The sequence below is a fragment of the Haemophilus parahaemolyticus genome, from assembly GCF_002015035.1.
GTDB lineage: Bacteria > Pseudomonadota > Gammaproteobacteria > Enterobacterales > Pasteurellaceae > Haemophilus_A > Haemophilus_A parahaemolyticus.
Map to the genome: position 1 here is coordinate 89,384 of NZ_MUXY01000011.1, position 51,326 is coordinate 140,709.

At 40.7% G+C, this 51,326-nt stretch carries 51 protein-coding genes; 31 read left to right on the forward strand and 20 right to left on the reverse strand.

Annotated elements, in window-relative coordinates:
* Both B0185_RS10225 and B0185_RS07525 read right to left on the reverse strand, forming a co-directional pair.
* The coding region (locus B0185_RS10225) for a hypothetical protein (protein ID WP_211272264.1) at positions 1-895 on the reverse strand (895 nt) is incomplete at its 3' end.
* A gap of 113 nt (positions 896-1,008) precedes the next feature.
* On the reverse strand, positions 1,009-1,650 hold the full coding sequence (locus B0185_RS07525; RefSeq protein WP_005705378.1) for a hypothetical protein: 642 nt from the start codon (positions 1,648-1,650) through the stop codon (positions 1,009-1,011).
* A gap of 253 nt (positions 1,651-1,903) precedes the next feature.
* On the opposite strand from B0185_RS07525, the gene B0185_RS07530 reads away from it, so the two are divergent.
* The 3 genes from B0185_RS07530 to B0185_RS07540 are packed head-to-tail and all read left to right on the forward strand — an operon-like array spanning position 1,904 to position 2,868.
* Positions 1,904-2,221 carry a hypothetical protein gene (locus B0185_RS07530; RefSeq protein ID WP_005705424.1) on the forward strand — a complete coding sequence of 106 codons (318 nt, stop codon included), beginning with the start codon at positions 1,904-1,906 and terminating at the stop codon, positions 2,219-2,221.
* A gap of 31 nt (positions 2,222-2,252) precedes the next feature.
* The gene (locus B0185_RS07535) at positions 2,253-2,432 is read left to right on the forward strand and encodes an antitoxin VbhA family protein (RefSeq protein WP_005705413.1); all 180 of its coding nucleotides are present in this window, start codon (positions 2,253-2,255) and stop codon (positions 2,430-2,432) included.
* The gene (locus B0185_RS07540) at positions 2,416-2,868 is read left to right on the forward strand and encodes a Fic/DOC family protein (protein WP_005705440.1); all 453 of its coding nucleotides are present in this window, start codon (positions 2,416-2,418) and stop codon (positions 2,866-2,868) included. Before B0185_RS07535 ends, B0185_RS07540 begins: the two co-directional genes overlap by 17 nt.
* 249 nt (positions 2,869-3,117) lie before the next feature.
* Here B0185_RS07540 and adhE read toward each other — a convergent pair whose 3' ends face one another.
* Positions 3,118-5,733, reverse strand: coding sequence for a bifunctional acetaldehyde-CoA/alcohol dehydrogenase (gene adhE, locus B0185_RS07545; RefSeq protein WP_005705409.1), 2,616 nt, complete (start codon positions 5,731-5,733; stop codon positions 3,118-3,120).
* 358 nt (positions 5,734-6,091) lie between these two features.
* Between adhE and metG the strand changes: the two genes are divergently transcribed.
* Positions 6,092-8,149, forward strand: a complete 2,058-nt coding sequence (metG, locus tag B0185_RS07550) for a methionine--tRNA ligase (protein WP_005705436.1) — start codon at positions 6,092-6,094, stop codon at positions 8,147-8,149.
* A gap of 44 nt (positions 8,150-8,193) precedes the next feature.
* Here metG and B0185_RS07555 read toward each other — a convergent pair whose 3' ends face one another.
* The 4 genes from B0185_RS07555 to rsgA are packed head-to-tail and all read right to left on the reverse strand — an operon-like array spanning position 8,194 to position 10,567.
* Positions 8,194-8,550: a YcfL family putative periplasmic lipoprotein gene (locus B0185_RS07555; protein ID WP_005705381.1), complete on the reverse strand. Its 357-nt coding sequence runs from the start codon at positions 8,548-8,550 to the stop codon at positions 8,194-8,196.
* 1 nt (position 8,551) lies between these two features.
* Positions 8,552-8,917 carry a purine nucleoside phosphoramidase gene (gene hinT / locus B0185_RS07560; RefSeq protein ID WP_005705421.1) on the reverse strand — a complete coding sequence of 122 codons (366 nt, stop codon included), beginning with the start codon at positions 8,915-8,917 and terminating at the stop codon, positions 8,552-8,554.
* Between the two features lie 12 nt (positions 8,918-8,929).
* Entirely contained in the window at positions 8,930-9,526 is a 597-nt protein-coding gene (gene rnhB / locus B0185_RS07565) for a ribonuclease HII (protein ID WP_005705431.1), read from the reverse strand.
* Positions 9,527-9,529: 3 nt separating this feature from the next.
* Complete coding sequence (rsgA, locus tag B0185_RS07570; protein WP_005705388.1) at positions 9,530-10,567, reverse strand: small ribosomal subunit biogenesis GTPase RsgA; 1,038 nt, start codon at positions 10,565-10,567, stop codon at positions 9,530-9,532.
* 123 nt (positions 10,568-10,690) lie between these two features.
* Here rsgA and cysB point away from each other — a divergent pair, with 123 nt between their 5' ends.
* Both cysB and B0185_RS07580 read left to right on the forward strand, forming a co-directional pair.
* Positions 10,691-11,674: an HTH-type transcriptional regulator CysB gene (gene cysB, locus B0185_RS07575; RefSeq protein WP_005705400.1), complete on the forward strand. Its 984-nt coding sequence runs from the start codon at positions 10,691-10,693 to the stop codon at positions 11,672-11,674.
* Positions 11,675-11,684: 10 nt separating this feature from the next.
* Positions 11,685-12,329: a hypothetical protein gene (locus B0185_RS07580; protein ID WP_005705405.1), complete on the forward strand. Its 645-nt coding sequence runs from the start codon at positions 11,685-11,687 to the stop codon at positions 12,327-12,329.
* A 67-nt stretch (positions 12,330-12,396) separates the two neighbouring features.
* Here B0185_RS07580 and rne read toward each other — a convergent pair whose 3' ends face one another.
* The gene (rne, locus tag B0185_RS07585; protein WP_005705422.1) at positions 12,397-15,345 is read right to left on the reverse strand and encodes a ribonuclease E; all 2,949 of its coding nucleotides are present in this window, start codon (positions 15,343-15,345) and stop codon (positions 12,397-12,399) included.
* 417 nt (positions 15,346-15,762) lie between these two features.
* Between rne and B0185_RS07590 the strand changes: the two genes are divergently transcribed.
* Positions 15,763-16,716: an RsiV family protein gene (locus tag B0185_RS07590; RefSeq protein WP_005705430.1), complete on the forward strand. Its 954-nt coding sequence runs from the start codon at positions 15,763-15,765 to the stop codon at positions 16,714-16,716.
* Positions 16,717-16,769: 53 nt separating this feature from the next.
* Here B0185_RS07590 and grxD read toward each other — a convergent pair whose 3' ends face one another.
* The 4 genes from grxD to purD form a co-directional block, all read right to left on the reverse strand.
* Positions 16,770-17,096 (reverse strand): Grx4 family monothiol glutaredoxin, encoded by a 327-nt coding sequence (gene grxD / locus B0185_RS07595; protein ID WP_005705415.1) that lies wholly within the window; start codon positions 17,094-17,096, stop codon positions 16,770-16,772.
* A gap of 68 nt (positions 17,097-17,164) precedes the next feature.
* On the reverse strand, positions 17,165-17,770 hold the full coding sequence (gene recR, locus B0185_RS07600; RefSeq protein ID WP_005705433.1) for a recombination mediator RecR: 606 nt from the start codon (positions 17,768-17,770) through the stop codon (positions 17,165-17,167).
* 43 nt (positions 17,771-17,813) lie between these two features.
* A complete protein-coding gene (locus tag B0185_RS07605) occupies positions 17,814-18,143 on the reverse strand; it encodes a YbaB/EbfC family nucleoid-associated protein (RefSeq protein WP_005705407.1) in 330 nt (109 codons plus the stop codon).
* 110 nt (positions 18,144-18,253) lie between these two features.
* Positions 18,254-19,540 (reverse strand): phosphoribosylamine--glycine ligase, encoded by a 1,287-nt coding sequence (gene purD / locus B0185_RS07610; RefSeq protein ID WP_005705394.1) that lies wholly within the window; start codon positions 19,538-19,540, stop codon positions 18,254-18,256.
* Positions 19,541-19,783: 243 nt separating this feature from the next.
* On the opposite strand from purD, the gene rpsF reads away from it, so the two are divergent.
* The 6 genes from rpsF to B0185_RS07640 all read left to right on the forward strand — a co-directional run bounded on the left by rpsF (position 19,784) and on the right by B0185_RS07640 (position 24,519).
* On the forward strand, positions 19,784-20,149 hold the full coding sequence (rpsF, locus tag B0185_RS07615) for a 30S ribosomal protein S6 (RefSeq protein WP_005705428.1): 366 nt from the start codon (positions 19,784-19,786) through the stop codon (positions 20,147-20,149).
* Between the two features lie 2 nt (positions 20,150-20,151).
* Positions 20,152-20,499 carry a primosomal replication protein N gene (priB, locus tag B0185_RS07620; RefSeq protein WP_005705408.1) on the forward strand — a complete coding sequence of 116 codons (348 nt, stop codon included), beginning with the start codon at positions 20,152-20,154 and terminating at the stop codon, positions 20,497-20,499.
* Entirely contained in the window at positions 20,474-20,701 is a 228-nt protein-coding gene (rpsR, locus tag B0185_RS07625) for a 30S ribosomal protein S18 (protein ID WP_005705387.1), read from the forward strand. Before priB ends, rpsR begins: the two co-directional genes overlap by 26 nt.
* A 16-nt stretch (positions 20,702-20,717) precedes the next feature.
* Positions 20,718-21,167 (forward strand): 50S ribosomal protein L9, encoded by a 450-nt coding sequence (gene rplI / locus B0185_RS07630; protein WP_005705416.1) that lies wholly within the window; start codon positions 20,718-20,720, stop codon positions 21,165-21,167.
* Positions 21,168-21,377: 210 nt separating this feature from the next.
* Entirely contained in the window at positions 21,378-22,805 is a 1,428-nt protein-coding gene (miaB, locus tag B0185_RS07635) for a tRNA (N6-isopentenyl adenosine(37)-C2)-methylthiotransferase MiaB (RefSeq protein ID WP_005705391.1), read from the forward strand.
* A 178-nt stretch (positions 22,806-22,983) separates the two neighbouring features.
* Positions 22,984-24,519 (forward strand): YifB family Mg chelatase-like AAA ATPase, encoded by a 1,536-nt coding sequence (locus tag B0185_RS07640; RefSeq protein WP_005705439.1) that lies wholly within the window; start codon positions 22,984-22,986, stop codon positions 24,517-24,519.
* A gap of 43 nt (positions 24,520-24,562) precedes the next feature.
* Here B0185_RS07640 and menH read toward each other — a convergent pair whose 3' ends face one another.
* Together menH and menD are read right to left on the reverse strand one after the other, a co-directional pair.
* Positions 24,563-25,351: a 2-succinyl-6-hydroxy-2,4-cyclohexadiene-1-carboxylate synthase gene (gene menH / locus B0185_RS07645; protein WP_005705379.1), complete on the reverse strand. Its 789-nt coding sequence runs from the start codon at positions 25,349-25,351 to the stop codon at positions 24,563-24,565.
* Entirely contained in the window at positions 25,351-27,057 is a 1,707-nt protein-coding gene (gene menD / locus B0185_RS07650; RefSeq protein ID WP_005705398.1) for a 2-succinyl-5-enolpyruvyl-6-hydroxy-3-cyclohexene-1-carboxylic-acid synthase, read from the reverse strand. Before menD ends, menH begins: the two co-directional genes overlap by 1 nt.
* Positions 27,058-27,239: 182 nt before the next feature.
* Between menD and trpS the strand changes: the two genes are divergently transcribed.
* Positions 27,240-28,268 carry a tryptophan--tRNA ligase gene (trpS, locus tag B0185_RS07655; RefSeq protein WP_005705384.1) on the forward strand — a complete coding sequence of 343 codons (1,029 nt, stop codon included), beginning with the start codon at positions 27,240-27,242 and terminating at the stop codon, positions 28,266-28,268.
* A gap of 36 nt (positions 28,269-28,304) precedes the next feature.
* On the opposite strand, the gene mobA is transcribed toward trpS, so the two are convergent.
* A complete protein-coding gene (mobA, locus tag B0185_RS07660; RefSeq protein WP_005705382.1) occupies positions 28,305-29,405 on the reverse strand; it encodes a molybdenum cofactor guanylyltransferase MobA in 1,101 nt (366 codons plus the stop codon).
* A gap of 84 nt (positions 29,406-29,489) precedes the next feature.
* Here mobA and B0185_RS07665 point away from each other — a divergent pair, with 84 nt between their 5' ends.
* The 10 genes from B0185_RS07665 to B0185_RS07710 all read left to right on the forward strand — a co-directional run bounded on the left by B0185_RS07665 (position 29,490) and on the right by B0185_RS07710 (position 39,639).
* On the forward strand, positions 29,490-29,759 hold the full coding sequence (locus B0185_RS07665) for a YihD family protein (RefSeq protein ID WP_005705434.1): 270 nt from the start codon (positions 29,490-29,492) through the stop codon (positions 29,757-29,759).
* 39 nt (positions 29,760-29,798) lie between these two features.
* Positions 29,799-30,437 carry a thiol:disulfide interchange protein DsbA gene (dsbA, locus tag B0185_RS07670; protein WP_005705429.1) on the forward strand — a complete coding sequence of 213 codons (639 nt, stop codon included), beginning with the start codon at positions 29,799-29,801 and terminating at the stop codon, positions 30,435-30,437.
* A gap of 98 nt (positions 30,438-30,535) precedes the next feature.
* Positions 30,536-31,999: a surface lipoprotein assembly modifier gene (locus B0185_RS07675; RefSeq protein ID WP_005705390.1), complete on the forward strand. Its 1,464-nt coding sequence runs from the start codon at positions 30,536-30,538 to the stop codon at positions 31,997-31,999.
* Positions 32,000-32,135: 136 nt separating this feature from the next.
* Positions 32,136-32,687: an ADP compounds hydrolase NudE gene (nudE, locus tag B0185_RS07680; protein WP_005705438.1), complete on the forward strand. Its 552-nt coding sequence runs from the start codon at positions 32,136-32,138 to the stop codon at positions 32,685-32,687.
* 18 nt (positions 32,688-32,705) lie between these two features.
* The gene (cysQ, locus tag B0185_RS07685) at positions 32,706-33,536 is read left to right on the forward strand and encodes a 3'(2'),5'-bisphosphate nucleotidase CysQ (RefSeq protein ID WP_005705420.1); all 831 of its coding nucleotides are present in this window, start codon (positions 32,706-32,708) and stop codon (positions 33,534-33,536) included.
* Between the two features lie 65 nt (positions 33,537-33,601).
* The gene (gene zwf / locus B0185_RS07690; protein WP_005705386.1) at positions 33,602-35,086 is read left to right on the forward strand and encodes a glucose-6-phosphate dehydrogenase; all 1,485 of its coding nucleotides are present in this window, start codon (positions 33,602-33,604) and stop codon (positions 35,084-35,086) included.
* A 52-nt stretch (positions 35,087-35,138) separates the two neighbouring features.
* Positions 35,139-35,837 carry a 6-phosphogluconolactonase gene (gene pgl / locus B0185_RS07695; protein WP_005705393.1) on the forward strand — a complete coding sequence of 233 codons (699 nt, stop codon included), beginning with the start codon at positions 35,139-35,141 and terminating at the stop codon, positions 35,835-35,837.
* A 209-nt stretch (positions 35,838-36,046) separates the two neighbouring features.
* A complete protein-coding gene (locus B0185_RS07700; RefSeq protein ID WP_005705414.1) occupies positions 36,047-37,354 on the forward strand; it encodes an MFS transporter in 1,308 nt (435 codons plus the stop codon).
* Positions 37,355-37,537: 183 nt separating this feature from the next.
* Positions 37,538-38,992, forward strand: a complete 1,455-nt coding sequence (gnd, locus tag B0185_RS07705) for a decarboxylating NADP(+)-dependent phosphogluconate dehydrogenase (RefSeq protein ID WP_005705395.1) — start codon at positions 37,538-37,540, stop codon at positions 38,990-38,992.
* Between the two features lie 116 nt (positions 38,993-39,108).
* Positions 39,109-39,639, forward strand: coding sequence for an inorganic diphosphatase (locus tag B0185_RS07710; RefSeq protein WP_005705412.1), 531 nt, complete (start codon positions 39,109-39,111; stop codon positions 39,637-39,639).
* Positions 39,640-39,935: 296 nt separating this feature from the next.
* Here B0185_RS07710 and B0185_RS07715 read toward each other — a convergent pair whose 3' ends face one another.
* A complete protein-coding gene (locus tag B0185_RS07715; protein ID WP_050855291.1) occupies positions 39,936-40,724 on the reverse strand; it encodes a Slam-dependent surface lipoprotein in 789 nt (262 codons plus the stop codon).
* Between the two features lie 112 nt (positions 40,725-40,836).
* On the opposite strand from B0185_RS07715, the gene hslR reads away from it, so the two are divergent.
* The 3 genes from hslR to B0185_RS07730 all read left to right on the forward strand — a co-directional run bounded on the left by hslR (position 40,837) and on the right by B0185_RS07730 (position 44,131).
* Complete coding sequence (gene hslR, locus B0185_RS07720; RefSeq protein WP_005705423.1) at positions 40,837-41,247, forward strand: ribosome-associated heat shock protein Hsp15; 411 nt, start codon at positions 40,837-40,839, stop codon at positions 41,245-41,247.
* A 75-nt stretch (positions 41,248-41,322) separates the two neighbouring features.
* Entirely contained in the window at positions 41,323-42,213 is an 891-nt protein-coding gene (gene hslO / locus B0185_RS07725) for an Hsp33 family molecular chaperone HslO (RefSeq protein ID WP_039862936.1), read from the forward strand.
* 322 nt (positions 42,214-42,535) lie between these two features.
* On the forward strand, positions 42,536-44,131 hold the full coding sequence (locus B0185_RS07730) for a carbon starvation CstA family protein (RefSeq protein ID WP_005705397.1): 1,596 nt from the start codon (positions 42,536-42,538) through the stop codon (positions 44,129-44,131).
* Positions 44,132-44,248: 117 nt separating this feature from the next.
* Here B0185_RS07730 and sodC read toward each other — a convergent pair whose 3' ends face one another.
* On the reverse strand, positions 44,249-44,791 hold the full coding sequence (gene sodC, locus B0185_RS07735; protein ID WP_005705406.1) for a superoxide dismutase family protein: 543 nt from the start codon (positions 44,789-44,791) through the stop codon (positions 44,249-44,251).
* Between the two features lie 185 nt (positions 44,792-44,976).
* Between sodC and asd the strand changes: the two genes are divergently transcribed.
* On the forward strand, positions 44,977-46,092 hold the full coding sequence (asd, locus tag B0185_RS07740; RefSeq protein WP_005705437.1) for an aspartate-semialdehyde dehydrogenase: 1,116 nt from the start codon (positions 44,977-44,979) through the stop codon (positions 46,090-46,092).
* Positions 46,093-46,179: 87 nt separating this feature from the next.
* A complete protein-coding gene (locus B0185_RS07745; protein WP_005705410.1) occupies positions 46,180-46,989 on the forward strand; it encodes a Cof-type HAD-IIB family hydrolase in 810 nt (269 codons plus the stop codon).
* Here the strand turns inward: B0185_RS07745 and B0185_RS07750 are convergent.
* Positions 46,986-47,741, reverse strand: coding sequence for a TatD family hydrolase (locus tag B0185_RS07750; protein ID WP_005705426.1), 756 nt, complete (start codon positions 47,739-47,741; stop codon positions 46,986-46,988). The genes B0185_RS07745 and B0185_RS07750 overlap by 4 nt on opposite strands.
* Positions 47,742-47,847: 106 nt before the next feature.
* Positions 47,848-48,384: a KdsC family phosphatase gene (locus B0185_RS07755; RefSeq protein ID WP_005705402.1), complete on the reverse strand. Its 537-nt coding sequence runs from the start codon at positions 48,382-48,384 to the stop codon at positions 47,848-47,850.
* A gap of 66 nt (positions 48,385-48,450) precedes the next feature.
* Here B0185_RS07755 and B0185_RS07760 point away from each other — a divergent pair, with 66 nt between their 5' ends.
* Entirely contained in the window at positions 48,451-49,143 is a 693-nt protein-coding gene (locus tag B0185_RS07760; RefSeq protein WP_005705435.1) for a YggS family pyridoxal phosphate-dependent enzyme, read from the forward strand.
* A gap of 521 nt (positions 49,144-49,664) precedes the next feature.
* Positions 49,665-49,928, forward strand: coding sequence for a GrxA family glutaredoxin (locus tag B0185_RS07765; protein WP_005705380.1), 264 nt, complete (start codon positions 49,665-49,667; stop codon positions 49,926-49,928).
* Between the two features lie 61 nt (positions 49,929-49,989).
* On the opposite strand, the gene tal is transcribed toward B0185_RS07765, so the two are convergent.
* Positions 49,990-50,940, reverse strand: coding sequence for a transaldolase (gene tal / locus B0185_RS07770; protein ID WP_005705396.1), 951 nt, complete (start codon positions 50,938-50,940; stop codon positions 49,990-49,992).
* Between the last annotated feature and the right edge of the window lie 386 nt (positions 50,941-51,326).

The following is a 51,326-nucleotide window of genomic DNA, read 5'->3' on the forward strand; positions in this document are numbered from 1 at the left end:
CTTCCAATGCGGTTTTATCTGCTTTAGATTCTAATGCTGCTTTATTTGCTTCAATTCTCTCACCATGATTATCTAAACGAGCATTTTGAAGTACTTGTTTATTACGAGTATCTGTAATACGTGATGCATTTTTGTCGATGTCTGTGCGGTTTGCTTCAAGTGCTGGTAAGATATTATCTCTAATACCTTTTGATAACTCTTTAATATCAGAGGTATTAATTTTAACGTCTTGCTCTAAACCTTCCACGTAATCTTGATCTGCTTTAGACTCTATATTAGTTTTGTTTAACGCAATATTTTGAGCAAGTAAGTTAACAGCTGCTGCTGCCCCATCTGCTCTATTTTTCAATGTATCAACATCTGCTTTATTTGCATCAATTCTACTATTGTGATTATCTAAACGAGCATTTTGAAGTACTTGTTTATTGCGAGTATCTGCAATACGTGATGCATTTTTGTCAATGTCTTTACGATTTTCTGCTACAGCATCTTGGGTTCCCGCTAAATCTTCATCTAAGCCACTTACTGCATTACCTAGATTTGTTACAGCTTCATCAGTTGCTTTCGCTAATTCACCAATCGCTGCTTTATTTGCATCAATTCTCTCACCATGATTATCTAAACGAGCATTTTGAAGTACTTGTTTATTACGAGTATCTGTAATACGTGATGCATTTTTGTCAATGTCTGTGCGGTTTGCTGCAATTGCTGGTAATAGAGCCTCATCAATACCTTTAGCTAGATTTTTAATATCAGAGGTATTAATTTTAACGTCTTGCTCTAAACCTTCCACGTAATCTTGATCTGCTTTAGACTCTATATTAGTTTTGTTTAACGCAATATTTTGAGCAAGCAAGTTAACAGCAGTAGCTGCCCCATCAGCTCTATTCTTCAATGTATCAACATCTGCTTTATTTGCATCAATGCCAGCTTTATGCTCATCTAGAGTCTCATTAACGGCTAATAATTGATCGTTAAAATTTTCATTAATAGTATTTTGAGCATTATTTATAACTCTTGTACATTGTCACTTAACGTATTTACCGCTGTAGCGGCTTTTCCCATATCTGATTGTAAAGCTTTTACGTCTTGCTCTAAACCTTCTACGTAATCCTGATCTGCTTTATTGCTAACAATGTTTTCGACTTTAGTTAAAGAGTCGTAACCTTGAAGATTTTTAATTTTTTCAATTTCAGCTTTATTGGCATCAATGTCTGTACGGTTTGCTTCAATTGCTGGTACTAGACCATCTCTAATACCTGTAGCTAAATTCTTAATATTTGAGGTATTTTTATCGATGTCTGTACGGTTTGCTTCAATTGCTGGTACTAGACCATCTCTAATACCTGTAGCTAAATTTTTAATATTTGAGGTATTTTTGTCGATGTCTGTACGGTTTGTCGCAATTGCTGGTAATAGAGCATCATCAATACCTTTAGCTAGCTTAGAAACAGCAGTTTTAACTCCCTGAATATTCTTATCTTGCTCAGCTTTTGAAGCCTCTGTTTGTATTTTAACTTCTTGTTTAATTGCGTTCTTAAGGTTATTTGTTGCATCAACAAGAGTATCATCTTCTGCCATAGCATAAGTAGAAATAACGCTTCCCACAAATAAGGCAATCGCAGTACGTTTTAAAAGTTCACATTTCATAATATAGTCCCATGTATGTTAGTGTGATAAAAAATCTTGGTAATTTGATTATCTAGATTATGAACCTCGAGATGATAGAATTCAACCATGAAATTGTGATCTAGATCACAATTTACGTAAAAAGATGCTAGAGCATATTAATCTTTTTTTAAATGGCGAAAGCCTAATAAGAAAGGTAAAGAGACCAGTATTATGTAGTTGCACAAGATGATTTTTGCCTAAACCCAGCCTCTACAAGAAGCTCAAATCAATTGTGCAACTGCTACATCACACCGCAGAAGAAGCCTTGAGTAATGCCAATGAGTACAATACGGAACTCTATACTTACCGCACTTATAAACGACGTTTTAACGGCAAGCTTCGCCAATTATTGTTGATGGAATTGCACCGCTATTTTACAGTGAATGAACGGATTAAACGCATGCTAGTCAAATGTGGGCAAGAGCCGATTATTCATCAGCAACATACTGTTTCAATGCGTGCAGCACTCAAATATTGGTTTGATAAGGGTGTTGTTGAGCGTTTGGAGATCAATGTGGTGGACGTGAAATGGAAATTTAAAGATAATTAACTAATTTTATTCATTCTTAGAGGAAAATATTATGCTTGCAGCACTTTTAGAAAAACAAAAACGACAAGAAGCAGCTAATTTTGCGATCAACAATAATGCTATAGAAGGGCTTTTTGTGAGTGATGAAGCAAAAGACTTATTAAATCGCTGGGTAAACGGTGAAATTACGCTAGAAGAAGCGGAGAATAAAATGTATGCGTTATGGCAGTAATGATTTTCATATTAACGAAAATGGTATTCTGAAAAACAAATTAGCTGCAAAAACCAATGAAGAATTGGAAAATCGGGAAAGAGATATTACTACTTTCCGTATTGCTCAATTAAAAGATTCGCCAATTAACGGTAATTTTGACCTAAAACATTTACAAGATATTCATCACTTTATTTTTTCACCTGTTTATGATTGGGCTGGTGAAATTCGTGATGGTTCACTGGCTAAAGGTGGCACAGTTTTTACTTATCCAGAACGAATTGCACCTGAACTTAATAAATTATTTAGCCAATTAAAATCAGAAAGTTACTTACAAGGATTAAATCAAGAAGAAATAACGCAACGCCTTGCTTATTATCTTGGCGAATTAAATGTTAATTATCCATTTAGAAACCTCTTTGTACATGCTCTAATACCACTTGATATTCAGAGATAATCTTATTCCTTTCATTTAGTGCATTTTTAAGCTGTTTAATAATATCGCTAGCTTCTGCTTCAATCGAAGTAATCGCCTTTTTAAGCTCTTCTTCTAAGATCGACTTTGCCATGAGTTATTCTTACCTTATAATTGATAAAAGATAAGAAAAATGTAGCAGAAACAAGAGATTAAATCTTTGTGCAACTGCTACATAATACCAGAAATTTAACCGCTAGGATTCATTCATTACAGGTGATGAGCTTTTAATTATTCACCATAATACGCTTTACGCATTAACTCTTCCATATCTTCAATCATTGCTAAGCGTGGATTTGCTGGGGTACATTGGTCTTCAAATGCATTTAACGCCAATTCACGAAGTGAGCCAATGAATTCTTTTTCATCTACACCTTGATCGCGTAAAGACATTTTCACGCCACAGCGAACGGCTAAGTCGTGCACCGCTTTTGCATAAGATTCCACTGCTTCTTCTGGAGTTGAAGCGGGTAAGCCAAGCATACGTGCAATATCTTGGAAGCGAATATCTGCTACATAGTTGGTATATTTCGGCCAAGTTGCCACTTTGGTTGGGCGTGTGCCGTTGTAGCGGATTACGTGCGGCAGTAAAATCGCATTGGTACGACCGTGAATGGTGTGGAATTTACCACCAATTTTGTGTGCCATTGAGTGACAAATACCCAAGAATGCATTTGCAAATGCCATACCTGCCATTGTTGAAGCGTTGTGCATTTTTTCACGTGCGGTTTCGTCAAACTCTTTCACCGATTTTTCTAGGTTTTCGAAAACTAATTTAATCGCTTGTAAGGCTAAGCCATCGGTATAGTCATTCGCAAGGATTGAGGTGTAAGCCTCTGTTGCGTGAGTTAATACGTCTAAACCTGTATCAGCCGCAACATGTGAAGGCACAGACATCACTAACGCTGGGTCAACAATCGCGATTGTTGGGGTTAATGAGTAGTCCGCTAATGGATATTTAATGTCGCCATCAGTAATTACCGCAAATGGAGTCACTTCAGAACCTGTGCCTGATGTGGTTGGAATGCCCACGAATTTCGCTTTGCGACCTAATTGTGGGAATTTGAACGCACGTTTGCGAATATCCATAAATTTTTGCACTAAATCGCGGAAGTCTACTTCTGGTTGTTCATAGAATAACCACATAATTTTCGCTGCGTCCATTGGGGAACCACCACCTAATGCGATGATGGTATCAGGTTGGAAGCTACGCATTAATTCAGTACCGCGTTGTACAGTTTGCAAGCTTGGGTTTGGTTCTACATCAGTGAAAAGTTGGATCATCACTTTGTTACGGCGTAGGCGTAATTGTTCGGTAATACGATCCACAAAGCCTAAATCTACCATTGAACGGTCGGTTACGATCATCACTTTGTGAACGTCGTTCATGGATTTGAGGTATTGAATTGAGTCACGCTCAAAGTAGATTTTTGATGGCACTTTAAACCATTGCATATTATTTCTCCGTCTGCCTACACGTTTGATGTTAATTAAGTTCACTGCACTCACGTTGTTACCCACAGAGTTTTTACCGTATGAGCCACAACCAAGTGTTAATGAAGGCAAGAAGGAGTTATACACATCACCGATACCACCAAATGTTGATGGTGAGTTCCAAATTACACGAATTGCTTTAACGCGTTCGCCGAAAATTTTTGCTAATTCCGCATTTTGCGTGTGAATTGCCGCAGAGTGACCTAAACCGTGGAAGTTCACCATCGCTTCTGCTAATTCCAAGCCTTGTTCTACGCTGTTAGATTTTAATAACGCAAGCACTGGAGAAAGTTTTTCACGAGTAAGCGGTTCGCCTTCTCCTACGAAAGCACATTCTGCTAAAAGAATGTTGGTTTTTGGTGGAACGGTAAAGCCTGCTTGTTCTGCGATCCACGCTGCAGGTTTACCTACCACAGCCGCATTTAATTTCGCACCTGCACAGTTTTCATCATGGGCTTTATCCACACCGAAAATGAATTTTTCAAGCAAGGCTTTCTCTTTTTTATTCACCAAATACACGCCGTAAGATTGCATCTCTTTGATGAAATCTGCATAGATTTCTTTATCGACAATTGCAGCCTGTTCAGAAGCACAAATCATCCCGTTGTCGAATGATTTTGACATCACAATGTCGTAAACCGCTTGTTTAAGTTTTGCGGTTTTTTCAACATAAGCTGGCACGTTACCTGCCCCTACGCCTAATGCTGGTTTGCCGCAAGAGTAAGCCGCTTCTACCATTGCATTACCGCCAGTTGCAAGAATCGTTGCAATGCCAGGGTGTTTCATTAACGCAGAAGTGCCTTCCATAGATGGAACGGTAATCCATTGCACGCAGTTTTCTGGTGCACCCGCAGCGATAGCCGCATCACGTACAACTTGTGCCGCATGAGCTGAAGATTGTTGAGCAGATGGGTGGAAAGCAAAAACGATTGGGTTACGTGTTTTAAGGGCGATTAACGCTTTGAAGATAGTGGTTGAAGTTGGATTAGTGGTTGGTGTGATACCGCAGATAACGCCGACTGGGTCAGCAATTTCAGTGATACCTGTTACATCGTCTTCACTGATAATGCCCGCTGTTTTTAAGTGACGCATATTGTTCACGACATATTCACAGGCAAACAAGTTTTTAGTGGCTTTATCTTCGAATACGCCGCGCCCCGTCTCTTCATATGCGTGCATTGCCAACACACCGTGTTTATCTAATGCCGCTACAGACGCTTTTGCGACAATGTAATCGACTTGCTCTTGGTTTAAATGACGGAACTCATCAAGGGCTTTCAAGCCTTTTTCTACAAGTACATTCACTTCCGCTTGAGCATCATAAGGTTGAGCAGTTTGAGTTGCTTTAGCCATAGTTTGGTTTCCTCTAAAAATTAAAAATCTAAAATTCTTTAACTGTTGAAATTATTATTCAACTGCAAACGATTTGCACCAAAATTTACTTACTCATAAGAGGTATTCTTGATCTAAGTCAATAGGAGGTCAAACAGTAAAATTTGAGTAACTCAATATTTACAAATGATTAACTTTTTATCAAAAATAGTTTATTAATTTATCGGTTTGTTGATGTTTTCGCATAACCAAATTTTAGTAAAGAAAATGTAAAAAAAGACCGCTTGTTTCCCTTATTTCCTTTGATTTAACCTAGAAAAAATAGCCCTTTTGAGCTAAAATCCTTCAGATTTTTACTTAAATAAGAAAGAGAATAACAATGTCAAACCAAAAACGAAAAATGTTGGTCACTTGTGCCCTGCCTTATGCAAATGGGGCGATTCACTTAGGTCATATGCTTGAGCATATTCAAGCGGATATTTGGGTGCGTTTCCAACGTATGCGTGGCAACGAAGTGCATTTTGTTTGTGCAGATGATGCACACGGCACTCCGATTATGCTTAATGCAGCAAAACAGGGGATTACGCCAGAACAACTCATCGAAAAAGCGAAAACCGATCACGTTGCCGATTTTAAAGGCTTCAATATCAGTTTTGATAACTACCACTCGACTCACAGTGAAGAAAACCGTGAAATTACGACTGCAATGTATTTAAAGCTGAAGGAAAATGGTTTTATTAAAAGTCGTGTAATTTCACAGCTTTTCGACCCAGAAAAAGAGATGTTCTTGCCAGATCGCTTTGTAAAAGGAACTTGCCCAAAATGTAAAGCAGAAGATCAATATGGCGATAACTGTGAAGTTTGTGCCTCTACTTATAGCCCGATGGATCTTATCAATCCACGTTCAGCCGTTTCAGGTGCTACGCCTATCGTGAAAGAATCAGAACATTTCTTCTTCGATTTGCCAAGTTTCGAAGGAATGTTAAAAGAGTGGACACGTTCTGGATCACTACAACCTGAAATTGCCAACAAAATGCAAGAGTGGTTTGAAAGTGGCTTGCAACAATGGGATATCTCACGCGATGCACCTTACTTTGGATTCCCAATTCCAGATGCAGAGAACAAATTCTTCTATGTGTGGTTAGATGCACCAATCGGCTATATGGCGTCGTTCAAAAATCTTTGCGACCGCACAGGTATTGATTACAACGAATTCTGGAAAAAAGATTCGACAACAGAGCTTTATCATTTTATCGGTAAAGATATTGTTTACTTCCATAGCTTATTTTGGCCAGCGATGTTAGATGGCTGCGAACAACGTAAACCAACCAATGTGTTTGCTCACGGCTATGTGACGGTGGATGGCGTGAAAATGTCGAAATCTCGCGGAACCTTTATTCAAGCGAGCACCTATTTAAAACATATCGATCCTGAATGTTTACGTTACTATTATGCGGCGAAATTAAACGAGCGTATTGAAGATTTAGACTTAAGCTTGGATGATTTCGTCCAGCGTGTAAACAGCGATATCGTAAACAAATTAGTGAACTTAGCTTCTCGTAATGCAAGTTTTATTGCAAAACGTTTTGAAGGCAAATTAGCGGATAAACTTGAAGATGAAGCACTTTTCGCTGAATTTGTTGCACAATCAGAGCAAGTTGCAGCACATTTTGAAGCACGTGAATATAATAAAGCAGTTCGTTTAATTATGGATTTAGCCGACCGTGCAAATAAATATGTGGACGATAAAGCGCCTTGGGTTATTGCTAAAGAAGAAGGGCGTGAAGCGGAATTACAAGCGGTTTGTTCAATGGGTATTGAATTATTCCGTGTGTTAATGAGTTATTTAAAACCCGTTTTACCACGGCTTGCAGAACGTGCTGAAGCGTTCCTACAAACAGAATTACGCTGGGAAACCATTACCCAACCATTATTAGGTAAAACAGTTGCACCATTTAAATCATTGTTCTCTCGTCTTGAGAAAAAACAGATTGATGCAGTGATTGAAGAAACGAAACAGCTTTTTGCCGAACAAACCAAAAACGAACCGAAAAAAGGAAAACAAGCGGTGGAAAATCAAGAAAATCTTGCAATTGAGCCAATTACCCCAGAAATCACCATTGATGATTTTGCAAAATTAGACTTACGCGTAGCGAAAGTGATTAGCTGTGAGGCGGTGCCAGAGTCGAATAAATTGTTAAAATTCCAATTAGATTTAGGCGATCACCAACGCCAAGTATTCTCTGGAATTAAAGCGGCTTATAATCATCCAGAAGAATTAAATGGTCGTTTTGTGATTATGGTGGCAAATCTAGCTCCTCGCAAAATGAAATTTGGTGTATCAGAAGGGATGATTTTATCGGCTGGTACAGGTGGTTCGGATCTCTTCTTACTTTCAGGCGATGAAGGTATTCGTCCTGGTATGCAAGTAAAATAGGCTTTTGAGAGAAAAATGGTTGCGTAAGCAACCATTTTTTATGTCTAAGGTTTCAAATAAACCCGATAATTTTCACTCTCTTCTGTTGGCTTTTCCAACTGAATTTTCATCATTTCTTTCGTTCGTAAAGTAACGGGTTGCCAAGTTTGTGGTGAGAGTTCTGAGGTTTGGGTTACTCCTTTCTCATCATACCAAAACAATTTATAAGCAAAATTCACTGCTTGCTCACTTAGATTTTTAACCGTTAAATAGTCTGGTTGTGCCTTCACGTCTAAAGTTGCATTTAAGCTTGAATCAATGTTCACAATTGGGCTTGATTTTGGCGTGATGTAGCTTTGTGGATTACTACCACAAGCGGTCAAAAAGAGAGAAAAAAGGGCTAAAGATAAAAATTTACGCATTTTATTTGCTCAACATTTTGCCTAATGGCTCACCACCAACAAGGTGCATATGGATGTGGAAGACTTCTTGTCCGCCGTGAACATTGCAGTTCATAATTAAGCGGTAGCCATTTTCGGCAATGCCTTCTTCTTTAGCAAGCTTTGAGGCAACGGTGATTAAGCGACCAAGTAAAAGCTCATCTTCTGCGGTTACGTGGTTAAGCGTTGGGATGAATTTGTTTGGGATGATTAAGATATGTGTTGCTGCTTGCGGTGCGATGTCGCGGAAAGCGGTCACTAATTCATCTTGGTAAACGATATTCGCAGGGATTTCTTTGCGAATAATTTTGCTGAAGATAGTTTCTTCGTAGTTTTTTTCTGTAGTCATAGTTTGTTCCTCTTATTTTAAATGTAATGCTTTTGCCACTGGTGCAAAACTTTTGCGATGATATTGGGTTGCACCAAGTTCGGCAAGTTTTTCAAAATGCAGTTTGGTTGGGTAGCCTTTGTGTTTGGAGAAGCCATATTCGGGGAATTGTTGGTCTAGTTCGTCCATCTCTTGATCGCGAGCGACCTTCGCCAAAATCGAGGCTGCACTAATCTCTTTTACCAAACTATCGCCTTTTACGACCGCTTGTGCGGGAATAGTAAGACTTGCTGGCACGCGGTTGCCATCGACAAGCACAAAATCAGGTTGAATGCTTAAGCCATCTACAGCACGTTGCATTGCAAGCATCGTGGCGTGAAGAATATTGAGCTCATCAATCTCTTCAGGTTCAGCTCGTCCGAGTGACCAACATAGTGCTTTCTCTTTAATCTCTTCAGCAAGGGCGAGGCGTTTTTTCTCGCTCAATTTTTTCGAGTCTGCCAAGCCTTCAATCGGGTTATTTGGGTCTAAAATTACCGCAGCGGTCACAACTGCCCCAACTAACGGGCCTCTGCCGACTTCGTCCACGCCTGCAATGAGTTTGGCGTCGGGATATACAAATTCTGTCATTTTCTATAAATCTTCTGTTCTAAAATGGCGTTGGCTTTTGCTTTCGTTTCTGCTTTCGATCAAGCGGTGATAATTTTCAAAACGGATAGGATCGATCTCGCCTTTTTCGACCGCCTCTCGAATGGCACAACCTGGATCACTGCCGTGTTTGCAGTCTCGGAATTTGCAGGTGCCGAGTACGCTTTGAAACTCACGGTAGCCGTCGGTAATTTGGTTCGGTTCTAAATGCCAAAGTCCAAATTCGCGGATTCCAGGGGAATCAATCAAATTCCCGCCAAGAGGCAGATGATATAAGCGTGAAGCGGTGGTAGTGTGTTGCCCTAAGCCTGAAACATCACTGACAGCACCTGTTAAAGCATTGTTCTCTGGCAAAAGCTGGTTAATAAGGCTTGATTTCCCTACGCCTGATTGCCCCACAAAAATAGAAGTGCCTTGGCGTAAATAAGCGTGCAGAGCTTCCATATTTTCGCCTGTGTCAGCGGAAAGCATCAAGGTTTCATAGCCAATTTTTTCGTAAATGGCTAACTGTTTTTTGACCGCTTGTCGCTCTTCTTCAGAGAGCAGATCAACCTTGTTGAGCACGATTAACGCAGGAATATTTGCCGCTTCACAAATGACCAAATAGCGATCGATAATGTTGAGCGAAAGCGTTGGCAAGACAGCGGAGACAATAATAATCTGGTCGATATTCGATGCCATTACTTTGATGCCATCGTAGTAATCAGGGCGGCTAAGTTCGTTTTTGCGCGGGTAAATTGCTTCAATCACCCCGCTAATGCCTTGTAGTTGTTCATTACCAAGTCTCCAAGAAACCTGATCGCCAACCACCACATTTTTCAGCGTACGACGCAAGTTACAGCGATAAATCTCACCTTGTTCGGTTTCTACATCAGCATGTTTAGCATGGCGAGTTACCACCACACCTTGTTGCACTTCGCCTAACATATCATCTTGCCATTCTACTTCTTTTTTCGAGATTTTTTTATGGTGGTTGGATTGAATACGGCGTTGCTGGTTTTGGGTTAATCTTCTTTTGCTCAAAAGGATTTCTCATCAAAAATAAAATTGGGGCTAGCATACTAAAAATTAGCCTAAATAGCCAATTGAAACCGCCAATCTTTTCTTATAACATTAAAGCATAAAAATCAGCTAGCAAGGAAGAATATGAAACTACAACAACTTCGTTATATTGTCGAAATAGTCAATCAAAACCTCAACATTACCGAAGCAGCGGATGCCCTTTATACTTCTCAGCCAGGCATCAGTAAACAAGTGAGACTGCTAGAAAGTGAGCTTGGTATCAACATTTTTGAGCGAAATGGCAAGCATATCAAAGGGCTCACGCCCGCAGGTGAGAAAATTGTGGCGATTTCACGTGAGCTTTTAGTGAAAGCACAAAGTATTCGAGCGGTGGCAGAAGAGCAAACTCGTCCGAATAGCGGTGTGCTTCGTATTGCTAGCCCGAATACGCAAGCACGTTACGTGCTACCTAGTGTGATTGAACTCTTTAAGGCGAGGTATCCGAACGTCAGTTTACATCTACATCAAGGCTCTCCAACCCAGATTTATGATGCATTGATGGCGGGAGAAGTGGATTTAGCCATTACGACCGAAGCACAATACCTGTTTGAAGATGCGATTTTGCTCCCTTGCTATATGTGGAATCGTTCGGTGATTGTAAAACCCGATCATCCGCTCGCAAAATATGTGAACCAACCTGAGAAATTAACTGTCGAAGAGCTCGGAAAATATGATTTAATCACCTATACTTTCGGCTTTACAGGGCAATCGGATTTGGACAAAGCCTTTAACAAAGAGGGTATTTTACCGAATATCGTTTTTACTGCGACCGATGCGGATGTGATTAAAACCTATGTACGCATTGGCTTAGGTGTCGGGATTATGGCATCAATGGCACACACTGAAAACGACAACGATTTGCTTGCGATTAACGCTAGCCATCTGTTCCAGCCAAGTATGACGCAAATTGCTTTTAAACGTGGCACTTTCTTGCGTAATTATATGTATGATTTTATTAACTATTTCTCTCCGCATTTAACTCGAATGCAGGTAGAGCAAGCTGAACAACTGCGGGATAACAACGCTATTATGCGAATGTTTGACCACGCACAATTGGAAGAAAAATAAGGAAAACCCAATGACCTTTTTCAATAAAATCGCCTTTACTGGTGTTGTAATTTTTTCGATGATTTCGACCGCTTACGCAGAGAATTTCAATATCAAATATAGCTCAAACTACTTAATGCCTGCTTATGTGAACTTCAAACATGATAGTGGAAAATATGAAATTCAATCAAAGATCAACGTGCCACTTTATAACATTGTATTTACCGCAAAAGGTACAGAGAAAAATGGCATTTTTAATATGTTAAGCTACCGGGATACTCGCAATGGAAAAACCTATGCTTTAGCGGAAATCGATAGCCAAAGCATTCAATACGGTAAAGCGAAAGATCCACTTACAACTGAGCCTTTAACCATGCCAACTTTTGACCTATTTACCACGGCATTCCAGTTGAGCTACTACGATAAATTGCCAACCAGCTTCCAAACCACAAACGGTAAAAAACTTTATCCAACACTGAATGTGAAACTGAAAAAATCGCAAAAAGCGGTAACGGAAGATGGCAAAACTTATCAAGAAATCACCTATAGTTTCACCACCGCTGACCATAAAGCAATTACGGTAAAAAAATTTGAGGGCGAAAAATTCCCACGCTTTATTTCTTACAATCGTGATGGTGATAATTATGAGTTAAAGTTTGATAGTTTTGTAAAATAAGTCATTCTGGTAAAAATAACCCGCTTGTATTGCTACAAGCGGGTTATTTGCTTTAGTGTTTTACCAATTAGTTAGCGATGCGAGGGGCTGAATGCACGTGGCTGTCTGCCGCTGCGTGTCCTGCTGCTCCTTTGCCGTGGAAGTAATATTTTGAATGATTCCACACACGAATTTGGAATGCTGGTGCGGATGGCTCTTTGTTCTCTGCTTTAGTCATCTCTGCTTTGGTATGTTCCACACGAGAGAATGTACCTAAATGCCCTTCAAACACATATTTGCTTTGGTAAGTGGAAACAGGCACTACAATCGCTTTTGGCTCAGTCGCTTCAATTGCAGGAGCAACCGTTGCTTGAACCATCGCAGTTTGAGTGTTGAGATTACTACGGCGTTCGTGGTTTTCTTTTACTAAATCACGATCAGAGGGTTGGCTCACCACTCCGCCAAATGGTGCAATATGTTCTGCTACGGTAGTGATTTCGGATTTTTGTTTATAAGCTACTGGATGCACTTCACGTTTGTGATGCTCTTTCACTAAATCACGATTAGTAGGCTGGCTAACAAAACCACCAAATGGCACAGTGCTTTCCACTTTGCGTTCTACTTTTTCAGCTACTTGTTCCGCTTTCACTTCGGCTGAAGTTGCTTGCTGTTCAAGTATCTCATCCACTGACAAGAAATTTTGTTTTTCTTGCACTGGTTTTTGAGGGCGAACGTTAATTGCCAGTAAAATTTTACCGCTTGCTGCTTCTGGTGAAGCGACTGCAGAGGTTAATGGCATTGCACGTACACGATCATTACGATTGTCGCGACGGCGTTGGTTGCCTACGCGTAAATGGCGAGGTAAGCGACGTTGGCGACCATTTTCACGGTTGTTTTCGACTTCTACACGTTCTTCGTTTGCTGTTTCAGTTTCTACAAGCGGTTGAATTTTCGGTGCTTTTTGCACTTCTACTTTAACCTGAGCTTGCTCTACCACAACAGTTGCGTTTGCTTTTTCGCCGTTTTCAACGGCTTCAACGTTATTTTCTATGCGAACTTTTTTGCGTAAATCACGGCGTTGGCGACGCTCTGCAACTGGAGGCGATTTTTCTACCGCTTCTGATACGCCAGCCGTTTCTTCTACAATTTGACGACGTGGCTGACGTTCTTTGCGTTCTGCTTTTTCGGCTTTCGCTTTTTCGTCTTGCTGTGCTTTACGTTGTTCTTGGCGATCTGCACGGTTATTACGTTGACGATTATTGCGTCGTTCCCGAGGGTTGCGAGATTTCCCTTTCGGTTTTTCTTCTTTCTTTGGCTCTTCGCTGAAAATCGCTTTAATTTTCGCAATAATGCGGCTTAATAAAGACGGTTTTACAGATTCAGCAGGCGTTGGTGCAGGTTGGATATTTAGCTCTGAGCTATTAAGCACGGATTCCACGGTAATCACTGGCTCATTACGGCTCACTAAAGCCTCGTCTGAATGTGAGTGATGGTATGGATTTTGCTCATCATCTTGGCGTGCTAAATAGCGTTTTGCTAAGTCGTAGCTTAACATCGGCTCGATTTCATTTTCGCGCAAGCGGTAAACGCTAAAGTGTGGTGTTTCCATACTTTCACTTGGCACAACTACCACGCTAACATCTTGGCGAGACTCAATGCCTGAAATCGCTTTACGTTTTTCGTTCAATAAGTAAGAGGCCACTTCTACCGGCACAATTGCGTGAATTTGTGAAGAGTTCTCTTTGATAGCTTCTTCTTCTACTAAACGTAAGATAGAGAGTGCGATCGATTCGTTATCGCGCACTTTACCTGTACCTTGACATCGCGGACAGATATGGCTTGATGCTTCGCTTAATGATGGGCTTAAGCGCTGGCGGCTCATTTCAAGCAAGCCAAAGCGTGAAATACGGCTGAATTGGATGCGTGCACGGTCTTGGCGGGTCGCTTCACGAATGCGGTTTTCTACCTCGCGTTGGTGGCGAACAGGGGTCATGTCGATGAAGTCGATCACAATTAAACCACCCAAGTCACGTAAACGTAATTGGCGCGCGATCTCATCTGCTGCTTCTAAGTTGGTGTTGAGTGCAGTTTCTTCAATGTCGCCACCACGAGTTGAGCGTGATGAGTTGATATCGATTGCCGTTAATGCTTCGGTCACATCAATGACAATGGAACCGCTAGATGGCAAACGCACTTCACGTTGGAATGCGGACTCAATTTGCGATTCGATTTGATAATGGCTGAAAAGTGGCACTTCGCCTTCGTATAAACGCACGCGATTGATGAAATCTGGACGCACTAAACGAATATGGTTTTTTGCTTTTTCGAAGATTTTTTTGTTATCGATTAAGATTTCGCCAATGTCGCGGCGGAGGTAATCGCGAATAGCGCGCACGATTACATCGCTTTCTTGGTGAATTAAGAATGGTGCAGGGCGAGATTGTGCCGCATTTTTAATTGCTTCCCAGTGATGCAATAACACTTTTAAGTCCCATTGCAACTCTTCTGGTGATTTGCCTACGCCCGCGGTACGCACAATTAAGCCCACATCTTCAGGGACATCTAAGCAATCTAACGCTTCTTTGAGTTCTAAACGTTCATCGCCTTCAATACGGCGAGAAATTCCGCCTGCACGTGGGTTGTTTGGCATCAATACTAAGTAACTACCTGCAAGTGAAATAAACGTGGTTAAGGCTGCACCTTTGTTACCACGTTCTTCTTTGTTCACTTGAACGATCACTTCTTGCCCTTCTTGAATAATATCTTTAATATTCGGGCGGCCACTGAATTCATAACCTTCAGGAAAATATTCGCGTGAGATCTCTTTTAAAGGCAAAAAGCCGTGACGCTCAGCACCGTAATCAACAAATGCGGCTTCAAGGCTTGGTTCAACGCGGGTAATTTTCCCTTTGTAAATATTTGATTTTTTTTGTTCGTGCCCTGGCGACTCAATATCCAGATCGAACAAACGCTGCCCATCAACAAGGGCAACTCGCAACTCTTCTTTTTGAGTTGCATTGATTAACATACGTTTCATTGTGTTTCTCTTATCTTTTTTGTTGTTGCTTGAGTTATTGCGTATTTTCAAATGACTCAACAGATTGTTGTCATTCCCGCCAATCTCGCGACTGTCTTCGCTTTAACTATGAATAAATGATAATTTTTGTCTTACGCCCATTTCGTTTGTCTAAAATGGCTGCAAAATCAAAGGGTTATACCCTAAAGGAGTATTTTGCTTACAAGAGCAAAAAGGTTTCTTTTTACCAGAATTTACAGGCAAAAAGAGGGTTATATTATCGCATTTTGAAGGCTAAAAAGGCAAGGTAAATCTGCCCAGTAAAGTCGTTTAGATATGTGCGAGTTTCAGACAGTTTGAACAAAAAACAATGAAAATAACCTAGCCTAGTGCTATGATACTAGAGCATTTTTTATTCTCTCTTTTAAGGATAATCCCATGAAAAAATCTCTCCTCGCATTGCTGATTTCTTCCACTTTTCTTCTGTCAGCTTGTAACGAAAAAGATACTCAAGCCCTTAATGAAAAATTACAACAAGCTGAGCAAACCATCACTCAACTTAATCAAGATCTTGCAAAATCTCAGCAAGATTTAACCGCTTTACAAGCAGAACAAAGCAAGTTGCAAGCACAATTGCCAGCACTTGATGTGACAATTGAACCATTATTTTCAAAATTAGAACAGGTAAAATTACCCGCAGGGAATGATTTTGGAAGAACAGAAAGTGAGCTTTATTATTTTGCAAGTATTGCAAAAACGGGCTTAGATTGGCTGGATAATTTGCTGATTCGTCATACTTTGCTTAACCAGAATGGAAAAATCAATCATCAAGTGACAGGGACTGAAAAAGAAGAAGCTCTAAAATTAATCGAAAAAAATTATCAAGATTCAAAAGCTGCATTGCAAGAGTATGGCGATATTGCGATTCGTGATAGTTCACAAATGACATATATTGGACAACGTGGCAATATTGCAACCTTTATTCAGTATTGGGATAACTACACGGGCGGTGCACACGGTCTTTATGGCACAAAGTATTTCAACGTAGATTTAAACAAAAAAACCGTGATTTCGTTGGATAGTTTGATGTCAAAAGCACATCAAGAACAAGCCAAAGCTATTTTATGGAATAGTTATTTAGAAAAAACAAGAATGGAAGCTCAAGATGAAAAAGCTGAGCCATTTACTCCAAAAGCAGACTTTGATTTAGTTGATAACTTCTATTTCACTCACGAAGGGATTAATTTTGTTTATCCTGTTTATGCTTTAGCTTCTTTTGTTGAGGGCGAAGTGACTTTAACTTTATATTGGAATGATGCGAATAAATTGGTTTCAAGCGATTATCAGAGAACTAAAAAAGATGGGGTGGGATTGGCACCCGAAGAGAAGTAAATTATGGTAAAACCCCAAGCATGAGTTTGGGGCTTTAATTATTTCTTAGCTAATTAAGCAGGATGACGAGCTGCCACTTCTTTTAATAACGTTTGTAATTCACCTTTTTGTGCCATTTCTAACACGATGTCGCAACCGCCGATTAACTCACCTTCTACCCATAATTGTGGGAAAGTTGGCCAGTTTGCGAATTTTGGTAATTCTGCACGAATATCTGGGTTGGTTAAAATATCTACATAACCAAAAGGTACTTGGCAGTTGATTACCGCTTCCACTGCACGCGCAGAGAAACCGCATGATGGGAATTTTGGCGAACCTTTCATATAAAGAAGAATTGGGTTTTCGCTGATTTGTTTTTTGATTTTGTCGATAGTTTCCATTGTATCCTCAAAGAATTGTCGGTAAAAAGTTGACTGATTATATCAGCTTTTATGTGAATAAAAAATAACTAAAGGGTGATATCCCGACGCCCAATAATGGAATGCGAAAGTGTGCTGCCATCGACCATTTCAAGTGATCCACCCATTGGTACGCCGTAGGCGATGCGAGTCACTTTTACATTGTATATTTTGCACATATCGGCGATATAATGTGTGGTTGCTTCGCTTTCGACATTTGGGTTCGTTGCTAAAATCACTTCGTGGAACGATTCATTTTCCAAACGTTGTTGCAATAAATCTAAGCCAATCTCACGTGGACCAATACCATCAATAGGGGAAAGATGCCCCATCAGCACAAAATATCTGCCTGAAAATTGCCCTGTTTGCTCAATCGCTTGAATGTCCTCAGGCATTTCTACAATGCAAAGCTGTCCACCCATTTGACGACGTGGATTGCTACAAATTGTGCATTCTTCTTCTTCGGTAAAAGTGCGACACGATTGGCAATGTCCAATATGCGTCATTGCTTCGTTTAACGCTTTAGAAAGATGAAATCCGCCCGCACGGTTGCGTTGCAGAAGATGAAATGCCATACGCTGTGCCGATTTAGGGCCAACGCCAGGGAGGGCTCGTAGGGCTTCCATTAAATTTTCAAGTAAAGGGCTTGTTTGCATAGAGTCGGATGTTATTTGAAGGGGGATTTATCCCACACTACGATTAAAATGGTAACTTCATTCCTGCAGGTAAGTTTAACCCTGCGGTTACACTTGCCATTTTCTCTTTTTGTAACTCTTCCGCACGGCGAACAGCATCGTTAAATGCGGCTGCTACTAAGTCTTCTACCATCTCTTTATCATCTTCCATCAATGATGGATCGATTTCGATGCGTCGGCAGTTATGAGCACCGTTGATTGTCACTTTTACCAAACCCGCACCAGACTCACCAGTTACTTCAAGTTGAGCAATCTCTTCTTGCATTTTTTGCATTTTTTCTTGCATTTGTTGAGCTTGCTTCATTAAGCCGCCTAAACCGCCTTTTCCAAACATAGTCGTTCCTTATATAAATAGAGATAAAAATAGACGGCTCATTTTACTGAACCGTCTAAATTTAGGCAAGCGGTGAAATTATATTCCGCTTTTGCAAAATATGGAGAAAATTAAACCGCCTGTTCGCGAGCCACGGCTCGGTAGCCAATGTCACGGCGATAGAAACGCCCTTGCCATTGGATTTGTTCTGCCAATTTCAACGCAGATTGTTGTGCTTCATACACCGAGTTGCCTAATGCAGTTGCACAAAGCACGCGTCCGACATTCGTGAGTAATTTATTACCTTGTTTTTCTACGCCTGCAAGAAAAACTTTTTGCGTTGCAGTTTCTGATGGAATGTCTGAGATTTCATCGCCTTTGCGATAATCATTTGGGTAACCTTCCGCTGCAAGTACAATGCCAAGTGCAGCTTGTTCACGCCATTCTGATTGAATTTGATCTAATTCGCCATCGCACGCTTTTAAGCAAAGTTCAACTAAATCAGACTTTAAACGCATCATAATTGGCTGGGTTTCAGGATCGCCAAATCGGCAGTTAAATTCAATCACTTTTGGCTGACCATTTGGCATAATCATCAAGCCCGCATAAAGGAAACCTGTGTAAACATTATTTTCGGCTGCCATTCCACGAACGGTTGGATAGATAATTTGCTCCATCACACATTGGTGGATTTCTGGCGTTACTACTGGTGCTGGAGAGTACGCTCCCATCCCGCCTGTATTCAAGCCTTTATCGCCTTCGCCCACACGTTTGTGGTCTTGACTAGTTGCCATTGGCTCGACATTTTTACCATCTACCATCACGATAAAGCTTGCTTCTTCGCCATCTAAAAATTCTTCGATAACCACACGACTCCCTGCATCGCCAAAAGCGTTGCCAGAAAGCATATCTTTTATTGCTTCTTCGGCTTCTTGCATCGTCATTGCAACAATTACACCTTTGCCTGCTGCCAAGCCATCAGCTTTAATCACAATCGGCACGCCTTTTTCATGTAAGCAAGCAAGGGCAGGTTCTACTTCCGTAAAGTTTTGATATTCTGCAGTTGGAATCTTGTGGCGAGCTAAGAAGTCTTTCGCAAAAGATTTTGAGCCTTCTAATTGTGCGGCGGTTTGAGTTGGACCGAAGATTTTTAAACCATTTGTACGGAACGCATCAACTACGCCAGCGACAAGTGGGGCTTCAGGGCCGACTATGGTTAAGCCGATTTGGTTCTGTTGGGCAAATTGCACCAAAGCGGTCAAATCTGTGCCAGAGATGGCAACATTTTCAATGCCTTCTTCTAATGCTGTACCCGCATTACCTGGTGCAACAAAGACTTTATCTGCCAAAGGCGATTGACGTACTTTCCAAGCTAAAGCGTGTTCACGACCACCGTTACCAATAATGAGAATATTCATTTAAAATCCTTAAAATTAAACAAAGCAAACGATTGCGTAAGTTTACGCTATTTTTCAATAGACGCCTAGCAATAAAATTCACAAATCTTTTTGAAATTTCACCGTTTGAATTTTATACTTTTGCTTGATCAAAACATTTAAATCTGTATAATTGTCCCGTTCAGTCACATTTGTTTTTAATCCTTGCTTCCACAAGTTGGTGACTGGCTAAAGTTGGAGGCTGCTAACCCGTAAGGATAGTCAATGCGTCACTACGAAATCGTTTTTATGGTTCACCCGGACCAAAGCGAACAAGTACCAGCAATGATTGAGCGTTACACAGCATCTATCAAAGAAGCTGGCGGTCAAATTCATCGCTTAGAAGATTGGGGTCGTCGTCAATTAGCATACCCAATCAACAAACTTCACAAAGCACACTACGTGTTAATGAATGTAGAAGCACCACAAAGTGTAATCGATGAGTTAGAAACTAACTTCCGTTACAACGATGCAGTTCTTCGCAACTTAATCGTTCACACTAAAGCTGCAGTAACTGAAGCTTCACCAATGGCTAAAGCAAAAGAAAGCAAAGCTATTGAAGCAGCAGCTGAAGTAGAAGCAGGCGAATAATTTTGCCGATTGAAAATCGTTTGATTCTAACGGGTGAAGTCATTAGTTTAGTTAAACAAAAACAAAGCCCTTTAGGTATTCCAAATTACCGATTTTGGCTAGAACATCGTTCAAAGCAAACGGAAGTCAATTTAGAACGCCAAGCTTGGTGCAAAATCCAAGTGGTTTTAAACGGTAATCAATTTAGTTTAATAACCCAACAAATTAAGCTCGGTAGTAAAATTTGTGTACAAGGATTTCTTAATACACATAAAGACTATAACGGCAACAGCCAATTAGTTTTACATACCGAACATATTGAATTTATAGATCAGGAGAAGCCAAATGGCACGTTATTTCCGTCGTCGTAAGTTCTGCCGTTTCACAGCGGAAAATGTTGTTGAAATCGATTACAAAGATATCGCTACATTAAAGAACTACATTTCTGAAAATGGCAAGATTGTTCCTAGCCGTATCACTGGTACTCGTGCGAAGTATCAACGTCAATTAGCTCGTGCAATTAAACGTGCACGCTATTTAGCGTTACTTCCATACACTGACAACCATCAGTAATTAAGGAGCGAGTACAATGCAAGTTATTTTATTAGACAAAGTGGCTCACCTTGGCGGTGTTGGTACACAAGTTGAAGTTAAATCAGGCTTCGCTCGTAACTATTTAATCCCACAAGGTAAAGCAGTTATGGCTACAGCAGCAAATATTGCTCACTTCGAAGCACGTCGTGCAGAATTAGAAGCAAAAGCAGCTGAAGCATTAGCAGCAGCACAAGCTCGTGCAGCTCAAATCGCTGAAATCGCGGCAGTTGCTATCGCTGCAACAGCAGGTGATGATGGTCGTTTATTCGGTTCAATCTCTGCAAGAGACATTGCTGAAGCATTAACTACAGCAGGTGTTGAAGTAGCTAAATCTGAAGTTCGTTTAGGAGAAGGTCCACTTCGTGCAACTGGCGAACACCAAGTTAAAGTTCACTTACATCCAGAAGTGAACGCAGTAGTTACTGTAAACGTAGTTGCTGAATAATCTTAAAAGATTATAGAAAACCCAGCCTAGGCTGGGTTTTTTGTTTCCAGCTAAGGTAAATAAAAAGATTTAATCAGATTAGTTATAGCCAAAAAATAGTCAATCAGGTAAAATAAGTCAGATTTTTAGCGTGGAGCAAGTTTAAACTTAGCTCTACGCTTTTCTTTTCTTAATCTTGATAACCTATTATTAACGGCAATATAGACGATTATGGCAAAATTACATATTACAACTTGGGGCTGCCAAATGAATGAGTATGACTCATCAAAAATGGCGGATCTCTTAAATTCAACCCACGGTTTAGAACTTACCGATAAACCTGAAGAAGCGGACGTGTTGTTGCTCAACACCTGCTCAATTCGTGAAAAAGCACAAGAAAAAGTATTCTCGCAATTAGGTCGTTGGAAAAACTGGAAGAAAGACAAACCTAATTTGATTATTGGCGTAGGCGGTTGTGTGGCTTCGCAAGAAGGTGAACACATCCGTGAACGTGCACCTTTCGTGGATATCGTATTCGGGCCGCAAACCTTACACCGCTTGCCAGAAATGATTAACAAAATCCGCGGCGGTGACCGTGCGATTGTGGATATTTCTTTCCCAGAAATCGAAAAATTCGATCGCTTGCCAGAGCCAAAAGCGGAAGGTCCAACGGCATTCGTGTCGATTATGGAAGGCTGTAACAAATACTGCTCATTCTGCGTGGTGCCTTACACTCGGGGTGAAGAAGTTTCTCGCCCTGTGGACGATGTATTATTTGAAATCGCACAATTAGCCGAGCAAGGCGTTCGTGAAGTGAACTTACTCGGTCAAAACGTAAACGCTTATCGTGGTGAAACCTTTGACGGTGGTATTTGCACCTTTGCAGAATTACTCCGCTTAGTGGCAGCGATTGACGGCATCGACCGAGTGCGTTACACCACCAGTCACCCAATTGAATTTACTGACGATATCATTGAAGTTTATCGCGACACGCCAGAATTGGTAAGCTTTTTACACTTGCCAATCCAAAGTGGTGCAGACCGCATTTTAACGATGATGAAACGTAACCACACTGCATTGGAATATAAAGCGATTATCCGCAAATTGCGTGAAGTACGCCCGAATATTCAAATCAGTTCTGACTTTATCGTCGGTTTCCCTGGCGAAACAGCGGAAGATTTCGAGCAAACGATGAAAGTGATCGAACAAGTGAACTTTGATATGAGCTTTAGCTTTATCTACTCAGCACGCCCAGGAACGCCAGCGGCAGATATTCCAGATGATGTAAGCGAAGATGAGAAAAAAGAGCGTTTGGCGCGTTTACAACAACGCATTAACCATCAAGCGATGCAGTTCAGCCGTGCGATGCTTGGCACAGAACAACGCATTTTGGTAGAAGGCCCGTCGAAAAAAGATATTATGGAATTAACAGGTCGCACTGAAACCAACCGCGTGGTGAACTTCGTGGGTACGCCTGATATGATCGGCAAATTCGTCGATGTGAAAATTACCGATGTTTACACTAACTCGCTACGTGGTGAAGTCGTTCGCACTGAAGATGAAATGGACTTACGTGTAGTGGAATCTGCGGCAAGCGTAATTGCTCGTACCCGTAAAGAAGATGAGCTTGGCGTAGGTCAATACGTTGTTAATCTCTAATTCGGCAAAAATAGTCTGAAAATAAACCGCTTGTAGGACGACTTGCAAGCGGTTATTTTTTATCTAAAGTTTGCACTCATTCAAACTATTTTTGTGATCTCACTCGAAAATCTCAACATTTCTGCTTGGTGATTTGGCTCTCTCTTTTTATGCTGTCGAAATTAAAAATGGAGAGATTATGTCTTTAGCAATAGTTTATAGCCGTGCTTCCATTGGTGTGGAAGCTCCTTTAGTCACGATTGAAGTGCACATTAGTAACGGCAATCCGAAAATGACCATTGTCGGATTACCTGAAACCACAGTGAAAGAAGCAGCGGATCGAGTGAGAAGTGCTTTAATTAACGCTAATTTTTTCTATCCCCCGCAACGCATTACCATCAATCTTGCACCTGCTGATTTACCAAAAGAAGGCGGACGTTTCGATTTACCAATTGCCATTGGTATTCTTGCTGCATCAGGGCAAATTGATTCAGATTTACTCAAACGTTTTGAGTTTTTAGGCGAACTTGCTCTTACAGGTTCTTTGCGAGGCGTACAAGGAGCAATTCCTGCGGTGATTTCTGCAGAGAAAGCAAAACGCCAGATGATTTTAGCCAAGCAGAATGCGAATGAGGCTTCGCTTGTTTCTAATGCTAAAACGCATTTTGCCCATTCGCTATTGCAAGTGGTCAATTTTCTTAACCGACGAGATACACTCCCTGTTGCCCAAGACATTCCGCAACATAGTGAAGAAAATACACCGCTTGTTAAACGTGATCTGACGGATATTATTGGGCAACAACACGCTAAGCGAGCCTTAACAATTGCCGCGGCAGGGCAACATAATCTGCTTTTTCTAGGCCCTCCAGGTACAGGCAAAACAATGCTTGCCAGCCGTTTGGCAGATCTTTTGCCTGAGATGTCGGATGAAGAAGCGATTGAAACGGCATCCATTACAAGCCTTGTACAAAATGAACTGAATTTTACTAATTGGAAAGATCGCCCATTTCGTGCACCTCACCACAGTGCTTCAATGGTAGCGTTAGTTGGCGGGGGAACGATCCCAAAACCTGGCGAAATATCGCTCGCCCATAATGGCGTTTTATTCTTGGATGAGCTTCCAGAGTTTGAGCGTAAAGTGTTAGATGCGTTACGCCAGCCGTTGGAATCAGGCGAAATTATTATTTCGCGTGCCAATGCCAAGGTGCAATTTCCCGCTCGTTTTCAGCTAATTGCTGCGATGAATCCCAGCCCAACAGGACATTATCAAGGTACGCATAACCGTACTTCACCACAGCAGGTTGTCCGTTATTTGAATCGTTTATCAGGACCATTTTTAGATCGTTTTGATCTCTCCATTCAAGTACCACTTTTGCCACAAGGTGCATTGCAGAGTGGCAATGAAAATCGAGGAGAAACAACGGCACAAGTGCGAGAACGAGTGTTAAAGGCAAGGGAAATTCAGTTCAAACGTGCAGGTAAAATCAATTCTCAGCTCAATACTCGTGAGATCGAACGAGATTGTGCATTATCGCGACAAGATGCGTTGTTTTTAGAAAGTGCTTTAACAAAGCTAGGCTTATCGGTGCGGGCTTACCACCGTATTTTAAAAGTTTCCCGAACCATTGCTGATTTAGCTGGCGAAGAGCAGATTAAACAAGTACATTTAGCGGAAGCTCTGGGTTACCGAGCAATGGATAGGTTGTTGCAACGGTTGCATGGAGAGGTTTCGTAGAGACGTTTTATAACGTATAAACGCTGTATTACTTTATAGAATTTTAAGGATTATTTACATATTTAAATTGTTCAATTAATTCTTTAACAAACCCTAATGAATTTTCATCATGGCTATTATGCCCTGCGTTGCGAATCAATCTATGCACTAGTTGATTTTCTAGTGCGATTTGGCGGAATTTTTGATCTTTTTCACCAATAAAGAATGTAATATTTTTTTCACGCATTTTGAGTAAATCTGAATAATCTTGCTGCTTAGCAAGGCTTGTGCTTTCCAACATTTGGGCGATATTTTCACCTGAGTTGTTTTGTCGTTTCTTGATTAAAATTGACCGCTTGCAAGCGTCCAGATGAGCGAAAACAGGCTGTTGATACCAATCGTTTAATACTTGTGTGATTGGCTCTGTGCGGAAACGATTTGCCCAATGTTGATCGTTTTGCCAGCGGGCTTTGCGTTCCGCTTCGGTTTTTAAGCCGATGTTTGTCCCTTCTAAAATCGTGCCAAGTAAATATGGATTTTTGGCGTGAAAGGTGTAATCCAAGGCAACGCGTCCGCCCAGTGAATAGCCGACAAGAAAGAAGGGGGTATCGCCTAATAATGTTATCAAAGTTTGGTGGAGTTGAGCTCTAAGATCGGCAAAATCTTGGCAGGCGATATTTTCACTCTTGCCGTGAAAAGGGAGATCAATAGTAAGCGGTCGAAATTGTGAGAAATTTTGTAAAAGAGTAAGCACACCTTGCCAATCCCCTTGCGAACCGAGTAAGCCGTGTAAAAAAACAACGGGCATTGTTTGCCCGTCGTTTCTGTTTGAATGCCAAGTGCTTGCTAACATTAGGCAATTTCCGCTTGTGAAATTTGTTTAATGAGCGATTTGTACAAATTGCTTCCATCTTGGTCATTCACTTTGATTTCAACTAAAGTCACACCACGGCGGTTATAGGCTAATTTAAGCTTCGCTTTCAAGTCTGCCCAAGTGAACGGGCGGATATACTCAATACCAAACATCGTAGCGATTTGTCCAAATTCGAGGTTGTGCGACAAGCGGTAGAATTGCGATTTCGCTTTGCTATCTACAGGTAACATATCGAAAATTGCCCCACCACTGTTATTGATAACAAACAATAAGGTCGGTTGGTTAATTTGCGAAAGTAAGGCAATCGAGTTTAAATCGTGTAAGGCAGAAATATCGCCAATCACGCCTACGGTTGTTTGTTCGCTTGCTTTGGCGATCCCCGCAAAAGTAGCAATTAAGCCATCAATGCCACTCGCCCCACGGTTGGTGTAAACGGGGTAGCCTTCAGGCAATTTGCATAGGGCATCAACTAAGCGTACAAATAAGCTGTTGCCTAAGAAGAGATTACCTTTTGGCACAAGCACATCTTGCAAATTATGCGCGAATGAAGCTTCGTTTAAACCACCACCAATCTGTTTTTCGATGAAATCGGTACAAAATTGCGACAACGCAAGCGGTTCTAATCGCCACGGTTTTTGACGAAGTGGCGGATGCACACGTAAGAAATGATGAGCTTTCGCCACAAAACGTGTTTGGTGATGTGAGAATGGATTGATGTTGTCTTGATATTCATCCACTTGCCAGAACTCGCCTTTGAAGGCTTCAAGGAATTGATTTACGCGTTTACTGATCACACGAGAACCGAACTGGATCACAATGTCCGCTTGCAATAAAAGCTCGTGCACAGTTTTGTTGGAAAGCCAAATATCTGCGTAAGGTAGGCTAGCATCCACGCAAGATTGAATATCGGTAATCAAGCACCAACCGAGCGTTTCCGCCCAAGTTTTAATCCCGACGCCTTGCTCAACAGGCAATTGCCCGACCACGATTACTCCACGTTTGGTTCGCCAGTAATCCCAGTTGGCGTGCATCGATACTTCCGCTTGGATCTGTTGATGATCGAGCCATTTTGCTTGTGGATTATTCAACCAGCTTTGAATTGGGCTAAGCCACGCATTATTTGCGATCGCAGCTTCGTCCGCATCATATAGAGGCTCAGCAAATGGGGCATTGATATGAATAACACCGCTCTCTTGCTGTTGTTTCACGCAAGCATTTTCCACAGTTGAAACGAGCCACGTAGCCGCATAATTTTCTGTTGCCTTTGGCAAATTAAGGCTTGCAATTGGATAATTCGCAAAAATGTTTTGTTGTTCAATTGCTTGGTTTACTCCACAACCGATAAATTCGGTTGGACGATCTGCTGTAATCACAATCAATTTTTGATGAGTTAAACTTGCTTCGATAATGGCAGGATAAAGGTTCGCGACCGCTGTACCCGAAGTCACGATTACTGCAACGGGATCTTTAGTCGCTTTGGCAATGCCTAATGCAAAAAAGCCTAAACCACGCTCGTCAAAATGGCTATGGCATTGTGCGAGTTTTTCTTGTTGTAGTTGCAATGCTTCCAATGTAAGAGGGGTGGAGCGTGAACCTGGAGCAATACAAAAATGTTTTACACCGTATCGGTTCACGGCATTTAAAATCACTTTTGCCCAAGAACGGTTAAACGTACTAGTGTTCATTCTTTTTCTCTATTTTTAAATTTATAGCTATAAATGCTCATAATTGTAACAAAAAATCAACGACTTTGGGGGTAAATTCTTTATTTTCGTTACAAGCGGTTAAAAACGATTGGCGTTTTACAAAAATGATGGGAAAAGTTAAGATAACGGCGTTTTTAACTTCATATTAAAGAGAATAAAAAATGAGCAAACCTATTGTATTTAGTGGCATTCAGCCATCAGGTGAATTAACCATCGGCAACTACCTCGGTGCATTACGTAATTTCGTGAAAATGCAAGACGATCATGAATGTTTTTTCTGTATCGTCGATTTACACGCAATCACCGTGCGTCAAGACCCAGAAGCCTTACGTAAAGCCTCTTTAGATGTACTTGCCCTTTATTTAGCAAGCGGGATTGACCCAAACAAAAGCACTATTTTCATTCAATCGCACGTGCCAGAACATACGCAATTAGCGTGGGTATTAAACTGCTACACTTATTTTGGTGAAATGAGCCGAATGACCCAATTCAAAGATAAATCAGCTCGCTATGAAGAAAATGTGAACGTAGGTTTATTTACCTATCCCGTGTTAATGGCGGCGGATATTCTGCTTTACCAAGCTAACCAAGTACCAGTAGGCGATGACCAAAAACAGCACCTTGAAATTACGCGCGATATTGCCAACCGCTTCAATGCGTTATATGGCAAAAAAGATGCAGAAGGCAACGTGATTGAACCTGTATTTGCTGTGCCTGAAGTGTTTATTCCGAAAGCGGGTGCACGTGTAATGTCGCTACTTGAGCCGACCAAGAAAATGTCGAAATCAGATGACAACCGCAACAACGTGATTACACTTTTAGAAGATCCGAAATCGGTGGAGAAAAAAATCAAACGTGCAATGACCGATGGTGATGAACCACCTGTGGTGAAATACGATCAGAAAAATAAAGCGGGTGTGTCTAATTTATTGGATATTTTGTCTGCAGTAACAGGCAAAACAATTGCTGAATTAGAAACAGAATTTGAAGGCAAAATGTACGGACACTTAAAAACAGAAGTTGCAATGCAAGTGTCCGAACTGCTTAAAGATTTACAAGAACGCTACAACCATTTCCGTCAAGATGAAGCATTGCTTGAAAAAATCTATCGTGAAGGGGCAGAAAAAGCTCGTGCCCATGCGAAGAAAACACTTGATGAAGTGTATAAATTAGTGGGTTTTGTTCAGTAATTTTAATGCCCCACGCTCAATAGTATGGGGCATTTTTTATCTTTTTAACCACGTTTTTACAAATTCTGCCACTTCATCCACATTATTGATATTCAATCGATTTTCTCGTTCAAGCGGGTAATCGGTGGCGGTGGCAATGGTCCATTCATCTAGTTCAGGTAAGGGTTTTTTTACTTCTTTTCGATGAAGCTGAATTTTTGGTAAGGCTTCGTGTTTAAAGCCTTCGACCAGCACCAAATCTACATCTTTGAAATTGGCAATAATTTGCTGAAAATCGACCGCTTGTTCGGGTGTTTCGGCCATTAATGCCCAACGTTCATCGCAGGCAATTGCGGTGGGATTCGCTCCCGCTAAACGCAATCGATGGCTATCTTTGCCTGGTTTATCCACATCAATGTTATGGTGTGAATGTTTGATTAAACCGACTTTGAGATTGCAAGCGGTCAATTTGGGAATCAGTTTTTCCAACAACGTAGTTTTGCCTGTGCCACTGTAGCCTGTAATGGCAAGCACAGTGGGGACTGTATGAGGCATTTCTGCTGTTGCCAATTCCTCTAATGTATTGAAATTTCTAAATGCGGCTGTTTGATCAGAAAAATCTACTGCAACACTTTTTTGTTGTTGGAAGAATTGGTATAAGCGGCGTTCGCCCATTTGCAGGTAATCATTCAGTGCTTTTGCGACATTGCGATGAATTAACGCAAAAGTCGGGTGCGGTCGTTCGCCATCGTGGGCATAGGCAATCTCTGCTTGGTTAATTTGCAAGGCTGTAAGTAGTTTTTTAAGCAAATTTTCTGGCAAAAATGGAGAATCACAAGGCACGAACAGCAGATAATCGCTGTCAATCTGATGAAAGCCTGTAAGCATTCCGCTCAGCGCCCCTTGGAAATTGGGCATTTCATCTTGGTAAAAAGGCAAGTGAGGGAAAAACTGCTGATATTCCGCCTGTGAGCGGTTTATATTCAAATAAACTTTTCCATTTACTGCTGATAATTGTGGGCTAAGACGTTGCAAAATATGTGCAATAAGTGGAAGATTTTGTAGCTTTTGCAAGCCTTTTTCTACGCCATTCATTCGGCGAGCCAAACCGCCTGCGAGAATTACAGCGTGAATTTGAGGTGAAGTTTTTTCTGTCATAAATAAGGGCTTTTCTTTGCAAAAAGAGTGCTAAAAGTATATGATCCGAGCCAATTTTCAACAAGATTTTTTAAGGATTTTCCGGTGAAATGCAAACGTTTAGAAGAATTATTAGAGCTATTGGGCGACCATTGGCGTAAAAACCCTGATTTACATTTGATGGATATTTTGCAGCAGCTCTCGGTAGAGGTGGGCGAACCTGATAACTACCCTGCATTACGTGATGAGGTGTTAATTTATCAGTTAAAAATGCGTAATGCCGACAAACACGAGCCAATCCCTGGCCTAAAAAAAGATTACGAAGATGATTTTAAAACGGCACTTTTACGTGCACGTGGAATTTTAAAAGACTAATGTGGTCTAATAGAAACCATATTTTTAAAGGAAATTAAAATGAAAAAAATGTTATTAAAAACTACATTCGTTGCACTTTCTGCATTTTTCGCAGTAAATTCGACCGCTTTTGCATCAAATCCTGTGGAAGGTAAAGAGTACAATATCGTTCGACAAGCACCATCAGCTCAAAAAGAGGTGCTGGAATTTTTCTCTTTCTACTGCCCGCATTGCTATGATTTTGAATTGAACTACAAAATCCCTTCACAAATTAAAGCAAACTTGCCTGAAGGCACAAAATTGGTGCAATATCACGTGAATTTCTTAGGTCGACAATCTGAAAACTTAACTCGTGCGTGGGCGTTTGCAATGGCTCAAGGCGTAGAAGATAAAGTAAAAACAGCGTTGTTTGAAGGAGCACAAAAAGATGCGTTTAAATCAATGGACGACATCAAGGCGGTATTCGTAGCAAATGGCGTAAGTGCGGAAGATTTCGATAACGGCATTAACAGCTTTGCGGTAAATGGCTTGGTAAACAAACAAGTTCAGGCTGCGGAAGAGTTCAAAGTTCGTGGTGTGCCAGCTTTCTTCGTAAACGAGCAGTATGAAATCAATTTAAGTGGTTTCTCAGATTCCACCTCAACTAACGATTTCATCAAACGCTATGTAGATGCAGTAACGTTTTTAATTAAAAAATAATCGTAAGGCGGACCCAAATCCGCCCTACCAAGAAAATTAAAGGGCTTTTGCCCTTTTTTTGTGATTTTCCCTAGGATATCTATATAAGAGAAATATCAATGAAACTTTCCCACTCAATTGTATTTGCAATCTTTGGCCTAAATCTGACCTCTTTCGCACAGGCAGAAATAGTGCAACCGCAAGAAAAGAAAATGGCTGAGCCTAAAAATGATTTAACCGAACGCTTCCAAGTGGCTCAACCAAAACCTAAAACTCAGCCTGATACAGAACAAACAGAAACATCAGGCTCGGTGTCGATGACAAAAGAAGAATTAGCTCAGCACCCTGATTTAATCGTACGAGGTTTAATTCCAGCTGTGTTACAAAACAACGAACAAGCGGTCGAATTATTGTTGCCGATGTACCAAAACTTGCCAAAGCAAGATCCATTCTTACGTGAGTGGGCAGAAGCGATTTCGGCTAAAGCACAAGGCAATTTTAGCCTTGCAGTAGAACGTTACCGCTCGCTCTTTGCACAAAAATCGGATATTCCTGCTTTGCGTTATCAGCTCGCTCAAGCCCTCTTTTTAAATAACAATAATGAGGCAGCAAAAGATCAATTCCAGAAATTGCGTGCGGAAAATTTATCGCCCGATTCAGTGGCAATTATCGACCAATATTTGACTGCTTTAAATAAACGTGATCAGTGGAAATTTAGCGGTGGAATGAGCTTCCTTAACGAGACGAATATCAACAATGCACCTAAAGCGGGCACGAGAGTAGGCGGTTGGGAAGCATGGAAAAAAGAGAGTGCACAGGGCTTTTCTTACTACTTCAACACTGAGAAAAAATGGTCGTTGCCAAATCAGTTTTTCACCAAAATAGCGTTGGATACTTCGGGAAAATATTATTGGGATAACAAAAAATATAACGAGCTTAATGTGCGGACAGGTGTTGGCTTAGGCTATCAAACCGCACGTTTTGAAATTGCTCTTACCCCCTTTACCGAGAAACGTTGGTATGCGGGTGGTTCATCGGGCAGTGAATCGCTTAAACAATATTCAAAAAACTCAGGTGTGCAGCTTGAAAGCAGTTACTGGCTGAATGAAAAATGGCAACTTTCAAATGTATTGGAATATGGTGAACAACGCTACGACTGGCGTAAGCACCTAAACGGCAACAACTATTTGTGGTCAAACACGCTCTTATATGTGCCAAAAAGCGGGCAATATTGGTTTGCAGGTTTGGATTACAATCGTGAAAATACTCGCGATAAAGACAATGCTTACCAACGTACTAGTGCACGTTTAGGCTGGGGGCAAGAATGGGGCTGGGGAATTTCTAGCCGCATCTCGTTTTCTTATGCGAAGCGAACTTATCAGGCACATCCTGCTCCAGATTTAATCGGCAAAATACAAAAAAATGATGAATATTCTTCTGCTTTAACGCTCTGGCATCGTGACTTGCATTTCTTTGGCGTGACACCAAAAGTGACGTGGCAATATCAGAAAGTAAGCAGTAACCACCCATTTTATAGCTACGATAAAAATCGGGTTTATTTTGAGATGAGTAAAACATTTTAAACTGTGATATGCTTAATCTTGTTGCAAATAACATTTCTCTTAGTGTATGGGGCAGTTTATCTCCGCCTGATAAATCTCGGAAAATTCAGGGTGGGGATAGCTCTCTACATAGGATTAACGTAAAGATAAAAATAAAATGAAAACACTACCCGAAATTAAATCTGTTTCTGTCATTGCGAAAACCTCAATTTTCGAAGTGCAATCAGTCGATTTACGTTTTTCTAATGGCGAGGAACGAACCTATGAACGCCTTACGCCACAACGCCGTTCTTCAGTAATGGTGTTGCCAATTCACGAAGGTAATTTAATTTTTGTACGGGAATATGCAGTGGGCTCTGAGCGTTATGAACTCACCTTTCCGAAAGGAATTATAGATGCGGGCGAAGAACCGATTGAAAGTGCTAATCGTGAGTTACAAGAAGAGATTGGTTTTGGTGCACGTAAAATAGAGCCGTTACGGAATTTATACAGCGGTCCGAGTCATATGTTTGGCTTAATGCACGTTTTTGTGGCAGAAGATCTTTATCCATCCAAACTTGAGGGCGATGAACCTGAACCGCTTGAGCTGGTTCACTATCCGTTGGCAAAAATCGATGAATTACTTGCCTCCCCTGATTTTGCCGAAGCCAGAAATTTATCCGCCCTCTTTTTATTAAAAGCATATTTAAATAAGAATACGGAAAAATAGAGAAAAAAGGACGGAACTATGCAAACACTTAATCAATCCTTGTTGGATAAAATCGTAAAAATCGCCCAAGATGCAGGCGAACACCTCAAAGATTTTTATGCGAAATCGGTCGAAGTGCATATTAAATCGGATAAAACACCTGTCACCGAGGCGGATCTTTTTTTAAGCCAATTTATCACGGAACAGTTAAAACAGCTTACGCCAGATGTGCCTGTGCTTTCGGAAGAAAATTGCGATATTGCCTTTGAAGAGCGTCAAAAATGGGACGAATATTGGATTATCGATCCACTGGATGGCACTCAACAATTTATCAATCGTACCGATCAATTTGCGGTGATTATTGCTCTTGTGCAAAAACAAATTGGCAAAAATCACCCTGTCTTAGGCGTGATCCACGCCCCTATCTTGGAAAAAACCTACTTTGCAATGCAACATTTTGGCTGCTATTTGCAAGAAAAAGGTGAAATTCGACCGCTTCACGGCTTGAAACAAGCTGACTATCGCGATCACAATCTGCATATCGCGATTGGTTTCGTACATCCTGATCATATCGAAGATAACCTCAAACCGCCTTATCAAGCTACTTTTATGGAATATGGCTCAAGCAGTTTAAAATCGGGCTTGGTAGCGGAGGGAATTAGCGATTGCTATATCCGTTTTGGCGACACTGGCGAATGGGACACCGCCGCATCAGAAGTTCTACTTAGCGAAATTGGTGGTGAAATTTTTGATCTGCATTTTGAACCGCTCAGTTACAATGAACGCGAAACGCTGATTAATCCTTATTTTATTATGGTGCGCGACAGCCAGCACGATTGGCAGAATGTCTTTCAATTTAATAAGTTGTAGCGATTAGTAAAAACGGCGAAAATGTTGCATTATTGTTAAAACTTATAATCTCATTAGGAATAAAAATGAACATAGAAAATTGTTGTATCGTGATTTTTGGGGCTTCGGGGGATTTAACCTTCCGTAAGCTCATCCCCGCACTTTATAACTTACATAAAGTTGGCAGATTAGGCGAGCATTTTTCGGTACTCGGTGTGGCTCGTACGGAATTAAACGACGAGCAATTCCGAGCAAAAATGCGTGATGCGTTAATTAAATTTGAGAATGCAAGCGGTGAAACTTTAGATGAATTTTGCCATCACCTTTACTATCAAGCAGTAAATACTTCCGATGCGTTAGATTACGTGAAACTCTTGCCCCGTCTTGACGATTTACATGACAAATATGGCAGTGCAGGCAACACGCTTTACTACCTTTCAACCCCACCAAGTTTATATGGCGTGATCCCAGAATGCTTGGCAGCACACGGTTTAACCACCGAAGAGTTCGGCTGGAAACGCATTATTGTGGAAAAACCATTCGGCTATGATATTCAAACTGCAAAAGCATTAGACGTGCAAATTCACCGCTTCTTTGAAGAGCATCAAATCTACCGTATTGACCACTATTTAGGCAAAGAAACCGTACAAAACTTGCTCGTGTTACGCTTCTCAAACGGTTTATTTGAACCACTTTGGAACCGCAATTACATTGATTATGTGGAAATCACAGGAGCAGAATCAATTGGAGTGGAAGAACGTGGTGGCTATTACGATGGCTCAGGTGCGATGCGTGATATGTTCCAAAACCACTTATTGCAAGTGCTTGCCATGGTTGCAATGGAGCCACCAGCGATTATCAACGCGGACGCAATGCGTGATGAAGTGGCAAAAGTGCTTTACTGCTTACACCCGCTTTCTAACGAAGATTTGAAAAATAACCTCGTGCTCGGGCAATACACCGCCGCAGAAATTGATGGAGAAATGGCGAAAGGCTATTTAGAAGAGAAAGGCGTACCAGAAGATTCCAATACAGAAACCTTTATGGCATTAAAATGTGAAATCGATAACTGGCGCTGGGCGGGTGTGCCTTTTTATGTTCGCACAGGCAAACGATTACCAACCCGCGTAACGGAAGTGGTTATCCATTTCAAAACTACACCGCACCCCGTGTTTAGCCAAAATGCACCTGAAAATAAATTGATTATTCGCGTGCAACCTGATGAAGGTATCTCAATGCGTTTCGGTTTGAAAAAACCAGGTGCAGGCTTTGAAGCAAAAGAAGTATCAATGGACTTCCGTTATGCTGATTTAGCTTCTCCAAGTCTTCTCACTGCCTACGAACGTTTATTGTTAGACGCAATGAAAGGTGATGCCACCCTATTTGCCCGCACTGATGCAGTGCACGCTTGTTGGAAATTTGTGCAGCCTATTTTGGATTATAAAGCCCAAAATGGTCGTGTCTATGAATATGAAGCAGGTACTTGGGGACCAAAAGAAGCGGATAAGCTGATCGCCAAACACGGCAGAGTATGGCGTAAGCCTTCAGGTATGATGAAGAAAAAAGTGTAATGAATTTTCCCCTCGCCCTTTGTGGGAGAGGGGATATGATAGAGAACCTAAAATGAAAAAAGTTATCTTCCCTACCGCTCAACAAGCAGTCGAAAAAATCGCTCAGGAATTGAAAGCATATAGCGAACAACATCGTCCTGTACATATCTCTCTTTCTGGCGGTTCAACGCCAAAATTATTATTTAAAACCTTAGCTCAAGCTCCGTTTGCCAATGAAATTCAATGGCAAAATCTCCATTTCTGGTGGGGGGACGATCGTATGGTTCCACCACAAGATCCTGAAAGCAATTATGGCGAAGTACAAAAACTGCTCTTTGATCACATCCAAATTCCTGCCGAGAATATTCACCGCATTCGTGGTGAAGAAAACGTCGAGCAAGAATTGGTAAGATTTTCGCAAGAATTGACCGCTTGCGTGCCAGATTTAGCCTTCGATTGGATTATTCTTGGAATGGGTAACGACGGACACACTGCATCGCTTTTCCCACATCAAACCAACTTTGATGATCACAATGTTGCGGTGATTGCCAAACACCCTGAAACAGGGCAAATTCGCATTTCTAAAACCGCGAAATTATTGGAAAACGCCAAACGTATTACTTACTTAGTGACTGGCGTGGCAAAAGCGGAAATTTTGAAAGAAATCCAAGAAACGCCTGCAGAAAACTTGCCTTATCCAGCCGCGAAAATTCAGGCAAAAAATGGCGTGACGGAATGGTATTTAGATGCTGAAGCGGTGAAGTTATTATAGATAATAATGTAGTGTCTAAGCACTAAGGGGCAAATCAATATCTTACCTTGATTTTGCTATTTTAACTTATCGGTTGAGATACAAGGGGTGAGTTGTATTCGCCCTAATATTCCATCAATGTTTTGGGACAAATGTAATTTGCCCCTATAGCAAAAGCAACAGTGTTGCAACAAACAAAAACAAATCAACAAATATAACTTGAGGTCTTAATGAATTTAAGAGAAAAAATCGACAATAGCCCAATGGGCTTTTACCAGTGGGCTATTGTGTTAATGGCTGCCGTAATGAACTTTTTAGACGGCTTTGACGTGCTTGCCATCGCCTTTACTGCCACCAATATCAGCAAAGATTTTGGCTTGAGCAAAACCGAATTTGGGATGCTCGTCAGTGCAGGGTTAATAGGTATGGTAGTTGGCTCAATGGTGCTGGCACCACTTGCTGATAAATTTGGCCGTCGCCCAATTTTATTACTTTCTGTAGCATTTTCTGCAGTGGGTTTGGCGGTTTCTGGCTTTTCTACTACGTCTGAAATTCTTGCGTTCTCACGTATTCTCACAGGCTTAGGCGTAGGCGGTATTTTGGTAGGAACTAACGTAATCACTAGCGAATATTCATCGAAAAAATGGCGTAGCTTTGCGATTAGCGTTTACGCAGCAGGCTTCGGTATCGGGGCGATGATTGGCGGGATTATCGCGAAATCGTTACAAGCCGCTTACTCTTGGCACGCTGTTTACTTTGCGGGTGCCGTAATGACGGCAGTCGTTTTTGTGGTACTTTGGATTTGGTTACCAGAATCAATCGACTACCTCAATTCAAAACAGCCACAAAATGCTAAAGTACGTTTAAATAAAATTGCCCATAAACTCGGCTTTGCAGGCGAATGGGATTTAACGTCAAAAGCAGAGAAAATGGCAGTAAAATTGCCGATCTGGGAGCTATTTGGCAAAAAATATCTGCGTTCTACGCTATTATTATGGCTCTCATTTTTTGCGATTATGTTCTGCTTCTACTTCATCAGCTCGTGGACCCCTGCGTTGTTAAAAGAAGCAGGAATGACCATGGAAGAGAGTATCAATGTGGGAATGATGATCTCGCTTGGCGGTGCAGCAGGCTCATTGGTTTATGGATTAATCGCCAGCCGCTGGTCTGCACGTAGCGTGTTGATGCTGTTTACTGTGGCGTCTTCAATTGCCATTGTGGTCTTTATTCTTTCAAGTGCGAACCTTGCGATTGCAATGGTACTTGGCGTGGTAGTCGGTGCGTTAATTAACGGTTGTATCAGTGGTTTATATACCATCAATCCAGCTACTTACGATGCGGATATTCGCAACACAGGTGTGGGCTGGGCGATTGGTGCAGGTCGTGCTGGTTCAGTGCTTGCTCCAACGGTTGCGGGAATATTGCTTGACTCAGGATGGGGAAAACAAACGCTTTATATCGCCGTGGCAGGTGTAATGTTGATTGCAACAGTAGCATTAGCCTTTAAGAAATCGCATGTGGAGATTAGAAGAGCTTAAGCGGTCGAATTTTAAGAGCATTTCGTGAAAATGCTCGAAAGCCTCCTCTTTACCAAGGTAGGGGGGATTCGTTAGAAATGTAAATTTTCACTTAAATTTAACCGTTTACGCCCTTATGCATAACGTAGGATAAAATCAAAAATCATGGTGGGCTAAAGCCTACCCTACCAACAGGAGAAAAAAATGTCAGTAAAAGGCGACATCGGTGTTATCGGCTTAGCCGTAATGGGGCAGAACCTTATTTTAAATATGAATGATCACGGCTTTAAAGTAGTAGCATATAACCGTACAACTTCAAAAGTGGATGAATTCTTGGAAGGGGCTGCGAAAGGCACAAACATTATTGGGGCGTATTCTTTAGAAGACTTGGCGTCTAAATTAGAGCGTCCACGCAAAGTGATGTTAATGGTGCGTGCGGGTGATGTGGTGGATCAATTTATTGATGCATTACTACCGCACTTGGAAGAAGGCGACATCATTATTGATGGCGGTAACTCAAACTATCCAGATACGAACCGTCGTGTGAAAGCCTTAGCAGAGAAAGGTATTCGCTTTATCGGTTCAGGCGTTTCAGGCGGTGAAGAGGGTGCTCGTCACGGACCTTCCATTATGCCAGGCGGTAATGCGGAAGCGTGGCAATATGTGAAACCAATCTTCCAAGCGATCTCGGCGAAAACTGAACAAGGCGAGCCTTGCTGTGACTGGGTGGGCGGCGAAGGGGCTGGTCATTTCGTGAAAATGGTTCACAACGGCATCGAATATGGCGATATGCAATTAATTTGTGAAGCCTACCAATTCTTAAAAGAAGGCTTAGGCTTAAGCTACGAAGAGATGCAGTCTATCTTTTCAGAATGGAAAAAAACCGAGCTTGATAGCTACTTAATCGACATCACCACCGACATTCTTGGCTATAAAGATGCCGACGGCGAGCCGTTAGTAGAAAAAATCTTAGATACTGCAGGTCAAAAAGGGACAGGTAAATGGACGGGTATCAACGCCTTAGATTTCGGTATTCCATTAACCTTAATCACTGAATCAGTGTTCGCACGTTGTGTATCTTCATTCAAAGACCAACGTTTAGCCGCAAGCCAACTCTTCAACAAAACCATCACACCAGTTGAAGGTGACAAAAAAGTATGGATCGAAGCGGTGCGTAAAGCATTATTAGCTTCAAAAATCATCTCTTACGCACAAGGTTTTATGCTCATTCGTGAAGCATCAGAACAGTTCGGCTGGAACATCAATTACGGTGCAACCGCATTGTTATGGCGTGAAGGTTGTATCATCCGCAGCCGTTTCTTAGGCAATATCCGCGATGCGTACGAAGCGAACCCAGATTTAATTTTCTTAGGTTCAGACAGCTACTTCAAAGGTATTTTAGAAAATGCGTTAAGTGACTGGCGTAAAGTGGTGGCGAAATCGATTGAAGTGGGCATTCCAATGCCGTGTATGGCATCGGCGATCACTTTCTTAGATGGCTACACCTCAGCACACTTACCTGCAAACTTATTACAAGCTCAACGTGACTACTTCGGTGCACACACTTATGAACGCACGGACAAACCACGTGGCGAATTCTTCCACACCAACTGGACGGGGCGTGGTGGTAATACAGCATCGACGACTTATGATGTTTAAAAATAGCGGACGGGGATAACCCCCGTTCTCATAGAATTCTAATAATAAACTGCGAATATTGGCAAAAAACTGCTATACTCTCGCAGTTTTTTAACCCAACCAATGAGGACATTTCAATGGCTGATTTTAATCAAATTTTAACTCCAGGCGATGTAGATGCTGGTATTATCAACGTAGTAAACGAAATCCCTGAAGGCAGCTGCCACAAAATCGAATGGAACCGTAAAGTTGCTGCATTCCAATTAGATCGTGTAGAGCCAGCAATCTTTGCAAAACCAACTAACTATGGCTTTATTCCGCAAACTTTAGACGAAGATGGTGATGAGTTAGATGTGTTATTGATCACTCGTCAACCATTAGCGACAGGTGTATTCCTTGAAGCGAAAGTAATTGGTGTGATGAAATTCGTCGATGATGGCGAAGTAGACGATAAAATCGTTTGTGTACCAGCAGATGACCGCGACACAGGTAATGCATACAATACATTAGCAGATTTACCTGCGAATTTAATTAAACAAATCGAATTCCATTTCAACAACTATAAAGCGTTGAAAAAACCAGGTTCTACTAAAGTCACTCACTGGGGCGATGTGGAAGAAGCAAAAGAAGTAATCCGTGAATCAATCAAACGTTGGAACGAACGTTAATCTTGCATTTCTAGGATTAAAATGAAAACAAGCGGTCAAATTTGACCGCTTGTTTGCTAAGGGAGTTTTTTCTTTTCAGCCAAAAAACAGCACCTCATTGTTTCCCAAGTCTGACCATTCCTCTGAGTTCTTGAGTATTATTTCCATAAAATTTCTATTCTACTTGTCCTGTTTCAATTAAAACAGAAGCGTTTGCTGGACCTGTGAAACTATTACCTGAGATGCGAGAAGTTGGCTCTGTTCCATCTATATTCAATTTGTATGGTGTAACTTTTGTCTACTATGCTGTTAAAAAACTATTGCTTCTGTGCTCCAAATGCTGCATTAAAGCTATCGTCATGAGATTCTGCTATACCACCTAATTCTTTAGCGTTTTCACCAAAGAATTTACCTTGTACTTCAACTTTTGTATCTGATTTAAAAGCATCTGAAGTAGCTGTACCTGTAAATGTATTATTCTGAATATTAGCATCAATATGAACAGGTTTAATGTTTTTGATGGTTAAAGTGCCCTTTAATTTTTTCTCATCAAAATCGACATCAAATTTTGATATACCTGAGTTATATCCTGTTTTCTTATTATATTCTCCAATACCGCCGATTACTTCACCTGAATAAGATGCTTTTCCTAATGGCATACTTTGAGTTGGTTTGCCGTTATAGAATATATAGGTTGGTATAGATTCATTGGGGGAATCGATGATGCCGAAGCGGGTAGATGAATATTTTTCACAACAGATGATAATGTCTCTATTTGATTGAGAATAAATTGCCCAAGGAGAATTAATATCTTCACTTGGTTTTAACATAATATCAATGTTTTCATCATTAATATTGATCTTATTTATATCTATATTAGTAAGAGGATGAATTTTTTCCTTATCTCTTCGATTAATGAGGGTATACCCCCCGGTATGATTATGTGGGTTTGGTTGAAGAATTTTAGAGGATTGATTTGAGGTCTGTTGAGGAGTAGCATGGTGATTTGTGCTACTGTTACTACCACCGCTTCCACAAGCGGTTAAAATTAATACGGATAATGCGGTTAAATTGAATTTAACTGAATTGTGTAGAGAGAACATCATATATTTCCTATTCTTTATGAATGTAATTTTTAACATTATAACAAAGTTGGTTTAGGAAAGATAGTAACAGGCTTATTGGTATAAGCCGAGAAATATAGGGGTAAGTCAAATTATGAAGAAAAATAATCAAGAACAATCCGATAATGAAATTCGCCTTGATAAATGGCTTTGGGCAGCACGTTTTTATAAAACGCGTTCGATTGCTAAAGCGATGATTGAAGGCGGAAAAGTACATTACAACGGTCAGCGAGCGAAAGTTAGCAAAGCAGTTGAAATTGGAGCGACGCTCAAACTACGCCAAGGTAATGAAGAGAAAGAGATCGTTGTTACTGCACTGAGCGATCAACGTCGTGGTGCACCAGAAGCACAATTACTTTATCAAGAGACAGAAAAAAGTGTAAAACAGCGTGAAGCGATTGCGTTTGCTCGTAAGGCAAATGCCCTTTCGATGCCACATCCAGATCGTCGCCCGAATAAGAAAGAACGCCGAGAGCTCGCCAAATTTAAAGACCATATCTTGTAATTTGCAAAAGCACCTCCATATTGTGTGCAACATACATTCCCCCTTTATGTAAGGGGCTTTTTTATTTTAAGGAACATTATGTACAAACAAGACAACGATAAACTCTATCGCTACTTATTCCAAAACCGTGCTGTGCGTGGCGAATGGGTACGCTTAAATGATACTTTTACCGAAACATTAAACACGCATCACTACCCAATCGCGGTACAAAATTTATTAGGTGAGATGTTGGTCGCAACGAGCCTTTTAACCGCTACAATGAAATTTGAAGGCACTATTACCGTGCAAATTCAAGGCGATGGTCCGTTAAAATTAGCGGTCGTAAATGGCAATGAGCAGCAGCAATTACGTGCATTAGCTCGTGTAGAAGGTGAAGTGGCAGAAACAGCCACTTTACACGAAATGATCGGCAATGGCGTGTTGGTGATTTCTATCATCCCAACCGATGGCGAACGCTATCAAGGCGTCATTGGCTTAGATAAACCAACAATTCGTGAATGTTTAGAAGATTATTTCATGCGTTCTGAACAGTTGCAAACGCATTTGGTGATCCGCACAGGCGAATATGAAGGCACAGCTGTTGCAGGTGGAATGTTGTTGCAAATTATGCCAGATGGCACGGGAACGCCTGAAGATTTCGAGCATTTAGCCACTTTAACTGAAACCGTGAAAGATGAAGAGTTATTCGGTTTAACTGCAGAAGAGTTGCTTTATCGCCTATACCACGAAGAGCACGTGCAAGTTTATGAACCGCAAAATACCGAATTCAAATGTGGCTGCTCACGTGAACGTTCTGGCAATGCAATTTTATTATTGCCAACGGAAGAAATTGAGGAAATGTTAGCCGAAAAAAATGGTGTGATTGATATGCAATGCGAATGTTGTGGCACGCAATATTTCTTTGATAAAAAAGCGATTGAAGAGTTTAAAGAAGAAGCGGATAAATTAAATCAGTTAGGACTGTAAGGTAAATAAATAAGGGCAGAAAATATAATGATCCGCACCTTAATCAGTTAGACGTTTGGTCAAACTTTTGAGGTGTAGCTCATGTCGAAAACAGCCTTTTAAAATAGCCTAACTTTTTGGCGTCAGCTCAAAATAATCTCTCTTCTTTTTTATTTCTTCTTATTCAATACTCAAATTTTATTCACTTTTTCAACAAAAATGTGAGGTCTCTCACATTTTCTATAAACTCTTCAGTGATTGGATTTACTTTTAATATGCAAATAACTAGAATTATTCTCTGCCAACAAGGCAGAATTTTATTTTTTCATTCTAGGATAACATTATGTTGTGGTTTTTCTTTTGCGTAGCCATTTTGGTGCTTGGCTACTTTATTTACGGTAAAATTATCGAAAAAATCTTCGTAATTAACCCGAAACGCCAAACGCCCGCTTATCAAGTTAATGATGGTGTGGACTATATGCCAATGTCAAAAACGAAAATTTGGCTTATTCAATTATTAAATATTGCGGGAACAGGTCCAATTTTTGGCCCTATTCTTGGTGCGTTATATGGACCTGTTGCGATGCTTTGGATCGTACTTGGCTGTATCTTCGCAGGTGCGGTGCACGACTACTTCTGTGGTATGTTAAGTATCCGCCATGGCGGTGCAACAATGCCATATTTAGCGGGTAAATTTTTAGGTAAACCCGTTAAATTATTTATTAACGCATTAGCCCTTATCCTTCTTTTATTAGTTGGTGTGGTATTCGTAGCAAGCCCAGCACAATTGATGGGTACAATTACCATGGATGTACTTGGTGCTTCACAAGGTGCATTACAATTGGGGGATGCAGAAGCAGTTCACCAAGCTGTTGAAGCGGGGGGGATTAAAGTTTGGGGTATGGATAAAGCAACAGTTATTTCACTTTGGACATTTATCATCTTTGCTTACTATATTCTCGCAACATTACTTCCGATTGATAAAATCATTGGCCGTATCTATCCATTATTCGGTGCGTTATTGCTCTTTATGTCTGTAGGAATGGTCTATGGGCTAGTTTCCGCTCATTTTAGTGCAACCGATCCAATTGAATTTTTCCGCACTATTGATGCAGATGGTCAAGGCTTAACTTGGGCAAAATTCACTCAAAATTTCCAAGTGAAAGGTGATGTGCCAATATGGCCTCTTTTATTCTTAACTATTTCTTGTGGTGCGTTGTCAGGTTTCCACGCAACTCAAACGCCATTAATGGCACGCTGTGCAGAAAATGAAAGTGAAGGTCGCTTTATTTTCTACGGTGCAATGATCACCGAAGGTGTAATTGCATTAGTATGGTGTATGGTAGGGCTAGCATTTTATGAAAATCCACAAGCATTACAAGATGCCATTTCTGCAGGTTCGCCATCTAAAGTGGTATACGATAGCTCAATACATTTCTTAGGCTTTATTGGTGGTATATTTGCAGTATTAGGTGTTGTAGTGTTACCTATTACCTCTGGTGACACAGCATTCCGTGCAGCACGCTTACAATTAGCAGAGATTTTCGGAATTGATCAACGTTCATTAGTAAAACGTTTATATATTGCAATTCCATTGTTCGTATTAGGTTACTTTGTATCCACAATTGATTTCAGCGTATTATGGCGTTACTTCACTTGGGCAAACCAAATGACAGCAATGGTTATGTTATGGACAGCAGCCGCATACTTATACCGTTATCATAAATTCCACTGGGTGGCTTCAATTCCAGCGTGGTTTATCACAACCGTATGTGCAACTTATTTGTTCTATAATAAAATCGGTTTCGGCTTAGACTACCAGCTTTCCGTATATCTTGGCTTTGCAACAACTATTGTTTGTATTGTATTATTCTTCACAATGCTTAAACCATTAGGTGAGCGTGATGAAGATGCATATACAGTAGCAGAAACTAAATAGTTAAAATAGAGAAGGGAGTAATTAGCCTCCCTTCAAAAGTTAATTCAAGGACTAAGCCCTGTAATTTATGGGATTAGTCCTTTTTTTGTTGATTATTTTCTGTTTCTGATAAAGATATTATTTAATCACACCACACGCCATACGTGCACCGCCACCGCCAAGAGTTGCAGGGTGATCGGAATGGTTATCGCCGCCTGCGTGAATCATAATCGCGTGATTTTTCACTTCATCTAATTTTTTCAAGCGTGGGGCAAGCACAGGTTGTGTTGCTGTGCCATCGTGTAACACGGTTAAGGCTGGAAGGTCGCCTAAGTGTGCATCGTCAGACCACGGGAAGCCGTGACCTTTCGCTTTGGTTGGGTTCCAGTGACCGCCCGCCGCTAAACCAGCAGTAAGTTTTCCGTCTTTCTCTTTTGGCTCACAGCTTGGATTTTCGTGAATATGGAAGCCGTGTAAACCTTCTGCTAAACCAGTTAGATTTGGAGTAAACACTAAGCCGTAAGTAGACTCAGTAATTTCAACCGTACCTACATCTTTGTTGCCGTGTTGTACATCCAATTGTTGCACTTTCACTACTAATTTTGCAGGCTCATTTGCATTTGCCACGGAAGTTGCAAATAATCCGCCTAAAATGACCGCTAATACTGTTTTGATTTTCATCTTAATTTCCTCTTTAAAAGCACCGTTATCGGTGGTTATATTCTAACCACTTTCGTTTTATTTTATCTAGAATAAAGTAATCGGCAAAAACATTGTATTTTTACGTTGCATTTTCATCAAAAATCTTGTATTTATGAAAGCTATCACTCAAAACAACATTTATTTAATTATTCAGGAGCAACACAATGCAAAATGTCGGTTTTATCGGTTGGCGTGGAATGGTAGGGTCTGTGTTAATGGATCGTATGGTTCAAGAAAATGACTTCGCAAACATTAACCCTGTTTTCTTCACTACTTCACAAGCGGGTAAAAAAGCCCCTGTTTTTGCAGGTAAAGAAGCGGGCGAGTTAAAAAACGCATTCGATATTGAAGAGTTAGCAAAATTAGACATTATTGTCACCTGCCAAGGTGGTGATTATACCAACGAAGTTTATCCAAAATTACGTGCAGCAGGCTGGAATGGCTACTGGATTGATGCCGCATCTGCTCTTCGTATGGAAAAAGATGCCATCATCGTATTAGACCCAGTGAACCAATACGTTATTTCTGAAGGCTTGAAAAACGGCGTGAAAACCTTTGTGGGTGGTAATTGCACAGTGAGCTTGATGTTAATGGCAATCGGTGGTTTATTCGAAAAAGATTTAGTGGAATGGATCTCTGTTGCAACCTACCAAGCGGCTTCTGGTGCGGGTGCGAAAAATATGCGTGAATTGCTTTCACAAATGGGCTTATTACGCGATGCGGTAAAAGATGAGCTTGCAAATCCAGCCTCTTCTATTTTAGATATTGAACGTAAAGTGACGGCTGAAATGCGTTCTGACAGCTTCCCAACAGAAAACTTTGGTGCGGCATTAGGCGGTAGCTTAATTCCTTGGATCGACAAATTATTACCAGAAAGCGGACAAACCAAAGAAGAGTGGAAAGGTTATGCAGAAACCAACAAAATTTTAGGTTTAAGCGACAACCCAATTCCTGTTGATGGCTTATGCGTGCGTATCGGTGCATTACGTTGCCACAGCCAAGCATTCACCATCAAACTCAAAAAAGATTTACCATTAGCGGAAATTGAGCAAATCATTGCTTCACACAACGAATGGGTAAAAGTAATACCAAACGACAAAGAAACCACATTACGTGAATTAACCCCTGCGAAAGTAACAGGTACATTAAGCGTGCCAGTAGGACGACTTCGCAAATTGGCAATGGGTCCTGAATACTTGGCTGCTTTCACTGTAGGCGACCAATTATTATGGGGTGCAGCAGAGCCTGTTCGTCGTATTTTGGTTCAATTAATTAAATAATTTCTCCTCGCAACAAGCGGTAGATTTTGATGAGCAGTTTGCAAACACTCAATAAAATTCTACCGCTTTTATTATTCAACTCATCTTATGAAAAAACCAACATCCCCCATCAAAATTGTCTTTTTCGACATCGACTACACCCTTTACATCAAAGACGAAGCTCGTATTCCTACCTCAATTACGGAGCAGGTACTTCCACGCCTCAAAGCAAAGGGCATTATTCCTGCTATTGCTACAGGGCGAAATTACGAGGGATTTCCCAAAGCACTTAAGCCTTTGATGAACGAAAATGGGTTTGAGCTTTTTGTGACTATTAACGGGCAAGATAATCTTTACCAAGGCAAGCAGATTTCAGATTACCGCTTAAGCGTGCAACGTATTCAACAAGCGGTCGAAAAACTGGAAAAATTGGGCATTGCTTACGCTTTTGTTAGCCGTAACGCAATTTCTGTGTCGGAAAACAGTGAGATAGTTTGGAATGCTACTTCTCCGATTACTAAAGATTACATCGTCGATCCGAAGTTCTATCTTAAAGATACCACCGTGCAAATGTTGGCATATTATTCCGAAGAGCAAACACAAGAAGTGATAGATGCTGGCGTATTGGGCTCAGATTTAAAAGCAGTGCGCTGGAATGAAAATGCGGTAGATATTTTGCTTAAAGACAACTCTAAAGCTCGTGGTATTCAAGATGTAATCAACTATTTCGGCTTTAATCTTGAGAATGCAATGGCATTTGGTGATGGCTTAAATGATATGGAAATGTTGGATACTGTTGGTTTTGGCGTAGCAATGGGCAATGCTGAGCCAGAACTCAAACCATTGGCGGATTTTGTCACCAAAGATATTCGTGAAGACGGGATTTTGTATGCGTTGGAGGAATTAGGGGTGATTTAAAGCCCATAAAAACGCAAGCTGTTTTCGAGTACTTGTGTTTTTACTTTTTCTACCGTCAATCTTTTCAATTCTGCCAATTTTTCTACCACAGCACCAAGCTGGGTAGAAATTGCTTTGTCTTCTAATCCTTCGTGTTGCCACGGGCTGTCTGTTTCTACCAGTAACCGCTCAAGTGGTAATATTTTTGCTACTCGTTGTGTTTTGGGATTCCATAAAATATCAGGCGTAAGGCTTGCGACATAAGGTGTTTGTAAAAATTGTGCTAACGAAGCTTCATCGGTTTTAAACCAGTGAAAATGAGCTTTTATAATCTGATACTTCTTAAGTAGTGCCAAAGTAGGTAACACGTCATCGTGCACAATATGCAAATTAAGTGGTAAATTTGACTGCTTAGCGAAGGCAACAAAGTGTTCAAGTAACGAGAAATAAGGGGCGTAATCCAAATTTGGATTTTCTCGCTTCAGATAATGCGGTAAGCCAACTTCACCTATAGCGGTCAGATTTTGCTGGTATTTTACAAGCCAGTTAAACAGTTCATCTTGCTCACTTGCAGTTGGTAGCGCTTGCTCTGGATGGAAACCCGAAGCGATATGGATTTTATGCGGGCATTGTTTTTGTAATGCGAGTAAAGTTTGGCTACTCTTAAGGTTTATTGCTACCGCAAGTACGCCCGTAATGTGAGGATCTGCTAGCGTATTTTGTTGTAGCTCGGTGGAGAGTTGATCGAAATGGATGTGGGTATCAAAAAGCATATTTTCTTTAGTTTATAGGTGGTTTAATCTTGCATGTTCGTATTCATTTATGTCAAATTTTCCCTCTTTGCTAAAGAAGGGCATTTTCTTTCATAAATTAACGAATCTACTGTGCCATCTTCTCCGCAATTGTTAAAAAACCATCTGCAGTGCGGAAAATTTCATCGAAACCTTGAGCCTCTAAAATTTTATCTGATACCTCGCGAAACGCTCCTTCTCCGCCCGATTTAGTAAGTACCCAGTCTGCTTTTTCCTTCACATAATCGTGGGCGTTTTTAGTGGCAATTGCCAAGCCACATACTTCAAATGCAGGCAGATCAAGCGTATCATCGCCGATAAAAGCGGTTTGTTCTGGTGTTACCCCCACTTGTTGCATAATATCGAAACAGGCTGAGCGTTTTTCCATTTTACCTAAATGTACGAATTGAATTTTTAGTACCTCAAGCCGTTTTCGGAGTAACGGATGATCGCCACCCGAAATCACTGCTACTTGAATACCACAACTTTGCAACATTTTTATACCTAAGCCATCGTGTACATGAAAGCGTTTCATTACTTCGCCCTCAGCAGTATAGTACAACCCACCATCAGTTAAGACACCGTCTACGTCGGTAATGACTAATTTGATATTGGTTAAATCCATCTTATTACCCTTTTATGATATGATTTCTGTATTATAGCCCTCGTTAACGTAAAAGAGAGAATTATTATGTCGATTTCTGAAAATTTATCTCGTATTCAACAACAAATTGAGCAAATTTCTGCCGAGTACCAACGCGAAAATGTACGTTTATTAGCTGTTTCTAAAACTAAACCTGTGCAAGCAATTGAAGAAGCCATTAGAGCAGGTCAATGTGCTTTTGGTGAAAATTACGTGCAGGAGGGGGTTGAAAAAATCGCCTATTTTTCAGGCAATAAATTGTTGGAATGGCATTTTATCGGACCGTTACAATCGAATAAAAGCCGTCTGGTGGCTGAGCATTTTGACTGGATTCAAACCGTGGATCGTTTCAAAATTGCCGAGCGTTTGAATGACCAACGTCCTGAGCATTTGCCTCCACTCAATGTGCTTATTCAGATTAATATCAGTGATGAAAGCTCAAAATCAGGAATTCAGCCTGAAGAAATGTTTTCACTTGCAGAAAAAATCAGTCAATTTCCACGTTTGAAATTACGTGGCTTGATGGCAATTCCCAAGCCAGAAAGTGAACCTGAACAACAGAAGATAGCATTGCGTAAAATGAAAGATTTATTCAACCGCTTGCAACAACGGTTTGAGAGCGTTGATACGCTTTCAATGGGAATGTCAGATGATATGGCAAGTGCAATTGATTGTGGCTCAACAATGGTACGCATCGGCACGGCAATTTTTGGGGAGAGGAATTATTCTCAAAAAGTATAAAATATATCGTTTTAGTTTGAAAGAGTAAATTAAGGACGGTTTTTATACATTGAAAGCGCTATGTCGATAGTTTAAATATTGCTAATAATAATTCTTTAGTACATAAAGTTGACTTATCTTAATAGCATGCCTAAAAGTTCAATCTTTTAGATAAATTTATTATCACTACTTCGGAGCAATTATTTACAGGGAAAAAATGTTAATAATGCTTCAAGTGAGGCTTGCATTGAGAATACGAGTTCAACAAAAGGGCAGTCTATGTACGCCATTTTTGTGGCTGTGTGTTATACAATCCCAGCCGATTCATTAATTTTCAAATTAAATACAGCCTGACGGAAATAGCTTTATTGTCTGGTCAAAGCAACTTAGCGAGTTGGCACAAAGAAAGCAACATTTGCAGACTTTGGTGGTTTTTACTCATCAAGTCGAATTAGAAAAATTTGCGGCTCAAGAGATAGATTTAACCGCTTACAAAGGGTAAGATGTAATTACTTACAACAAGGAAAAACAGAGAGGTAACGATGTTTGTTGAAATTTACGGGCGTTTAACTTGCCCATATTGCATTCGTGCGAAAGCATTAGCGGAAAAAATGAAATCAGAATTATCCGATTTCGATTTTAAATTTGTAAATATGCCTGAAGAAGGTATTACCAAAGAAGATTTAGTGCCGCGTGTCGGCAAGCCAGTTGAAACCGTGCCACAAATTTTCTTAGATAACGTTCACGTTGGTGGTTGCACTGATTTTCAAGCATTAGTGAAAGAGAAGTTTGGGATTGAGGTTTAGTGAAACTAAAATAAAAAGTCTAGCATTTGCTAGACTTTTTGCTTTTTATTCTAATAAGAAATTAAAGTTTTGCTAAAAGCATGGTTTCTAATTTTTCTTGGTCGATCGCGAATTTACGGATGCCTTCTGCTAATTTTTCTACAGCCATTGGATCTTGGTTATGTTCCCAATAGAATTCAGCTTCAGTCATTGGTGCAGGGCGAGATTGTACTTCACCGTTAAAGTTTAATTTACGTACTAATGGTTCGTTGTTTTCTTGTAATGCTTTTAATAGAGCTGGTGCGATAGTTAAGCGGTCACAACCTGCTAATTCGGTAATTTCACCTGCATTACGGAAACTCGCACCCATTACGACGGTTTTATAGCCGTATTGTTTGTAGTAGTTGTAGATTGAAGTAACAGAAACTACGCCTGGATCTTCAGCTGGAGCATACTCTTTTTGATCTGAGTTGGCTTTGTACCAGTCTAGAATACGTCCAACGAATGGTGAGATGAGGTAAACCCCTGCTTCGGCACAAGCACGGGCTTGAGCTTGTGAGAAAAGAAGGGTTAAATTACAGTTGATTCCCTCTTTTTCTAATTGCTCAGCGGCTTTAATGCCTTGCCATGTTGAAGCGATTTTAATTAAGATGCGATCATTTGAGATGCCTGCTTCATTATAAAGAGCCATAAGTTTACGAGCTTTGGCTATGGTTTTCTCAGTGTCGTATGAGAAGCGTGCATCGACTTCAGTTGAAATACGCCCTGGAACGATTTTTAAAATTTCTAAACCGATGTTTACTGCTAATTTATCTTCTGCATCAACTAGTTGTTGTGCTTTATCATTGCTTTTTGTTTTTGCATAAGCCACCGCTTCATCAATAAGTGGTGCATACTGTGGTAATGCCGATGCACTTAAAATTAAAGAAGGGTTAGTGGTAGCATCTTGTGGTTGGTATTGCTTGATTGCATCAATGTCACCAGTGTCAGCAACTACTACAGTCATTTCTCTTAAAGCGTCTAATTGGCTCATAATGTTTTCCTATAATGTTATCTAATGAATTGTTGAAAATATGCTTATATATAATAGCTGATTTTTTCTCTCATTTATGTGAGATAGATCACACTTGTCTGAATGTAATCAAAAGTAATCCTAAATTCAATCAAAAATCGTCAGATGATTGCTTTGATAGTGTAAAGCATTAGATAAGAAAATGCAGGTGGTTTTAATTTGATCAATGTTTGAGATAAAAACGACCTTTATGCTTCAAATGTAAACAATTGGTGAATTTTTTAAAATTTTTTGCAAAAAGTGCTTGCACGGTTTTGATTTTTCTCTATAATGCACCTCACACAACGACGCACTGTTGTGAACGATTTAGATTGATATGCAGTGCGTCGTTTCTTTTTGTTCTTTAA

Coding starts and splice junctions, on each gene's coding strand:
- purD (WP_005705394.1), bottom strand. CDS start 19,540: ATGAATATTCTCATTATTGGTAACGGTGGTCGTGAACACGCTTTAGCT.
- adhE (WP_005705409.1), bottom strand. CDS start 5,733: ATGGCTAAAGCAACTCAAACTGCTCAACCTTATGATGCTCAAGCGGAA.
- zwf (WP_005705386.1), top strand. CDS start 33,602: ATGAACATAGAAAATTGTTGTATCGTGATTTTTGGGGCTTCGGGGGAT.
- B0185_RS07745 (WP_005705410.1), top strand. CDS start 46,180: ATGAAAAAACCAACATCCCCCATCAAAATTGTCTTTTTCGACATCGAC.
- B0185_RS07540 (WP_005705440.1), top strand. CDS start 2,416: ATGCGTTATGGCAGTAATGATTTTCATATTAACGAAAATGGTATTCTG.
- grxD (WP_005705415.1), bottom strand. CDS start 17,096: ATGGAAACTATCGACAAAATCAAAAAACAAATCAGCGAAAACCCAATT.
- B0185_RS07710 (WP_005705412.1), top strand. CDS start 39,109: ATGGCTGATTTTAATCAAATTTTAACTCCAGGCGATGTAGATGCTGGT.
- B0185_RS07700 (WP_005705414.1), top strand. CDS start 36,047: ATGAATTTAAGAGAAAAAATCGACAATAGCCCAATGGGCTTTTACCAG.
- dsbA (WP_005705429.1), top strand. CDS start 29,799: ATGAAAAAAATGTTATTAAAAACTACATTCGTTGCACTTTCTGCATTT.
- sodC (WP_005705406.1), bottom strand. CDS start 44,791: ATGAAAATCAAAACAGTATTAGCGGTCATTTTAGGCGGATTATTTGCA.
- pgl (WP_005705393.1), top strand. CDS start 35,139: ATGAAAAAAGTTATCTTCCCTACCGCTCAACAAGCAGTCGAAAAAATC.
- B0185_RS07730 (WP_005705397.1), top strand. CDS start 42,536: ATGTTGTGGTTTTTCTTTTGCGTAGCCATTTTGGTGCTTGGCTACTTT.
- rplI (WP_005705416.1), top strand. CDS start 20,718: ATGCAAGTTATTTTATTAGACAAAGTGGCTCACCTTGGCGGTGTTGGT.
- cysB (WP_005705400.1), top strand. CDS start 10,691: ATGAAACTACAACAACTTCGTTATATTGTCGAAATAGTCAATCAAAAC.
- rpsF (WP_005705428.1), top strand. CDS start 19,784: ATGCGTCACTACGAAATCGTTTTTATGGTTCACCCGGACCAAAGCGAA.
- B0185_RS07760 (WP_005705435.1), top strand. CDS start 48,451: ATGTCGATTTCTGAAAATTTATCTCGTATTCAACAACAAATTGAGCAA.
- B0185_RS07605 (WP_005705407.1), bottom strand. CDS start 18,143: ATGTTTGGAAAAGGCGGTTTAGGCGGCTTAATGAAGCAAGCTCAACAA.
- B0185_RS07525 (WP_005705378.1), bottom strand. CDS start 1,650: ATGAAATGTGAACTTTTAAAACGTACTGCGATTGCCTTATTTGTGGGA.
- B0185_RS07555 (WP_005705381.1), bottom strand. CDS start 8,550: ATGCGTAAATTTTTATCTTTAGCCCTTTTTTCTCTCTTTTTGACCGCT.
- B0185_RS07640 (WP_005705439.1), top strand. CDS start 22,984: ATGTCTTTAGCAATAGTTTATAGCCGTGCTTCCATTGGTGTGGAAGCT.
- B0185_RS07765 (WP_005705380.1), top strand. CDS start 49,665: ATGTTTGTTGAAATTTACGGGCGTTTAACTTGCCCATATTGCATTCGT.
- B0185_RS07535 (WP_005705413.1), top strand. CDS start 2,253: ATGCTTGCAGCACTTTTAGAAAAACAAAAACGACAAGAAGCAGCTAAT.
- rne (WP_005705422.1), bottom strand. CDS start 15,345: ATGAAACGTATGTTAATCAATGCAACTCAAAAAGAAGAGTTGCGAGTT.
- menD (WP_005705398.1), bottom strand. CDS start 27,057: ATGAACACTAGTACGTTTAACCGTTCTTGGGCAAAAGTGATTTTAAAT.
- hslR (WP_005705423.1), top strand. CDS start 40,837: ATGAAGAAAAATAATCAAGAACAATCCGATAATGAAATTCGCCTTGAT.
- asd (WP_005705437.1), top strand. CDS start 44,977: ATGCAAAATGTCGGTTTTATCGGTTGGCGTGGAATGGTAGGGTCTGTG.
- menH (WP_005705379.1), bottom strand. CDS start 25,351: ATGTTAGCAAGCACTTGGCATTCAAACAGAAACGACGGGCAAACAATG.
- B0185_RS07750 (WP_005705426.1), bottom strand. CDS start 47,741: ATGCTTTTTGATACCCACATCCATTTCGATCAACTCTCCACCGAGCTA.
- hinT (WP_005705421.1), bottom strand. CDS start 8,917: ATGACTACAGAAAAAAACTACGAAGAAACTATCTTCAGCAAAATTATT.
- B0185_RS07590 (WP_005705430.1), top strand. CDS start 15,763: ATGAAAAAATCTCTCCTCGCATTGCTGATTTCTTCCACTTTTCTTCTG.
- trpS (WP_005705384.1), top strand. CDS start 27,240: ATGAGCAAACCTATTGTATTTAGTGGCATTCAGCCATCAGGTGAATTA.
- metG (WP_005705436.1), top strand. CDS start 6,092: ATGTCAAACCAAAAACGAAAAATGTTGGTCACTTGTGCCCTGCCTTAT.
- mobA (WP_005705382.1), bottom strand. CDS start 29,405: ATGACAGAAAAAACTTCACCTCAAATTCACGCTGTAATTCTCGCAGGC.
- gnd (WP_005705395.1), top strand. CDS start 37,538: ATGTCAGTAAAAGGCGACATCGGTGTTATCGGCTTAGCCGTAATGGGG.
- recR (WP_005705433.1), bottom strand. CDS start 17,770: ATGCAAACAAGCCCTTTACTTGAAAATTTAATGGAAGCCCTACGAGCC.
- B0185_RS07675 (WP_005705390.1), top strand. CDS start 30,536: ATGAAACTTTCCCACTCAATTGTATTTGCAATCTTTGGCCTAAATCTG.
- B0185_RS07755 (WP_005705402.1), bottom strand. CDS start 48,384: ATGGATTTAACCAATATCAAATTAGTCATTACCGACGTAGACGGTGTC.
- miaB (WP_005705391.1), top strand. CDS start 21,378: ATGGCAAAATTACATATTACAACTTGGGGCTGCCAAATGAATGAGTAT.
- rnhB (WP_005705431.1), bottom strand. CDS start 9,526: ATGACAGAATTTGTATATCCCGACGCCAAACTCATTGCAGGCGTGGAC.
- B0185_RS07715 (WP_050855291.1), bottom strand. CDS start 40,724: ATGATGTTCTCTCTACACAATTCAGTTAAATTCAATTTAACCGCATTA.
- nudE (WP_005705438.1), top strand. CDS start 32,136: ATGAAAACACTACCCGAAATTAAATCTGTTTCTGTCATTGCGAAAACC.
- tal (WP_005705396.1), bottom strand. CDS start 50,940: ATGAGCCAATTAGACGCTTTAAGAGAAATGACTGTAGTAGTTGCTGAC.
- B0185_RS07580 (WP_005705405.1), top strand. CDS start 11,685: ATGACCTTTTTCAATAAAATCGCCTTTACTGGTGTTGTAATTTTTTCG.
- rpsR (WP_005705387.1), top strand. CDS start 20,474: ATGGCACGTTATTTCCGTCGTCGTAAGTTCTGCCGTTTCACAGCGGAA.
- cysQ (WP_005705420.1), top strand. CDS start 32,706: ATGCAAACACTTAATCAATCCTTGTTGGATAAAATCGTAAAAATCGCC.